Annotated in this window: 51 protein-coding genes, 1 tRNA gene and 1 other RNA gene (2 of these 53 only partly in view); 17 read left to right on the top strand and 36 right to left on the bottom strand. The window is 59.1% G+C overall.

The window, feature by feature from the left end; genetic code table 11:
* The 3 genes from rpsA to aroA all read right to left on the bottom strand — a co-directional run.
* Positions 1 to 1,281, bottom strand: the 5' portion of a protein-coding gene (gene rpsA, locus AB2L51_RS07680) for a 30S ribosomal protein S1 (protein ID WP_086646887.1). 432 nt of this gene lie to the left of the window's left edge; 1,281 of the gene's 1,713 nt are visible here — the first part of the coding sequence; its start codon is at positions 1,279 to 1,281; its stop codon lies beyond the left edge, outside the window.
* Between the two features lie 282 nt (positions 1,282 to 1,563).
* The gene (locus tag AB2L51_RS07675; protein ID WP_395582084.1) at positions 1,564 to 2,217 is read right to left on the bottom strand and encodes a (d)CMP kinase; all 654 of its coding nucleotides are present in this window, start codon (positions 2,215 to 2,217) and stop codon (positions 1,564 to 1,566) included.
* Positions 2,214 to 3,563, bottom strand: coding sequence for a 3-phosphoshikimate 1-carboxyvinyltransferase (gene aroA, locus AB2L51_RS07670; RefSeq protein WP_395582002.1), 1,350 nt, complete (start codon positions 3,561 to 3,563; stop codon positions 2,214 to 2,216). Before aroA ends, AB2L51_RS07675 begins: the two co-directional genes overlap by 4 nt.
* A 246-nt stretch (positions 3,564 to 3,809) precedes the next feature.
* On the opposite strand from aroA, the gene AB2L51_RS07665 reads away from it, so the two are divergent.
* Positions 3,810 to 4,139, top strand: coding sequence for a TIGR02300 family protein (locus AB2L51_RS07665; protein ID WP_086646889.1), 330 nt, complete (start codon positions 3,810 to 3,812; stop codon positions 4,137 to 4,139).
* Between the two features lie 111 nt (positions 4,140 to 4,250).
* Here the strand turns inward: AB2L51_RS07665 and folB are convergent, their stop codons facing one another.
* The 6 genes from folB to ffs form a co-directional block, all read right to left on the bottom strand.
* The gene (gene folB, locus AB2L51_RS07660; RefSeq protein WP_086646890.1) at positions 4,251 to 4,649 is read right to left on the bottom strand and encodes a dihydroneopterin aldolase; all 399 of its coding nucleotides are present in this window, start codon (positions 4,647 to 4,649) and stop codon (positions 4,251 to 4,253) included.
* 4 nt (positions 4,650 to 4,653) lie between these two features.
* On the bottom strand, positions 4,654 to 5,460 hold the full coding sequence (locus AB2L51_RS07655) for an SDR family NAD(P)-dependent oxidoreductase (protein ID WP_395582085.1): 807 nt from the start codon (positions 5,458 to 5,460) through the stop codon (positions 4,654 to 4,656).
* 31 nt (positions 5,461 to 5,491) lie between these two features.
* Complete coding sequence (gene recR / locus AB2L51_RS07650; RefSeq protein WP_086646891.1) at positions 5,492 to 6,088, bottom strand: recombination mediator RecR; 597 nt, start codon at positions 6,086 to 6,088, stop codon at positions 5,492 to 5,494.
* A 45-nt stretch (positions 6,089 to 6,133) separates the two neighbouring features.
* On the bottom strand, positions 6,134 to 6,457 hold the full coding sequence (locus AB2L51_RS07645) for a YbaB/EbfC family nucleoid-associated protein (RefSeq protein ID WP_166115416.1): 324 nt from the start codon (positions 6,455 to 6,457) through the stop codon (positions 6,134 to 6,136).
* A gap of 119 nt (positions 6,458 to 6,576) precedes the next feature.
* On the bottom strand, positions 6,577 to 8,616 hold the full coding sequence (locus tag AB2L51_RS07640) for a DNA polymerase III subunit gamma/tau (protein ID WP_395582003.1): 2,040 nt from the start codon (positions 8,614 to 8,616) through the stop codon (positions 6,577 to 6,579).
* Positions 8,617 to 8,704: 88 nt separating this feature from the next.
* Positions 8,705 to 8,802, bottom strand: an RNA gene (ffs, locus tag AB2L51_RS07635) — signal recognition particle sRNA small type.
* A 143-nt stretch (positions 8,803 to 8,945) separates the two neighbouring features.
* Here ffs and AB2L51_RS07630 point away from each other — a divergent pair.
* Genes AB2L51_RS07630 through AB2L51_RS07620 form a run of 3 tightly spaced genes read left to right on the top strand, consistent with a single transcriptional unit; the run spans position 8,946 to position 11,864 of the window.
* The gene (locus AB2L51_RS07630) at positions 8,946 to 9,371 is read left to right on the top strand and encodes a hypothetical protein (protein ID WP_395582004.1); all 426 of its coding nucleotides are present in this window, start codon (positions 8,946 to 8,948) and stop codon (positions 9,369 to 9,371) included.
* Positions 9,372 to 9,419: 48 nt separating this feature from the next.
* Entirely contained in the window at positions 9,420 to 10,754 is a 1,335-nt protein-coding gene (gene gluP, locus AB2L51_RS07625) for a glucose/galactose MFS transporter (RefSeq protein WP_395582005.1), read from the top strand.
* A gap of 3 nt (positions 10,755 to 10,757) precedes the next feature.
* Positions 10,758 to 11,864 (top strand): N-acetylglucosamine-6-phosphate deacetylase, encoded by a 1,107-nt coding sequence (locus AB2L51_RS07620; protein ID WP_395582006.1) that lies wholly within the window; start codon positions 10,758 to 10,760, stop codon positions 11,862 to 11,864.
* 54 nt (positions 11,865 to 11,918) lie between these two features.
* On the opposite strand, the gene mdoH is transcribed toward AB2L51_RS07620, so the two are convergent.
* The 3 genes from mdoH to AB2L51_RS07605 form a co-directional block, all read right to left on the bottom strand.
* Complete coding sequence (gene mdoH, locus AB2L51_RS07615) at positions 11,919 to 14,060, bottom strand: glucans biosynthesis glucosyltransferase MdoH (RefSeq protein ID WP_395582086.1); 2,142 nt, start codon at positions 14,058 to 14,060, stop codon at positions 11,919 to 11,921.
* 11 nt (positions 14,061 to 14,071) lie between these two features.
* Positions 14,072 to 15,616: an OpgD/OpgG family glucan biosynthesis protein gene (locus tag AB2L51_RS07610; protein WP_395582007.1), complete on the bottom strand. Its 1,545-nt coding sequence runs from the start codon at positions 15,614 to 15,616 to the stop codon at positions 14,072 to 14,074.
* A gap of 61 nt (positions 15,617 to 15,677) precedes the next feature.
* Entirely contained in the window at positions 15,678 to 16,052 is a 375-nt protein-coding gene (locus tag AB2L51_RS07605; RefSeq protein WP_395582008.1) for a winged helix-turn-helix domain-containing protein, read from the bottom strand.
* Positions 16,053 to 16,116: 64 nt separating this feature from the next.
* On the opposite strand from AB2L51_RS07605, the gene AB2L51_RS07600 reads away from it, so the two are divergent.
* Positions 16,117 to 16,632 carry a GNAT family N-acetyltransferase gene (locus tag AB2L51_RS07600; protein ID WP_395582009.1) on the top strand — a complete coding sequence of 172 codons (516 nt, stop codon included), beginning with the start codon at positions 16,117 to 16,119 and terminating at the stop codon, positions 16,630 to 16,632.
* Here the strand turns inward: AB2L51_RS07600 and recA are convergent, their stop codons facing one another.
* Together recA and AB2L51_RS07590 are read right to left on the bottom strand one after the other, a co-directional pair.
* A complete protein-coding gene (gene recA / locus AB2L51_RS07595) occupies positions 16,633 to 17,664 on the bottom strand; it encodes a recombinase RecA (RefSeq protein WP_166115395.1) in 1,032 nt (343 codons plus the stop codon).
* A 264-nt stretch (positions 17,665 to 17,928) separates the two neighbouring features.
* Positions 17,929 to 19,365, bottom strand: a complete 1,437-nt coding sequence (locus AB2L51_RS07590; protein WP_395582010.1) for a gamma-glutamyltransferase — start codon at positions 19,363 to 19,365, stop codon at positions 17,929 to 17,931.
* Between the two features lie 192 nt (positions 19,366 to 19,557).
* Here AB2L51_RS07590 and AB2L51_RS07585 point away from each other — a divergent pair, with 192 nt between their 5' ends.
* Complete coding sequence (locus AB2L51_RS07585) at positions 19,558 to 20,334, top strand: DsbA family protein (RefSeq protein WP_395582011.1); 777 nt, start codon at positions 19,558 to 19,560, stop codon at positions 20,332 to 20,334.
* Positions 20,335 to 20,689: 355 nt separating this feature from the next.
* The gene (locus AB2L51_RS07580) at positions 20,690 to 21,850 is read left to right on the top strand and encodes a methyl-accepting chemotaxis protein (protein WP_395582012.1); all 1,161 of its coding nucleotides are present in this window, start codon (positions 20,690 to 20,692) and stop codon (positions 21,848 to 21,850) included.
* Between the two features lie 66 nt (positions 21,851 to 21,916).
* On the opposite strand, the gene hemA is transcribed toward AB2L51_RS07580, so the two are convergent.
* Entirely contained in the window at positions 21,917 to 23,230 is a 1,314-nt protein-coding gene (gene hemA / locus AB2L51_RS07575; RefSeq protein ID WP_395582013.1) for a 5-aminolevulinate synthase, read from the bottom strand.
* Between the two features lie 61 nt (positions 23,231 to 23,291).
* Complete coding sequence (locus tag AB2L51_RS07570) at positions 23,292 to 23,768, bottom strand: hypothetical protein (RefSeq protein WP_395582014.1); 477 nt, start codon at positions 23,766 to 23,768, stop codon at positions 23,292 to 23,294.
* A gap of 256 nt (positions 23,769 to 24,024) precedes the next feature.
* Between AB2L51_RS07570 and AB2L51_RS07565 the strand changes: the two genes are divergently transcribed.
* The 3 genes from AB2L51_RS07565 to AB2L51_RS07555 are packed head-to-tail and all read left to right on the top strand — an operon-like array spanning position 24,025 to position 28,246.
* The gene (locus tag AB2L51_RS07565) at positions 24,025 to 25,977 is read left to right on the top strand and encodes a transketolase-like TK C-terminal-containing protein (RefSeq protein WP_395582015.1); all 1,953 of its coding nucleotides are present in this window, start codon (positions 24,025 to 24,027) and stop codon (positions 25,975 to 25,977) included.
* A gap of 20 nt (positions 25,978 to 25,997) precedes the next feature.
* Positions 25,998 to 27,020 (top strand): type I glyceraldehyde-3-phosphate dehydrogenase, encoded by a 1,023-nt coding sequence (gene gap, locus AB2L51_RS07560; RefSeq protein WP_395582016.1) that lies wholly within the window; start codon positions 25,998 to 26,000, stop codon positions 27,018 to 27,020.
* Positions 27,020 to 28,246 (top strand): phosphoglycerate kinase, encoded by a 1,227-nt coding sequence (locus AB2L51_RS07555; protein ID WP_395582017.1) that lies wholly within the window; start codon positions 27,020 to 27,022, stop codon positions 28,244 to 28,246. Before gap ends, AB2L51_RS07555 begins: the two co-directional genes overlap by 1 nt.
* Before the next feature lie 191 nt (positions 28,247 to 28,437).
* Here AB2L51_RS07555 and AB2L51_RS07550 read toward each other — a convergent pair whose 3' ends face one another.
* The 8 genes from AB2L51_RS07550 to AB2L51_RS07515 all read right to left on the bottom strand — a co-directional run bounded on the left by AB2L51_RS07550 (position 28,438) and on the right by AB2L51_RS07515 (position 37,053).
* Positions 28,438 to 30,339 (bottom strand): acyltransferase family protein, encoded by a 1,902-nt coding sequence (locus tag AB2L51_RS07550; protein ID WP_395582018.1) that lies wholly within the window; start codon positions 30,337 to 30,339, stop codon positions 28,438 to 28,440.
* A 134-nt stretch (positions 30,340 to 30,473) separates the two neighbouring features.
* Positions 30,474 to 31,391, bottom strand: coding sequence for a DMT family transporter (locus AB2L51_RS07545; protein ID WP_395582019.1), 918 nt, complete (start codon positions 31,389 to 31,391; stop codon positions 30,474 to 30,476).
* A 29-nt stretch (positions 31,392 to 31,420) separates the two neighbouring features.
* The gene (locus AB2L51_RS07540) at positions 31,421 to 32,083 is read right to left on the bottom strand and encodes a tyrosine-protein phosphatase (RefSeq protein WP_395582020.1); all 663 of its coding nucleotides are present in this window, start codon (positions 32,081 to 32,083) and stop codon (positions 31,421 to 31,423) included.
* Between the two features lie 186 nt (positions 32,084 to 32,269).
* Entirely contained in the window at positions 32,270 to 33,052 is a 783-nt protein-coding gene (locus tag AB2L51_RS07535) for a succinate dehydrogenase iron-sulfur subunit (protein ID WP_166115366.1), read from the bottom strand.
* 24 nt (positions 33,053 to 33,076) lie between these two features.
* Complete coding sequence (sdhA, locus tag AB2L51_RS07530; protein WP_166115363.1) at positions 33,077 to 34,888, bottom strand: succinate dehydrogenase flavoprotein subunit; 1,812 nt, start codon at positions 34,886 to 34,888, stop codon at positions 33,077 to 33,079.
* 116 nt (positions 34,889 to 35,004) lie between these two features.
* Positions 35,005 to 35,418: a succinate dehydrogenase, hydrophobic membrane anchor protein gene (sdhD, locus tag AB2L51_RS07525; RefSeq protein ID WP_166115360.1), complete on the bottom strand. Its 414-nt coding sequence runs from the start codon at positions 35,416 to 35,418 to the stop codon at positions 35,005 to 35,007.
* Between the two features lies 1 nt (position 35,419).
* Complete coding sequence (gene sdhC, locus AB2L51_RS07520) at positions 35,420 to 35,893, bottom strand: succinate dehydrogenase, cytochrome b556 subunit (RefSeq protein WP_166115358.1); 474 nt, start codon at positions 35,891 to 35,893, stop codon at positions 35,420 to 35,422.
* 137 nt (positions 35,894 to 36,030) lie between these two features.
* A complete protein-coding gene (locus AB2L51_RS07515) occupies positions 36,031 to 37,053 on the bottom strand; it encodes an aspartate-semialdehyde dehydrogenase (RefSeq protein WP_166115355.1) in 1,023 nt (340 codons plus the stop codon).
* A gap of 410 nt (positions 37,054 to 37,463) precedes the next feature.
* Here AB2L51_RS07515 and AB2L51_RS07510 point away from each other — a divergent pair, with 410 nt between their 5' ends.
* The 5 genes from AB2L51_RS07510 to AB2L51_RS07490 all read left to right on the top strand — a co-directional run bounded on the left by AB2L51_RS07510 (position 37,464) and on the right by AB2L51_RS07490 (position 42,878).
* Positions 37,464 to 38,612 carry an NAD(P) transhydrogenase subunit alpha gene (locus AB2L51_RS07510; protein WP_395582021.1) on the top strand — a complete coding sequence of 383 codons (1,149 nt, stop codon included), beginning with the start codon at positions 37,464 to 37,466 and terminating at the stop codon, positions 38,610 to 38,612.
* Positions 38,612 to 38,938 carry an NAD(P) transhydrogenase subunit alpha part 2 gene (locus AB2L51_RS07505; RefSeq protein ID WP_166115435.1) on the top strand — a complete coding sequence of 109 codons (327 nt, stop codon included), beginning with the start codon at positions 38,612 to 38,614 and terminating at the stop codon, positions 38,936 to 38,938. Before AB2L51_RS07510 ends, AB2L51_RS07505 begins: the two co-directional genes overlap by 1 nt.
* A gap of 1 nt (position 38,939) precedes the next feature.
* The gene (locus AB2L51_RS07500) at positions 38,940 to 40,355 is read left to right on the top strand and encodes an NAD(P)(+) transhydrogenase (Re/Si-specific) subunit beta (RefSeq protein ID WP_395582022.1); all 1,416 of its coding nucleotides are present in this window, start codon (positions 38,940 to 38,942) and stop codon (positions 40,353 to 40,355) included.
* A 65-nt stretch (positions 40,356 to 40,420) separates the two neighbouring features.
* Positions 40,421 to 41,449: an alcohol dehydrogenase AdhP gene (gene adhP / locus AB2L51_RS07495; protein WP_395582023.1), complete on the top strand. Its 1,029-nt coding sequence runs from the start codon at positions 40,421 to 40,423 to the stop codon at positions 41,447 to 41,449.
* Positions 41,450 to 41,486: 37 nt separating this feature from the next.
* Positions 41,487 to 42,878 (top strand): NAD-dependent succinate-semialdehyde dehydrogenase, encoded by a 1,392-nt coding sequence (locus AB2L51_RS07490; RefSeq protein ID WP_395582024.1) that lies wholly within the window; start codon positions 41,487 to 41,489, stop codon positions 42,876 to 42,878.
* A 217-nt stretch (positions 42,879 to 43,095) separates the two neighbouring features.
* On the opposite strand, the gene AB2L51_RS07485 is transcribed toward AB2L51_RS07490, so the two are convergent.
* The 4 genes from AB2L51_RS07485 to xseA all read right to left on the bottom strand — a co-directional run bounded on the left by AB2L51_RS07485 (position 43,096) and on the right by xseA (position 46,362).
* Positions 43,096 to 44,271 carry a phosphoserine transaminase gene (locus tag AB2L51_RS07485; protein ID WP_395582025.1) on the bottom strand — a complete coding sequence of 392 codons (1,176 nt, stop codon included), beginning with the start codon at positions 44,269 to 44,271 and terminating at the stop codon, positions 43,096 to 43,098.
* A 31-nt stretch (positions 44,272 to 44,302) separates the two neighbouring features.
* Positions 44,303 to 44,389: transfer RNA gene (locus tag AB2L51_RS07480), tRNA-Leu, on the bottom strand.
* Between the two features lie 85 nt (positions 44,390 to 44,474).
* Complete coding sequence (locus AB2L51_RS07475; RefSeq protein WP_395582026.1) at positions 44,475 to 44,816, bottom strand: hypothetical protein; 342 nt, start codon at positions 44,814 to 44,816, stop codon at positions 44,475 to 44,477.
* A 97-nt stretch (positions 44,817 to 44,913) separates the two neighbouring features.
* Entirely contained in the window at positions 44,914 to 46,362 is a 1,449-nt protein-coding gene (xseA, locus tag AB2L51_RS07470; RefSeq protein ID WP_395582027.1) for an exodeoxyribonuclease VII large subunit, read from the bottom strand.
* Positions 46,363 to 46,405: 43 nt separating this feature from the next.
* Here xseA and purD point away from each other — a divergent pair, with 43 nt between their 5' ends.
* A complete protein-coding gene (gene purD, locus AB2L51_RS07465) occupies positions 46,406 to 47,695 on the top strand; it encodes a phosphoribosylamine--glycine ligase (RefSeq protein ID WP_395582028.1) in 1,290 nt (429 codons plus the stop codon).
* 79 nt (positions 47,696 to 47,774) lie between these two features.
* Here purD and AB2L51_RS07460 read toward each other — a convergent pair whose 3' ends face one another.
* The 8 genes from AB2L51_RS07460 to uvrA form a co-directional block, all read right to left on the bottom strand.
* On the bottom strand, positions 47,775 to 48,233 hold the full coding sequence (locus AB2L51_RS07460) for a GNAT family N-acetyltransferase (protein WP_395582029.1): 459 nt from the start codon (positions 48,231 to 48,233) through the stop codon (positions 47,775 to 47,777).
* Positions 48,233 to 48,925 carry a tRNA (adenosine(37)-N6)-threonylcarbamoyltransferase complex dimerization subunit type 1 TsaB gene (tsaB, locus tag AB2L51_RS07455; protein ID WP_400921360.1) on the bottom strand — a complete coding sequence of 231 codons (693 nt, stop codon included), beginning with the start codon at positions 48,923 to 48,925 and terminating at the stop codon, positions 48,233 to 48,235. The genes AB2L51_RS07460 and tsaB overlap by 1 nt, the downstream gene beginning before the upstream one ends.
* Entirely contained in the window at positions 48,925 to 49,509 is a 585-nt protein-coding gene (locus tag AB2L51_RS07450; RefSeq protein ID WP_395582031.1) for a malonic semialdehyde reductase, read from the bottom strand. Before AB2L51_RS07450 ends, tsaB begins: the two co-directional genes overlap by 1 nt.
* 102 nt (positions 49,510 to 49,611) lie before the next feature.
* A complete protein-coding gene (locus tag AB2L51_RS07445) occupies positions 49,612 to 50,172 on the bottom strand; it encodes a NifU family protein (protein WP_395582032.1) in 561 nt (186 codons plus the stop codon).
* Between the two features lie 207 nt (positions 50,173 to 50,379).
* Positions 50,380 to 51,591: a DUF2075 domain-containing protein gene (locus AB2L51_RS07440; protein WP_395582033.1), complete on the bottom strand. Its 1,212-nt coding sequence runs from the start codon at positions 51,589 to 51,591 to the stop codon at positions 50,380 to 50,382.
* Between the two features lie 78 nt (positions 51,592 to 51,669).
* Positions 51,670 to 52,872: a YncE family protein gene (locus AB2L51_RS07435; RefSeq protein ID WP_395582034.1), complete on the bottom strand. Its 1,203-nt coding sequence runs from the start codon at positions 52,870 to 52,872 to the stop codon at positions 51,670 to 51,672.
* A gap of 135 nt (positions 52,873 to 53,007) precedes the next feature.
* Positions 53,008 to 53,826: a creatininase family protein gene (locus AB2L51_RS07430; protein WP_395582035.1), complete on the bottom strand. Its 819-nt coding sequence runs from the start codon at positions 53,824 to 53,826 to the stop codon at positions 53,008 to 53,010.
* Positions 53,826 to 56,690: an excinuclease ABC subunit UvrA gene (gene uvrA, locus AB2L51_RS07425; RefSeq protein ID WP_395582036.1), complete on the bottom strand. Its 2,865-nt coding sequence runs from the start codon at positions 56,688 to 56,690 to the stop codon at positions 53,826 to 53,828. Before uvrA ends, AB2L51_RS07430 begins: the two co-directional genes overlap by 1 nt.
* Before the next feature lie 237 nt (positions 56,691 to 56,927).
* On the opposite strand from uvrA, the gene AB2L51_RS07420 reads away from it, so the two are divergent.
* A protein-coding gene (locus AB2L51_RS07420; RefSeq protein ID WP_395582037.1) for a tetratricopeptide repeat protein crosses the window boundary here: on the top strand, positions 56,928 to 57,671 show its 5' portion. It continues 213 nt past the right edge of the window; only the first 744 of its 957 coding nucleotides appear in the window; the start codon lies at positions 56,928 to 56,930; the stop codon falls past the right edge of the window.

Genomic DNA, 57,671 nt, shown 5'->3' with positions numbered 1-57,671 from the left:
TACAACCTGGCCCTTTTCGTAGTTCTTCATGGCTTCTTCGCCAGCTTCGTCCCAGGACAGGTCGGACATGTGAACCATGCCATCGATATCCGCAGACAGGCCGATGAACAGGCCGAATTCCGTAATGTTGCGGATTTCGCCTTCCACGGTGGAGCCAACCTTGTGTTCTTCGGCGAACTGTTCCCAAGGATTGCGCTGAACCTGCTTCAGACCCAGAGAAATGCGGCGCTTGGAGCTGTCCACATCCAGAACCATCACGTCCACTTCCTGAGAAGTCGCAACGATTTTGCCGGGGTGGACATTCTTTTTCGTCCAGGACATTTCAGAAACGTGCACCAGACCTTCAACACCGGGTTCCAGCTCAACGAATGCGCCGTAATCGGTAATGTTGGTCACGCGGCCCGTAAAGCGCGCACCCGGCGGGTACTTAAGTGCCACATTTTCCCACGGATCAGCTTCAAGCTGCTTCATGCCAAGGGAGATGCGCTGCGTTTCGGGGTTGAAGCGGATCACCTGCACGCGTACCGGCTGGCCGATCTGCAGTGCTTCGGAGGGGTGGTTGATGCGCTTCCATGCGATGTCGGTCACATGCAGCAGGCCGTCAACACCGCCCAGATCAACGAACGCACCGTAATCGGTGATGTTCTTGACCACGCCATCAAGGATCATGCCTTCGGTCAGGCCCTGGATCAGTTCGCTGCGCTGTTCAGCACGCGTTTCTTCCAGAACGGCACGACGGGAGACAACGATGTTGCCACGTGCGCGGTCCATCTTCAGAATCTGGAACGGCTGGGGCACACCCATCAGCGGGCCGACGTCACGCACGGGGCGGATGTCCACCTGGCTGCCGGGAAGGAACGCCATGGCGCCGCCCAGATCAACCGTAAAGCCACCTTTAACGCGGCCATAGATGGTGCCGTTAACGCGCTGGTTGGCTTCGAAAGCTTTTTCGAGGCTGGTCCAGGCTTCTTCACGGCGTGCTTTTTCGCGGGAGAGAACAATGCTGCCGTCGCGGTCTTCGTAACGCTCGACGTACAGTTCGATCACATCGCCCGGCTGCACTTCAGGCTTGACGCCCGGAGGTGCGAATTCACGCAGGGAAACGCGGCCTTCGCTCTTCAGGCCGACGTCAACAATGGCGTAATCGTCGGTCAGACGAACAACGCGACCGCGAACAACGGACCCGTCAAAGCCGGAATCGCGGCCAAGGGTCTCATCAAGAAGGGCGGCAAAATCTTCGCCACGGAAGTGATCCGTGGTCTGGGTGGTGGCTGAAGCCATGTGGTACCGTAAATCCTGAGCCCGCCAGCAACATGCGTGCAGGCTGTTCCTGCGCACCGCAAACTGCGGCACGACTTGCCCGACGGAACGGATGGGTAGCAATACCCCCCGCTTTTTGGGTCAGGCCAGACTGTTATCCAGAAAAACCCGCCATCAGGGCGGATTTCTGTTTGCACAGAGAACACCTGACCCCGGTTTGTCAACTTAAAGCGCCATCCATCACGCAAATGGGGGGTAAAAAATGCGCAACCACGGCTTGCGCCCCTGTACGGGGGCCTGCACTCAGCCCCGTGCGGCCACGAGTCGTTCCCGCGTAAACCGCAAGGCTTCGGCCAGAACGGCCTGTGCATCCAGCGTGTCAGTCTCGATCACATATGCGTCATCCGCGACCCGCATGGGTGCGGAATCCCGGCTTGCATCGGCTTTGTCACGCGCGCGCAGGGCGTCTTCCATGGCCTGAAGCTGCGTTTGTGCATCGGGGGCGGCCGGGTCCCCTCCGCTTTGCAAAAAGCGCCTGAGCGTGCGGGTGGCGGGGGATGCGGTAATGAACAGTTTGACATCCGCATCGGGGAAAATGGCGGTGCCAATATCCCGCCCGTCCAGCACGGCCCCCTGCCGGGCGGCAAACCGGCGCTGGGTTTCCACCAGAGCGGCCCGTACCGCAGGCTGGGCCGCCACCTTGCTGGCCGCCAGAGCGGCGTCTGGCTGGCGCAGGTCCTTGCGCTGCAGGTCCTCTGGCGTCAGGGCGTGGGCAAACCGCTCGGCAGGTTGTGCCGGGTCCTGCCCGGCATCAAGGGCCAGCCGCCCGACGGCACGGTAGAGCAACCCTGTATCCAGATACGGCAGGCCCAGTGCTTCCGCCAGCTTGCGGGCCAGAGTGCCCTTGCCAGCAGCCGCGGGGCCATCCACGGCAATAACGGGTCCGCCGCGCATCAGAGCGCAAACCCCGCGCCAAGGCTGTTCATGAGCTGCAAATAGCCGGGGAAGCTGGTGTCTATGAACGCGGTATCATCTATTTCCACCGGGTTCTGGGCCACCAGCCCCAGCACGGACGCGCTCATGGCCAGCCGGTGGTCCATATGGGTCTGCACCACGCCACCGCCGGGAATGGCGTTGCTGGTGCCGTACACAACCAGATCATCCCCTTCCACCGCGGTTTTAACGCCATTGTTTTCCAGCAGCGCCACGGTTGCGGCCAGACGGTCGCTCTCTTTCACGCGCAGTTCTTCCACCCCGCAAAAGCGCGATACGCCAGAAGCATGCGCCGCCGCCACAGCCAGAATGGGGTATTCATCAATCATAGACGGGGCGCGGTCCGCTGGTACGGTCACGCCTTTAAGGCTGGATGCGCGCACATGCAGGTCCCCCACCAGTTCGCCCCCTTCGGTACGGATATTGGTAACCTCAAGCTGTGCACCCATTTCCTGCAAGGTAATGAACAGGCCGGTGCGCAGGGGGTTCAGCCCCACGGTGGAAATTGTAATATCCGCCCCCGGCACCAGCAGCGCCGCCACAATGGGGAAGGCGGCGGAGGACGGGTCGCCCGGCACCACCACATCGCGCGCAACAAGGTCCGGGCGGCCTTGTAGCAGAATAACCCGTCCCCCCTGTGGGGTTTCCTCCACCTTAACGTGCGCGCCAAAGTGACGGAGCATGTTTTCGGTATGGTCACGGGTGGCCACAGGTTCTTCCACCCGTGTCTGCCCCTGTGCGTTCAGCCCGGCCAGCAGCACGGCGGATTTGACCTGCGCAGAGGCCACGGGCAGGCGGTAGTCCAGCGGCCTCGGGTCCGCCAGACCATGAATGGCCATGGGCAGGCGTCCGCCCTCACGCGCCATAAAGGTGGCTCCCGTACCTGCCAGCGGGTCCATGACGCGCTTCATGGGGCGGCGGCGCAGGCTGGCGTCCCCCGTCATGACCGACACCATGCCGTGGCTGGCCAGAATACCGGACAGAAGACGGGCCGCTGTGCCGGAATTGCCCATATCCAGCACATCCTCAGGCTCACGCAGCCTGCCAATGCCCAGACCACTCACGCGCCAGTCCCCCGGGGCGTGCTGCGCTACCTGTGCGCCCAGAGCGCGCATGGCCGCCGCAGTACGCAGAACGTCCTCCCCTTCCAAAAGCCCGGTAATATGGGTTTCCCCCCGTGCGAGGGAGGCAAACATAAGGGCACGGTGGCTGATGGATTTGTCACCCGGCACACGGATGGAACCGGAAAGAGGGGCCTGCGCGCGCGTAACCCGCAGCGGACGGGCGGAGGGGGAGGATGCGTGTGTCATGCTCTTTTCATTCCGGCGGGACGGCCTGCAAGTCAATCCGGGCAGGGGAAGAAAAAAAGGGGCGGGGATGCAGAAAATACCATCTTTTGCAAACTCCGGGTTTGACACGACCCGAAACACAGTGGCATTGGGCATCGCCTTAACAGTCTGGTTCGAGTCCTGTCTCAGCACTCCGGTGCTGTTCGGGGTTCGTTCGTGTTCCGGGGCGTTGGCCCCAATATCTGCTCAGGATTGACAGGTAGCAAGATGTCCCAGCCCGATCTCGGCACCAAACGCGTCTGCGTGTCCTGTGGTGCCCGTTTTTATGACCTGAACCGCGCACCCGCCATTTGCCCCAAATGCGGAACGGAACAGCCTGCTCTGGTGCCGCGCCTGCGCCGCAACTCTGACAGCCTGTCCCCCGTTCCAGCGAGTGCTGCCCCCATCAAGAAGGCCGATGAAGATATCGATATCGACACCGATGACGATACGGACGACGATGATGTGATGGAAGACACCGCTGATCTGGATGATGATGACGACGACATCAGCTCAGACATCGATGTCAACACGGATTCGGAAGACCACGAATCCTGATCCCTCAGGGGATTCTGAACATCTTTGTATCAGACCAAAAAAAAAAGCCCGCTGGCATACAGCGGGCTTTTTTTATGCCGCCAGCTCCTGCTGGCAGGCCGTGGCCAGAAATCAGCTTGCAGGGCGGCGCTCTATTTCCACGCCTACACCTTCTATTTCTGCAAACACATCCAGTTTTTCTATGCGCACACGCACAACACGCACGCGGTCATCACTCAGCACGCCGGAGGCTATGCGCTCGGCCAGGGTTTCCACCAGCCGTACATGCCCTTCACGCACAATGCGGTGCACAAGCTGGACCACCCGCTCGTAAGAGACCGTACGGCTCAGGTCATCCGGCCCGACCTCCAGATCCGTGCGGTCATCCACCCCGTAATGGACCGACACCCGAATACGCTGGGTAACACCCTGCTCATGCGGGAACACGCCAATATGGGCATCGAGCACCATGTTCTTCAAAAACAGGCAACGCAGCGGTGGCTGGTCGGCCCACGGAGCAAAAACGGCCATTCTTTTATTCTTCCACGGCATGTCCGGCCAATGGGGCCGGGGACCATTGCAGGTGTTGCCCACTGTTCAGGCTCAGCATCTGCCCGGTCACAAAGGGCCGGGCCAAAAGGGCAAGGGTTGCCCGCGCAGCCTGATCAGGCAAGGCGTTCCGGGCAGGGGGCTCAGACGCGCATTGCCGAGCAGGCTGCTCCTGCATCGGCCCGGAGCCGGGCAGGGCGGAACCGGGCGCAGAACCCAGGGCGTTAACCCTGATCCCTCTGGGGGCAAGGGCCTGCGCCATGGTCTGCGTGAGTGTCCACAGCCCAGTCTTGGATACGGTATGGCTGACAAAGTGGGGCGATAGCGGCCATACATGCTCATCCAGCATATTCAGCACCATGCCCTGAGCCCCTTGGGGCAACCCCCTGGCAAAAGCCTGAATCAGCACAAAGGGCGCGCGCAGGTTGGGCTTCATATGCAGCATCCAGCTTTCCAGCGAGACACTGTCCCATTCATCCTGCTCACAGGTGGAGGTGTTGTTGACCAGCACACCCAAAGGACCGCCAAGAGCCTGCGCAGCCTGCCCATACAGGGCCTGCACCTGCTCCTCCCGCATGAAGTCGGCCTGTAGCACGCAGCCGGTACGGCCTAGCGCGCGCACGGCATGCAATAGGCCCTCCGCCTCGGCCCTGTTGGTGCGGTCATGGATGACCACATCAAACCCGGCCTGCGCAAGACCAAGCACAATGGCCTGACCAAACCGCTCGCTCCCCCCGGTTACCAGAGCGCGGCGTGGTATGGCCGGGCTGATCGGCAGCCTGTCCACGGCTATGGTTCTTTCCCTGATGGTTGGCACCACTCTGTCAGGCAGGGCGACGGGCGCCGAGAGCGGCGGCCAGAGTGCCATCGTCCAACACGTCCAGAGCACCCCCCATGGGCACGCCCTGCGCCACACGGCTGATGGTCAGCCCCTCATAGGCTTCCAGTTGATCCATCAGCCAGTGCATGGTGGTAGCTCCTTCCACCGTGGCACCCAGAGCCAGAATAACTTCGCGCACGGTGCCTTCGTGCAGGCGGGTCATCAGGGCGGATACGTTAAGGTCTTCCGGTCCAACCCCAGCCAGAGGGGACAGGGTACCCCCCAGAACCTGATAAACACCCCTATGGACCCCTGCACGCTCAAGCGCCCACAGGTCCCCCACCGTTTCCACCACACACACCAGTCCCCTGTCACGCAGCGGGTCGGTGCAGATGTGGCACGGGTCCGATGTGTCCAGATTCCCGCAGGAGGAGCAGGTGCGAATGGCCTCCCCCGCCCGCTCCATGGCGCGGGCCAGCGGAGCCAGCCGTGTATGGGGTTCGCGGAGCAGGTACAGCGCCACACGCCGGGCCGAACGTGGGCCAAAACCCGGCAGACGCCCCAGCAGGCGAATAAGCTGCTCTATTTCCTGACCACCCATGCCCGCCTGCTTTCCCCCGCGCTCAAGGTCGGTTGTGTCTGCAGTTCAGAACGGCAGCTTCATGCCTGCGGGCAGGTTAAGCCCACCGGTGACCTTCTGCATTTCCTCAGCGGCTTTTTCGTCCAGCTTCCTGCGGGCATCCGCACAGGCGGCCACAATCAGGTCCTGCAACATTTCCATTTCGGTCGGATCGGCCAGCTTGGGGTCGATTTTAATGGAGCGCATGTCCCCCTTGCCGCTCAGCACAACGCTGACCATGCCTGCACCTGCCGAACCATCAATGTTCATGGCTTCCAGTGTGCTCTGCATGGCTTCCATCTTGGACTGCATCTGCGTAGCCTGCTTCATCAGTGAGGCAAGGTTCTTCATGGTCATCCCCTTAGCTTGTCTGTCTGCCGCGTGGTGCGGCTATGGCGCACCCCTGCGGCGCATCACCTGTTCCCTATCTGGCCCAGAACGTGCTGTTTTGCCAGCCCGGCCCGCTCACTTCAGTCCTGCGAGGCACCGGGGTCGTATGGTCTGTCGTCTTCATCCAGCGGCTGCGCATCCAGAGGAGCAAACAGCAGCTCGGGCGGCTCCTCGGGGGGGAGGCCGTAATCATCCAGCCCGTGGTCATTCACCTCACCCAGTTGCGCATCGGGAAAAGCGTTGAGAATAGCCCGGACCAGCGGGTGCGCCTCTGCCTCGCGCCGACGGAACTGGATAACCTCCGCTCCCTGCGCATCCAGCGTGGGCTCACCATCCTCCTGCCCGGCTTCAATCTGCCAGCTTATGCCCGTTGCGCGGTCCAGCACGCGGCGGAGCTGCGGCACAATATCGCTCGGCACCCCGCGCTCGAACCGCAGAACAATCCGTCCGGGGGCAAAAGAGATCAGGTGCGCGGCATGCCGTAACTGCCCGTGCAGGATTGCCTCACGCTGCTCCCTGACCAGTGCTACGGCCTCCCGCCATGTCCGCGGGACCGGCGGAAGGGCCGGCTCAGCCGGGACCACAGGCTGCACAACAGGGGCTTCTGCCTGTACGGGCGCGGCCACGGCCATACCGCCGGAGCTGACCATGCGCAGGCGCGCCGGCTCATACCCCCCTGCGGCATCACCCTGTGGAGCCACAAAAGTGCCTGCCCCGTTCGGGCCGGCAATCCCCACAGGCACACCAGCCAGCCCGGACGGACCACTGGCCTGCGGAGTGGAAAGGGGGGCAGATGATCCGCCACGCCCGGTCTCATCCTGCGGAGCGCTCAGGCGTTTGACCAGATCCTCGGGCGAGGGCAGATCGGCCACGTAACACAGGCGGATCAGCACCATATCTGCTGCTGCGCGGCGGTCTGGTGCACTCTCCACCTCCCGCACACCCTTGACCAGCATCTGCCATGCCCGCATGAGCACGGGCACGGTAAAGGTGCTGGCCATATGTGTGCCCCGCACCCGCTCGGCCTCTGGCATATCCGCCGAGTCCCCCAGACCGGGCACGGCCCGCAGGCGGGAGACAATATGCACAAGCTCCAGCATATCCCCCAGCACAAGGCCGGGGTCGGCCCCACGGGCATAAGCTGCATCCAGCAGGGCAAGGGCCTTGTCAGGCTTGCCGGTCAGCACCGCATCGAGCAGGTCGAACACCACCTCGCGGTCCGCCAGACCCAGCATGTCGCTCACAATGCCTGCGCCAATAACCCCGCCTTCATCCGTCACACCACTGCCCTGAGCAATGGCCTGATCCAGCAGGGAGAGGCCATCCCGCACCGAGCCATCTGCCGCGCGGGCGATCAGGGCCAGTGCATCGTCGGAGAGCGCAACGTGTTCCTTTTGTGCAATCCGGGCGAACAGACCGGCCAGTTCGGCCTGTGGCACGCGCCGCAGGTCAAACCGCTGGCAGCGCGACAGAACCGTGACCGGCACCTTGCGCAGTTCGGTCGTGGCAAAAATGAACGTAACCTGTGCAGGTGGTTCTTCCAGCGTTTTGAGCAGGGCGTTAAAGGCATTGCGCGAGAGCATATGCACTTCGTCGATGATAAAGACCTTCATACGCCCCTGCATGGGGCGGAAGCGCGTGGCCTCTATGATCTCGCGCACATCATCCACCCCCGTGCGGGAGGCGGCGTCCATTTCCAGCACATCAGGGTGACGGTCAGCCAGAATGGCCACGCAGTTGGGGCATACACCACACGGGTCAGCCGTGGGGCCGCCGTTGCCATCCGGCCCGGTGCAGTTAAGGGCACGGGCAATAATGCGCGCGGTCGTGGTTTTGCCCACCCCGCGCACCCCGGTCAGCATAAAGGCATGGGCCACACGCTCCAGCGCAAACGCATTACGCAGGGTGCGGACCATAGCCTCCTGGCCGATCAGGTCCTCAAATGTTGTGGGGCGATATTTGCGGGCAAGCACCCTGTAGGGAGGGGCTGCCGCATCGGGCGCTGGCGGGGGAGGCGCGGAGGGGGCGGGAGCCGCATCACCAAACAGGCCGGGGCCTTCCGGTTCCGGACTGGGAAGCCCCTCATCCTGAGGGAACTGCTCGTCAGTCGTATCACTCATGCCATGCCCGCAGACTGTGTAAGGTCACGCCCCGCATGCGCGGTTTGACCGGCGCAGAATGGTCTGATCCACAAGGGCGGAAAATTAGGGTGGAAAGCCGAACAATGACCCGGACGAAACTCACCATGGCTGCTTCCTTCCGGACCTGACCGGTTTAGCAAGGTGTCCGTCCACCGCCGACTTTCCGAGGTCACACCTAGCACCAAATCCAAGCCCATGCCAAGCCTGCTGGCAGCTTTTCCGGGTTGTTTCTTTACCTATCCGACACAGACAGGCTAGAAAACAGGGTAATTGGTGCGCAGTGTCGCAGACTCAGGAGAATTGTGCTCGTGTCCGGTTTTCGTTTGTATCATGCCGCTATGGCATCCGCTCTTCTGGTCAGTGGCCTGAGCGCAGGCTCCCTTGCCCTGGCCGATGATGAGACAGCCCCGCGCAACAACATCAACAACGTCCAGTTGCAAAAGGAACTTGCGGTTCTGCACTTCAAGCCCGATGCGGCCGGGCCTGCATGTATTGAATCGCTCAAGGATCTGCACAAAACGCAGGACCTTTTGCAAAAGGATGAAGAAAACACCCGCAACCAGGACCTGACGGTTGCCGAGGACGTGCTTGAATCCGACTTTGAAAATTCGATCGAAGCCTGCGCCGCCGATGTGGAAAAACTGTGCGAGACGCACAACCCCTCCACCGAGTTGCGTCATGCCTGCGAAAAAATAGACAGCCTGCCATCCAAGGATGCACAGGCAGCCGACTAGGCCTTCCCTCCCGAACCCTGAAAACCTGACCGCAGGCCATAGCCGGACATGCCACAGCCGCCCACCCAGCCCACAGCCGCCGCACGCATACCCTGCCCGGCTGGCCCCTACGGGTGGCGGCCACTGGTGCTCTGCGCGGCTCTGTTTTTCATCATCGGGTTTGTCACATGGCTGAATGGCCCGCTGATCTCTTTTGTGCGGGTCGCCTTTACCCTGAATGATCTGGCGGCATTTATGGTGCCGCTTGTTTTTTACTTTTCCTATTTTGTCTTTTCCATCCCCGCGAGCCTGAGTGTCACACGCACCGGCTTTAAAGCCGGGCTGGTTTATGCCCTGCTGGTCATGGCGGGCGGCATGGGGCTGACTGGGCAGTGCCTGCATGCACGCTCCTACCCCGGTGCGCTGGGGGGCTTTCTGGTGCTGGGCATGGGGCTCGCCCTGCTGCAGGTGGCCATTAACCCGTATGTGAGCTTTCTCGGCCCCGAAAACCGCAGTGCGCAGCGTATTGCCATTATGGGCATCTGCAACAAGCTGGGGGGCATTGTGGCCCCCGTTGCGCTGGCCACACTGGCCATGCGCCACATGGCCGACATATCCGCAACCCTGCCGACCCTGACTGACCCGGTTCAACGCCTGTCTGTACAGCAGGATTTTCTGAACAGTGTTTACTGGCCCTATATGGGCATGGCGTTTTTTCTGGCCCTGACAGCCCTGTGGGTTTTGCGGTCATCCCTGCCGGAAATTCGTACAGATATTTGCAAAAATACTTCTTCAAAAACAAGTTTTATAAAAATACTTCTCTCTTCCCTTAATGCCAGAACCCTGCTGGGTGCTGGAGCGATGTTTTTTTATGTGGGGGTAGAAGTACTCTCCGGTGATGCCGTGGGCACCTATGCGCAGGGTTTTGGCATATCCCTTGATCAGACAAAGTTTTTTACATCTCTGACACTTTTTTTCATGCTCTGCGGGTATGTGGCAGGACTTGTCCTGTCCCCACGCCTGATCACACAGGAACGCTATCTTTCTCTCTCCTGCCTGTGTGGGGGGCTACTCAGCGTGGGAGCGTGGGTTACGCACGGCTACATCTCCGTTGCCTGTGTTACCCTGCTGGGTTTTGCAAATTCCATGATCTTTCCATCCCTGTTTCCACTGGCGCTTAAAGGTTCAGGCCAACATACGGCGCAGGTTTCGGCTTTTCTGGTCATGGCGTATTGCGGAGGCGGGGTTGTGCCGCAGCTTTTTGTTCTTTTAAAACCTGTCATGGGTTTTCAGGCGGCATTCACATGTCTTGCCCTTTTATCCTACGCTCTCATCACCCTGTACGCACTCCACTTCATGAACAGGGATTTGCGCAAAACCCCGCTTATGGTGAAGGAAATCTGAAGCATGACCGAACTCAAAGGGCACCTTGTTCTGCCCGAACGCATTGTTCCAGGCCATGTGACCTTTGCGGAGCAGATCCAGACCGTAACGACAGATAACACCACCATTCCCGACCGTTACATTCTACCCGGCTTTATTGATGGCCATGTACATGGCGGCAATGGGGCCGATACCATGGACGGCGTAAAGGCCATTCACACACTCGCCCGTTTCCATGCCCGCCATGGCACCACCACCATACTGCCCACCACCATTACCAGCCCATGGGCGGACGTACTTGGCGCACTTGCCGCCATTGCCGAAGTACGCGGCACCACCATACCAGACGGCCCAGACATACATGGTGCCCATCTGGAAGGCCCGTTTGTCAGCCCGCACAAGCTGGGTGCGCAGCCTCCTCACGCCTTGACGCCAACCCCGGAGCGCGTGGCGGAAGTTCTGGCTTTTGACTGCGTGCGCATTGTAACCCTTGCCCCTGAACTCCCCCATGCGCAGGAAGCCATGCAGCTTTTTGCGCAGGCTGGTGTGCGGGTCAGCCTTGGGCACACCCTTGCCGGGTATGAAGAAACCGAGCAGGCCATATGCCGTATCTGCTCCGCAGGGGGCATAACAGGCGCCACCCACCTGTTTAACGCCATGGCTGGCATAGAAAGCCGCAAGCCCGGCCCCGCCACGGCCCTGATGTGCAGTGATGCCTACGCCGAACTGATTTTTGATACACACCACGTCCACCCCGCCACCTTCCGGCTGGCCCAGCGCGTTATGCCCGAACGCCTGCTGTTTGTAACAGACGCCATGCGAGCCGCCGGGCTACCCGATGGTCCAAGCCTTTTGGGAGGGCAGCAGGTTATGGTGGAGCAAGGCGCGGTCCGCCTGCCCGGCGGTAATCTGGCAGGGAGTGTGCTGACACTGGATACCGCATTGCGCAACGCGGTGCAGACAGGCCTGCCGTTGCATCAGGCCGCCGTGCTACTCACACGCAACCCGGCCCAGTATCTGGGCCTGCATGACCGGGGCACCCTGCACGCAGGCAAACGCGCCGATTTTGTTGTTATGGATAGCGCACTCACCGTACAGGAAGTCTGGGTGGCTGGCCAGCGCATTGCCTGAGCAGGCCGCACACCTATCTGGCCCATAACAGGGCCACCACCCCGCGTCGTTTTGTTACGACTCGGGAAGGTGCAAAATCAGGTCCACACCTTTGCGGCTGCCTAGCACGGCGGCTTTTTCCTTAACCGTCAGGCGGCGTTCCGCATCCGGTAGGGTAGGTGCTTCCGCCAGCTTGACCAGACCAACAAGCTGGTCGGCGTTAATGGGGTCCCCCGCACGGCGCTCGGCTGGCAGCATGGCAATATGCGCCTGACACAATGCGGGATCTGCCCGCAAGGCGCGCAGGGCATCGTCGGGCAGGGTTGGGGTTTGATCCTGCGCTTCCTCGTGCTCAAGCTTTTGCAGGACATCGGGGGTCCGTGTTTCTTCGGGCACCAGCAAAAGCCCTGCCCGCCTGAAACCAAGCCCCACATTCCGGCTGCTGGTAAAGGCAACCAGAGGGATGGAAAACACCAGCCCAAGCAGAACCGGCGTCATCCAGAAAAACAGGGAGGGAGAAACAACCCATGCTCCAGCCCCCAGCACCAGCCCGAACAGGGTAAAGCGTGCGTACTGGCGCACCACTTCCATGAAGGGAATACCGCCATCATCACGCCTCTGGGTGTTCCAGCCGGAATCATGCCCGCTCAGGATCGAGATAACACCCGATGTCTGGATAAGCATGGCAATGGGTGCGATCAGGCCGCCGATCAGCGTTTCCACCAGCACGGACACGGCCGCACGGACCGGGCCACCACTGCCGCGCCGTGCCTCGGGGGCCAGCAGCAGGGCAATATAGGCCAGCAGCTTGGGGGCCAGCAGTACAACCATTGTGCCAATAAACACGTATTTGGCCTGCACCGGGTCCACATGCGGCCAATGCGGGTACAGGAGCTTGGTATCCCCAAAATATTCGGGACGCTGGAAATGCGCCTGAAGCGAAATTAAAATCCCGGTCAGCAGGAACACCAGCCACAGGGGCGAGGTCACATACGCGCCAATGCCCACAACCATATGCATGCGGCTGACCCAGTGCAGCCCCTTGGTGGGCAGCACCTTGACGTGTTGCAGGTTGCCCTGACACCAGCGCCGGTCACGAATGGCGACATCGGTCAGCGAGGGCGGGCTTTCCTCATACGATCCGTCCAGTGCGGGGATCATGTGAATGGCCCAGCCGCCACGGCGCATCAGGGCGGCTTCCACAAAGTCGTGGCTGAGGATATGCCCGCCAAAAGGCGGCCTGCCGGGCACATGGGGCAACCCCGCCTGACTGGCAAAGGCGCGCGTGCGAATAATGGCGTTGTGCCCCCAGTAATTGCCTTCCGAGCCATGCCACCAGGCAATACCATACGCAATAATGGGGCCATACACACGCCCGGCAAACTGCTGCAACCGGGCAAACAGGGTGGTGCCTCCCACAATAACGGGGAGTGTCTGGATCAGCCCCACGCCGGGGTTGCGCTCCATGGCGTCAGCCATACGCACCAGCGTTTGGCCGGACATGACGGAATCCGCATCCAGCGTAACCATGTGGTCGTACGCGGCCCCAAAGCGGCGCACCCATTCCCCCACATTGCCCGCCTTGCGCTCTACATTGTTGTGTCTGCGGCGGTAAAAAATACGCTCATGCCCACCAACCTGCTCTCGCAGGGCCAGAAAAGCCGCTTCTTCCTTGACCCATACATCCGGGTTGGTTGTATCGGAGAGGATAAACAGGTCAAAACTGCCAAGCTGCCCCGTTTCCTCCAGACTGCTGTATATGGCCCGCAGCCCGGCCATAACGCGGTGGGGTGGTTCGTTATAGGTGGGCAGCAGCAGGGCGGTTCTACGGGTCAGCTGGGGCAGGGGGCCTGTGCGGCGGATACCAAGCCCAAGGCCGCCATGTGTCACCAGCGAGCAGAATCCGGCCACAGAAGAGGTGAACGCAAGGGCAATCCACATAAACAAGGCAATGAACAGCACCAGCATGATAATGCCGAGGGCGGACACACCCGCTTCGTCCATAACCATATGCGTGCGCCATGCCCCATACGCCGTAAGCGCGAGCGCGGACCCGATAACCGAAAGACGGCGCAGCACAATGCTGGAAGGCGATGTGGCAGGTGTACGCCCGCGCCCTTCCATACTGGCGGGTTTTTGCAGGTTCTGGACCGGCATATCCAGCCGTGCTTCGGGGGGCAGGGCTTCAAAATGTCGTTCAGAGGCACCCGTATTCATATCCGGCATAATCAGGGCGTCCACCGGTACAGCCACTGTTCGGAAATAGGGCCTGAATCCGTTTCCAGCACCGCATTCAGGTCAGCAACCTTGGCATCTCCGGGGATAAACTCAAACGTGGTGCGGATTCCGTTGATAGCCGGATTAGGCTCGACAACCACATTCTGGATTGTGCCCGCCGATGTTTTGGGCGTGACGTGGAAATGCGTGTCCTTTGGCAGATGCTCAAAGGGAGTACCCATAAAGTCTATGGCAAAGAAACGGGCATCGTTATTATCCACCACCGAGCCCACGCGGGTCGCGCCTATACGGGCCAGCGGTGTGGGGAAGGGGGCATCCCACCCCCAGTACATGCGGTAGGTAAAGTGGTATTCCTGCCCTGCGCGCAAGGGCTCCTTGGGCCGCCAGAAGGAGACGATGTTATCGTTCACTTCGTTCGGGGTGGGGATTTCCACCAGATCAACCCAGCCTGCTCCCCAGTCCCCGATCGGTTCGATCCACAGGGAAGGGCGTTTTTCGTAATGCAGGGCAAGGTCTTCGTAATCATGGAAGGCGCGCCGACGCTGCATCAGCCCGAACCCACGGGGGGACACATCCGAGAACGTGGAAAACTGGAGGTCCAGCGGGTTACGCAGCGGGCGGTAAAGCTGCTGGTCCGCCCCGGTCCACATTTGCAGGGCTTCGCTGTCATGCGCTGCGGGGCGCCAGTCATCAACATGGTTATGGTCGTTGACGTCAAAATAGAACATGCCGGTCAGGGGTGCGATACCGGACTGCTCGATCTTGGCGCGCGGGAACAGGGTTGTCTGCACGTCAAACACCGTGCTGTCGCCCGGGCGGATGGTAAAGCGGAAGGCCCCTGTTACCGTCGGGCTGTCCAGCAGGGCATGCACAACAATGGACTGTACGCCCGGCTGCGGCTTTTCCAGCCAGAATGCGCGGAACAGTGCGAATTCTTCCCCTTTTGGATCCCCCGTGCCATTGGCGAATCCACGGGCGGAAAGCCCATAATCCTGCCCCTTGGCCACAGCCCGGAAGTAGGACGCCCCCAGAAATACGCAGAACTCCTCCATAACACCGGGGGTGTTAATGGCGGTACGCAGGCGGACACCGGCAAAACCCAGATCATCTGTAACCCGCAAGGCGGGGTCGGAATACGTGAACAGGTCAGGGGAGTAGGGCACAGTGGCCGCCTGCCCGTCCCGGACCTCGTAAATTTCTATACGGGGGCGGTAGAGAAAACCACGGGGGAAAAACTCCACGTCGAATGCCAGATTATCCCCCGCCCACAAGGCGCGGTCGGGCCGGTAGGCAATACTCCGATACTGGTCAAACGTCAGATTATCCAACGCCTTGGGCAGGTTTTGCCCCGGTGGATGGTATTCCGCGTTGGCCAGCCTGCGGGCAATCTGGATTACGGTGCTATCATCAAACTTGCCTGTGGCGCCACTCAGCCCCTCCGCCCGCGCCTTGCGGGCGACTCCGCCAACGAGCGACGCCAAAGTCACGCCCGCCCCGGCCCGAATGACCCCTCGTCGCTGTACGTTTGATGACACTGTAATCTCCCGCTATGATCAATAAGTCTCTGGCGCGATTGTACCTACGCCATACATTTTGTCACTCAGATAAGGTTTTTTGGAGGCATTCAGCCACAGGTGCGAGCAGGGCTTCCATCTGGCTGATACCAGATTGGGCAGCCTGCGTCGCGTCGCATTCGATCTGGCGATAAAGCGCCAGAACGGTTTTGCCTGTTTCGGTCAGGAATGCGCCACCACCCCCACCGGGCCGGGTCATGACCAGCGGCTCCACAAAAAGCTGATTCAGGTTATCCACCAGAAGCCACGTACGCCGGTAAGACATGCCCATGGCGCGCCCTGCCGCGGAAATGGAGCCGGTTTCGGCCAACTGTTCCAGCAGGCGGACCTTGCCATGCCCCAGAGCGGCGCGTCCATCGGCATCAACCCGCAATGTCAGTCTCAGTCGCCCTGTCATGATCTCTGCTTTTCAGTCATAAGTGGCTCCGTGCAACACCACGCATAAAGAGCGGAACCTTGGTATGAACACTTCGCGCGCAGATACCATCTGGCGTTTGATGACGCCAGATGATCTTGCCCACGTTACAGCACTGGCCGCCAGTGTGCACCCTGACTACCCCGAAGAGACAGATATTTTTGCCGAACGCCTGCGCCTTGCGCCCACAGGCTGCCTGAGCCTGATACTGGATGGGACGGTTGGAGGATACCTGATCAGCCACCCATGGCGGGGATTGCTTTCCCCCCCGCTGAACACCCTGCTCGGCACCCTGCCGGCTCCGGCGGACCGCTGGTATATTCATGATGTGGCCGTAGCCCCGGCCGGGCGCGGCAGGGGCTACGCACAAATGGCCATTGCCCAAGCCGAAGATGCCGCGCGCAAGGCGGGCCTGAGCACACTGACCCTGACATCCACCCGCCATGCCCTTCAGTTCTGGGCGCGGCAGGGATTTGTGCCAGATGTGACCTGCGCGGAAGAACAGGCCATTCTGGCATCATACGACCCACAGGCCTGCCTGCTCTCCCGCCGTATCGGGTAGTTAGTCTTCGCCCTCGGCATCATGCTCGGGGGCGACCATCATGGCTTCGGCTACAACACCTGCGTGTTCACGCACCTTGCGCTCGATATCCGCCGCCATTTCCGGGTGATCCCGCAGGAACTGCTTGGCGTTCTCACGCCCCTGACCAATACGCTGGCTGTCGTAGGAGAACCATGCGCCGGATTTTTCCACCACACCGGCCTTTACACCAAGGTCGATAAGTTCCCCCACCTTGCTGATGCCTTCACCGTACATGATGTCAAACTCGACCTGACGGAAGGGAGGGGCCATCTTGTTCTTGACGACCTTGACGCGCGTCTGGTTACCCGTAACCTCGTCCTTGTCCTTGATCGAGCCGATGCGGCGGATATCCAGACGGACAGAGGAATAGAACTTGAGCGCATTCCCGCCCGTTGTGGTTTCGGGGTTGCCGAACATCACACCGATTTTAAGGCGGATCTGGTTCAAAAAGATCATCAGTGTATTGGAGCGTGCGACTGTGCCGGTCAGCTTGCGCAGGGCCTGGCTCATCAGGCGGGCATGCAGGCCCACATGGCTGTCCCCCATATCGCCTTCAAGCTCGGCTCGGGGCACAAGGGCAGCCACACTGTCCACCACCAGCACGTCAATCGCCCCTGACCGCACCAGGGTATCGGCAATTTCGAGCGCCTGTTCACCCGCATCGGGCTGGCTGATCAGCAGGTTATCAATATCCACGCCCAGCTTTTTGGCATAGCCGGGGTCCAGCGCATGTTCGGCATCAATAAATGCGCAGGTGCCGCCCCGTTTTTGCGCCTCTGCAATGGCGTGCAGGGCCAGTGTGGTTTTACCCGAGCTTTCCGGCCCGTAGATTTCCACCACACGGCCACGGGGCAGACCGCCAATGCCCAGAGCAATATCCAGCCCGAGCGAGCCGGTGGAGATGACATCCGACTGTTCCTTGGGCCGCTGGCCCAGCCGCATGACGGACCCTTTGCCAAAAGCCCGCTCAATCTGCCCAAGAGCGCCTTCCAGCGCCTTTGCCTTATCCATTCTCTACCATTCCCTCAGCTTATGAGCCGAATACCCAGACCGGGCCCCCGCGTGGCCCCGAGCCTGAAACCTGTTGGTTCGGGTTTAAAACCCCTGCCACAAACATTTTTGCTCCGCAACGCATCACCACGAAGGCCCGGAGCCCGACACAAACCCCGTTAAGAATTTGGACCTGTTTTGTTCCAATATAGAACAAAAGAAAAACATGGCAAGGGTGACGGACTGTTCCAGCACGCCACCCCCCGGATTTTTACAACGCCAGACCTAGTGGGCGACAGGAGTGCTCCCCACCGCAAGACCCGCCCCTCTGGGGTCCGTCCAGCCAAAGCACCGGCCAGCCCCACCAGAAAGTCCACCAGGGCAGGACACAAAGTTGGCCCGCCCGTTGCCATTGGTCACCTGCGGGCGCACGCCTGCAACCGCTGCCTGCAAGGCAATGGCCGCTGTATCAGCCGCCACATTCTGCCCCGAGGCCGCAGCAGCCGCGCGGAAATCCGTACCCTGATGCACAATGCCCGCCGCCAGCAGGGGAAGCGGCCTTTGTGCGGGAGACGCCCCCAGCACAATGCCGGTCGAACCTGCAATACGCCCCGTGCCGAACAGATTATTCATGCTCAGCGCGCAGGCCACGGTCTGGCCCTGACGGTCGGTCACGACAAAGGATGTGGAGGCTGGCAACGCAGGCAGCGCCCCGCCAGAAGAGAGGCTGCCAGAATTCAGCAGGGCCTGCGCATCGGCCACCATGGTCGCACTGCCCTTGCCGCTCTGGCGCGCACGCCACGCCGCTACAGCACGCTCCCCGCCACGGCCACCGGCCATATAGGCCGCCGCCATACCAACCCCGCCATCGGCCGGAGGAGGCAGGAAGCTGATATCAAGCCCGCGGGCATGCACCGTAAGCGGGGGCTCCGCCACGGGAACATCCCCTCGCAGGTCGGCAGAGGACAGGCCACCACCCGCAGCCTGTGTACCTTCGATAAACGTCTGGGCCAGAGCGCCTGTGTACAGGTCGCCCACTCCGGCAATACGCATCCGTTCGAGCGCACCCGCCAGACGGCTCTGCACCAGTATGTCATCCGCTGCCAGAACGTGCCCGCTGTCATTGCCAAAAACGGCGCGCGCCTTGTCGTCCGCCAAAAGCGAGGACTGGACAGCGGCCAGATCCGCCGCAAGCAGCCCCCCGACAGGCACCCCGTGAGAGGCCAGATTCCGCGCAGGCACAATAAGGTCTGCAAAATCCACGCTGCCATAACGCATCTGCATCAGGAACAGCCCACGAGCAAGCAGGGGCACGGATGCGGGCCGGTCTGCCTGTGCACTGGTCTGGGTGGCGCCATGAGGCACAAAAACAAACGCCTGCCCCGCAGGTTCACCCGGACGCCATGCAAGGCAGGCCCCGCCCCCACCAAGGGAGGCGCGTGATGGCAGGGAAACCGAAAGCGCAAGCCCCAGTGCCGCGGCCGCGTCCGCCGCATTGCCACCCTTGGCCAGAATGTCCCGCGCGACCAGAGCCGCGCGTGGTTCATCCGCCGCCACAGCCCCCACAAACCCGCTGACAACAGGCTGGTTCACATGGTTATCCGCCCCCCCACAGGCCGCCAGTGTGCTGGTCAGGGCAAGAGCAAGCGCTGCCGCGCGGGCACGACCGGACAAGCCGGTGCGGGACAGGACAGAACGGTGTTTGTTGAATCGGGCAGCCACGCCTAGCGCTCTCCACTTCTGGGCCCGTCCGGCGGGCAGACGTTTGGTAATTTAGTCTCATAGCTGGATTACCCTGCTTTGGGGCTATCAGCAACACAACTTGCGTGGCACCTTTCCTGTAGAACACTCTGTGTATTCCCGTGCCCCAGATGGGCGTGCACCGTAGCGTCCGGTTTTACGGATAAGGACACCATGCAAAAACTGACCTCATCTTTCTATCGTCTGGCAGCCTCAGGCGCTCTGGCAACCCTGCTGGCACTTGGCGGTCAGGCCGCGGCGCAGGCCGCAGTCGATGGCAGCTTTACCCCTGCCCAGCGGGCCGAGATTGTCTTGATCGTACGCAACGCGCTCAAAACCGACCCCTCAATCCTGACCGATGCCGTAGCGGCCATGCAGAGCAAGGCATCGGAGCAGAAGACGACCTCCGCACTGGACGTCGTCCGCCACAACAGGGCACAGTTTGGCAACAGCACGAGCGACATCGTTCTGGGCAACCCCCACGGCAGGCTGAGCATTGTCGAGTTTTATGACCCGCGCTGCCCCTACTGCCGCAAGGTACTGCCAGACCTGGACGCACTGGTAGCCGCTGAACCGGACCTGAAGCTGGTGGAAAAGGTCATTCCCGTACTGGGGCCGAACAGTGTGCTGGATTCTCAGGCCATTATGGCCGCAGGTTTGCAGAACGCTTACAAACCGTTCCAGCAGGCTCTTATGGCTGACACCTCCGCACCCGGCATGGAGCGTATCCGCCATGCAGCAGCACTGGCGGGGCTGGATGCGGACCGGCTGGTCAAGGACATGAAAAGCCCCGCCGTAGCCACGGCTCTGGCGCAGAACGTCGCCCTTGCCCGCTCGATTGATCTGGAGGGCACGCCAACCTTTATTATTGGCGAACAGCTGATTATTCCCGGAGCTGTCTCTCTGGATGACCTGAAGACTGCGGTTGAAAAGCTGAAGCAGGCGCACTGACCGCCACAGGCACACCATCCGGGCATACCCGCGCCCCGGATGGTGCATCTGCCTTTTTATGATGCAGACTCTTTATCAAATTTTCATATTAATTTTATAATTTCCTCTCTTTTTGATACCTGACCGACATGGCAGAATTTTCGGCTTCCCCCGTAACATCTCACGGTAGCAGCCTGCAAAGCGACATAAAACTGTCACTTTACCCTTCGCAAAAACTGGCATTACGGTAAAAAACCCTTTTATTTTAACAAAAAATAGACAAATGACCCTGCAGCAAACATTCGACCAGCACAGCATGGGTTCCCTCGCGCAAGACGGATTCAGACTCTGTCCGACTGAATCCGGAAGTGCTGTCATGGATATTTTCAGAAACTATCCTGACACCCACCATATTTGCATTATCAATGCCAGGAATATTCCCGTTGGCGTTGTGGAAAGGCAAAGATTCCTTTCCCTCATGTCCAGCCCGTTTTCATACGCCCTGTACCATAAACGCCCGGTTACACTGCTCATGGACGACCGTCCGCTCATGGTGGAGGCCAGAACACCCATTCTGGATTTTACAAAAAAGATTCTGAACAACAAAATATCTGATATTAACAAGTCTTTTATCATCACACATGACCAGTGCTATGTTGGCACGGCCACTCCGTTTGACCTTATGCGGGTGTCCTACCTCCACAGTAACCGCATTTCAGATACGCTCCAGACCAGAACCATAACGCTGCATGAAACACTGCATAAAATCCAGACAGCAACCCATTCGATCAGCGCGGAATCCCGCAGCCTGAGGGATGAGTCCGAAAACCTTTCGGAGCGCAACAGAACGCAAAACCAGCATTTGCGGGAATCTGACAAACGCATAAAATCGACCATGGAAAAAACCAAAAACCAGAATATAAAAATGGAGGAATCCAGAAATTACATTCAGCATGCATCCACAAACATACGGGAATCCTGTGTAAAAATTAACGACACCATAGACAAATTCGAAAAAATATCGGAAGCATCGGAAGATATTGGGAAAATTCTCAATATCATGAAAAATATTTCGTCCCAGATCAATATTCTGGGGATTAACGCGACCATAGAAGCCTCCAAGGTAGGCAGCCACGGTGCCGGATTTTCTGTTGTTGCACAGGAAATACGGAATCTTTCACGCATGACTTCGGAATCCCTACTCCGCACAAAAACGCTGATCTCCTATTTGCAGGATGCCATAAACACCTGCTCGGGCTCCATGCGCGATAACTCCCAGACATTATCGGGAATTATTCACCATGTTGATAAAATAAAATGTTCTTTTCAGGAGTTTGAAGAAACCGCATTGGCGCAGAAAGAAGAGATCCTTCAACTGCATCAGATCATGCAGGAACTCAATGTTTCCACCGCCCAAAATAACGAAACCGTCCAGAATACCAATGCAATCTGCGACAATCTGTTCCTCAATGTTTCAGAACTGGCGCAAATAACAAACAACATGCACAGCCTGCCAACACATTATAGCCTGCAATAAAAAACCCTCCATTGGCATGGAGGGTTTTCAAGCAGCCTATCAGACCAGAAACAGGCTGGTTCTGTATCAGGCCACATTCTCGATTTTTTGCGCAACAGGCTGGGGAATAATGCCTTCCTCGCGCAAAAGATGCGCAAGGGCACGCACCATATCGTCCATCATCTCATCCGTATGGAATGGTCCGGGCGTCAGGCGCAGGCGCTCGGTACCTTCGGGCACGGTCGGGTAGTTGATCGGCGTTGCATAATGGCCAAACTCCACCAGAAGGCGGCGGCATATCCGCTTGCAGCGCTCGGCATCCCCAATGGGAATGGGCACAATATGGCTTGGGGTCATGGTAAAGGGCACACCGGCAGCCCGCAGGCGCTGACGCATGGTATGCACACGCTCGAACAGGGCTTCACGCCGCCAGTTTTCCGCCCGCACCTTGCGCACGCTGGTCAGCGCCGCACCCACCACGGAGGGCGGCAGAGATGTGGTGAAAATAAACCCCGATGCCGTTGAGCGCAGAAAATCCACAATCTCGGCCGAAGCGGTAATGTATCCCCCATGCACGCCAAAGCCCTTGGCCAGCGTGCCCTCAATAATGTCCACCTGATCGGCCACACCATCACGCTGTGAGACGCCACCCCCTTCCTGCCCGTACAGCCCTACGGCATGCACTTCATCCAGATAGGTCAGGGCATTGTATTTTCTGGCCAGAGCACAGATTGCGCCAATGTCGGACATGTCTCCATCCATGGAGTACACGCTCTCAAACGCAATCAGCTTGGGGGCGTCGGCCGGGGCCGCGGCCAGCTTGGCTTCGAGGTCCTGCAGGTCGTTATGTTCAAAAATAACGGTCTGGGAGCCGCGCGCACCCTTGATGCCCGCAATCATGGAGGCATGGTTCAGCCGGTCGGAAAAACAGATCCAGCCGGGCATCGATGTCAGGATTGTCTGCAGGCTGGCCTGATTGGACACATAGCCTGAAATAAAGAGCAGCCCGGCTTCCTTGCCATGCAGGGCGGCCAGTTCGGCTTCCAGCTGGTTGTGCAGCGGGCTGGTGCCTGCAATGTTACGCGTGCCCCCTGCTCCTGCACCATGCTCGCGGATGGCGGCAATAGCGGCATCCTGCACTTCTGGCACAACGCCCATGCCCAGATAGTCGTTTGTGGACCAGACGATAACCTCACGCCCTTCGGGCATGTTGGCCACATATTCCTCATACAGGGGAAAGCGTTCTGCCTGACGCGCCAGTGGCGTAAAGGTTCTGTAACGCCCCTGCTGCTTGATCCGCCCCAGCGCTTCCTCACAGTGTTCGTAAAATGGATGCCGGGCGTTCTTGATCGCTCCCACGCTTGCTTTCTCCTCGCTTCTCGTCAGAAACGGTCGGGGCATGGGCTTACCCATCGGCCGTCTGGCCTTGTGTCTTCGTACTGTTATGTTTCGGCACGGTCGTCTATCGCACATACACCCGTACGGTGGGCTTCGTCACCGACGAATCCGGCATAGCGGACATTTCCACCTGTGTTTCGGGCGCACCTGCGTCAACCAGTTCCTGCATAATGGCATGTCCATCATGCTGGACGAGGTTCTGCAGCGCAGTCTGTTCCGCCTCCTGCCCTGCCTGTGGTGGCACCAGACAGCTTACAACAAAGAGCACTTCCTTTTTACGCGCAAGTGCCCTGTGCGCAATCTGGTCCACCGGAGCCTTCCATTCCACCTGTGGCGTGCCTGCCACCAGTTCGATCAGGGGCGGCACGGGTGGAGGACCGGGAGGATGAGGGGGAATATACGGCTTGGGCTCAACGCTGGCGGAAGGGTCAAACGTTCTCTGGTCCAGCGGCTTGCACCCGACCATGCCCGCCAGCAGGCAGACCGAGAGCGCCACCCCGACAGCGCGCCCCCCTTTTGCGGCATGAAAAACAGACAGCATGACCGGACCACTCTCCACTTGAAACAAGATAGCGCGCCAGACGCACGTATTTTGCAAGGTATCCGCCTCTTCTTTCGCCCTCCCGCGCGCCCGGCGCAAGCCCTTACGCCTGTAACCCGGCTGCAAAAACACCTATTCGGCCCCGAAACTGCCTCTTGCAGATACCGTTTGCTCTCTGGTTAACTGCCCAGCGGCGCCGGGCTGGTTGCACGGGGCACTTCTTGCACTGCATTCCCTTGGGCAGAACACAGGGCTGATGGTCGGCACATCTTCCACAAACCACACCGCCTCGCACGCCTCCCACACGCAGGACGCCCTTGTGCTGCGCATGGACAAGGCAGCCCGCGCCCTTCTGGCCGCCACCAGCACGGAAGAAGATACCCGGGCCGAACTCCAGACCATGTGCCTGCCCATAACAGCGCTGTGGTGCCGCATCCTCCGTTTTGACCCCGCAATGCCTACATGGCCCGACAGGGACCGGTGCGTGGTGCCTTCTTCGGCCATGCTGCCCCTGCTGGCCGCCATGCTGCGCCTGACAGGCTCCGGCGCGCAGGAGATGGGGACAACACTGGAATACGGCCAGCACCCGGCCGTGGAAGTGGCCACAGGCCCGGCAGGGCAGGGCATGGCCGCAGCAGCGGGCATGGCTCTGGCCGAACAGCATCTGGCCAAGCGCTATGGCCGCTCTCTGGTAAACCACCGCACATGGGTCCTGGCGCGTGACAGTGATCTGGTTACAGGTGTTGCGCTGGAAGCCGCGCAACTGGCCAGCCGCTTTGGCCTGAACCGGATGGCCGTACTTGTCTGCCCTTCCCCCCTGACCGACCCGACTGATTTTTCGGACTCACTGGCCCGCTTTGGGGCATCGGGGTGGAGTGTGCGTAAAGTGCGCGCCCATGACCTTGGCGGCATTATGGCGGCACTTCAGGCCACGCTGCGGGCCAGAAAACCCACCCTTGTCGCCTGCATGCCTGAATGCTGCCCCACCCTGCCCGACCTGCCCGCAGAGGAGGAACTGACCGGCCCATGGAGCCCCACCGCCCGGCGTGGCGGCTCCATCCGCCGCTCCTGGCTGCGCAGGCTGGCCCAGCACCGTGCCCGCGCGGATTTTGAGCGTGACCAGTCCGGCAAGGCCCGTCAGACCATGCGCGAAGACTGGGGGCGGCTCTGGCGGCAGACCCTGCGCGAAGCCCCAGACGGTTCCTCCCAGCAGGCGGCTTTTGCCGGGCTGCGCGCACTGGCGATGCTGCGGCAGGATGTGGCCATTCTGGCCGCAACTTCGAGCACCAGAAGCTCGCGCCGCGCCAACCTGCCCATTCCCTTCAGCAATACCGCGCAGCCTTGCGGCATACAGGAACATGGCATGGCGGGTATGCTCAACGGCATGGCCCGCCACGGGGGTATTCTGCCCTGCGGCGTAGCCGGGATGATGACCATCGACCGCATGCGCTCGGCCTTGCGCATGACGGCACTCATGCGCAGCAAGGTGCTTTACCTGCTGACCGATGACGGGCTGGCTCTGAGCGATAACGGCGGCGGCTGGCAACCTGTGGAACAACTGGCCAGCCTGCGCGCCATGCCGCATCTGGCCGTTTTCCGCCCCGCCTGCGCGGAGGAAACCTTTGCCTGCTGGCAGGCCGCCCTGAACTGGCCGCAGGGCCCGGCCCTGCTGATCCTGTGCCCGCACCCCCCACCGGCACGCGCGGGTCGGCGGACCGGGCATTATGGCGGCCCCTCCCATGGCGGCTACCTTATAAGCTGTGGTGCGGGGGAGCGGCACGTCACGCTCATGGCATCAGGCCCCGAGGTTGCCATTGCCACGCAGGCAGGGCAGCATCTGGCCGAGCTGGGGTTGAACGTGGCTGTTGTTTCCATCCCCTGCTGGGAGGTTTTTGCACAGCAGCCAGCCGCCTACCGCACGGCCGTGCTGGGGCAGGAGGGTTTGCGTGTGGGAATAGAAGCCGCAAGCAGCTTTGGCTGGGAACGCTGGCTGGGAGCAGATGGAATTTTCGTTGGCATGGATGATTTTGGCGTATCCGCCCCTGCCAACGCGGTGTATGAACGCTTTGGCATTACAGCTGGAGCGATCTGCGAGAAAGTGCTTGCGCGTTTTCTTGCATCTGGAGCGCAAAAGGACTCGTCCCCTACCGCCCCACCCCCGTCCCGGCTGGAAACCCTGGACATGTCACTAACGATAACAAGATCATAAAAAGTACGGAGACACATCCCATGGCAGTCAAAATCGCCATCAATGGCTTTGGTCGTATCGGTCGCCTTGTGCTGCGCGGCATTATTGAAAGCGGACGCACCGACGTCGTGCCCGTAGCCATTAACGATCTGGGCAGCGTTGAAGATAATGCCCACCTCCTGAGCTATGACAGCGTGCACGGCCGCCTGCCTGCGGACGTTCGGGTGGAAAACGGCAAGCTGGTCATTTCCGCCAATGGCCGCACATGGGACCCGATTACCGTTTCCGCCGAGCGTGACCCTTCCAAGGTGCCGTTTGCAGGCGTGGATGTGGCCATGGAATGTACCGGGCTGTTCACCACCAAGGAAAAAGCAGGCCTGCTGCTGGCTGCTGGCGCACGCAAAGTTATTGTCTCCGCCCCGGCAACGGATGTGGATGCAACCATCGTCTTCGGCGTGAATGAAGATGTGCTGACATCGGATATGACCGTCATCTCCAATGCCTCCTGCACCACCAACTGTCTGGCTCCCATTGCCAAGGTGATGGAAGACGCCTTTGGCATCGAACGCGGCTACATGGTGACCATCCACTCCTACACCGGCGACCAGCGCACGGTGGACACGCTGCACAAGGACCTGCGCCGCGCCCGTGCCGCAGGCATGAACATGATCCCCACCTCCACGGGGGCAGCCCGCGCCGTGGGTCTGGTTCTGCCGCAGCTCAAGGGCAAGCTCGATGGCACGGCCATCCGTGTGCCTACGGCCAATGTCTCTGTTGTCTCGCTCGACTTCGTGCCCAAAAAGGCTCCCGGCAGCGTGGAAGAGGTCAACAACGCCATCAAGGCCGTTGTGGACTCCGGTAAAATGAAGAACGCACTGGCCTATAACGAAGCCCCGCTGGTCAGCTCCGACTTCAACCACGCCATTGCCTCCTCCACCTTTGATGCCACGCAGACCGCTCTGGTCGATGGCGGCAAGCTGGTGCGCGTGTGCTCCTGGTATGACAACGAGTGGGGCTTCTCCAACCGTATGTCCGATACGGCAGCCCTGTTTGGATCGCTCTGATGGCTACCAATCTCCCCTTTGCCACGCTGGATACGCTGGACCCCAAGGGCAGGCGCATCCTGCTCCGCGTGGATCTGAACGTCCCCATGAAGGACGGACAGGTTTCCGATCAGACCCGCATTGAACGGGTCGTTCCCACCATTCGGGAACTGGCGGAAAAAGGCGGACGGGTTATTCTGCTCAGCCATTTTGACCGGCCCAAAGGCCAGGTTGTGCCCGCCATGTCGCTCAAACCCATTGCCACGGCACTGGCCACGGCACTGGGCCGCCCGGTCAGTTTTGCCCATGACTGCATTGGGCCTGAAACAGAAGCCGCAACCCGCGCCATGAATGACGGGGACGTTCTGCTGCTGGAAAACACCCGCTTCCAGCCCGGTGAAGAACGTAATGACGCGGAACTTTCCGCAGCACTCGCCAATCTGGGCGATGTGTATGTGAACGATGCGTTCTCCGCCGCACACCGCGCCCATGCCTCCACGGCCGGGGTTGCCACCCATCTGCCGTCCTTTGGTGGCCGACTGATGGAAGCGGAACTGCAGGCCCTGTACGCCGCGCTGGAAAACCCCGAGCGCCCCGTAGGGGCCATTGTGGGTGGAGCCAAGATTTCCACCAAGCTCCAACTGCTCGAAAACCTGCTGGACAAGGTGGATATGCTGGCTATTGGCGGTGCCATGGCCAACACGTTTCTGGCAGCTCAGGGCCTGAGTGTTGGCAAATCGCTCAAGGAAGAGGACATGCTGGACACGGCCCGCCTGATTATGGCGCAGGCCAAGGCCAAGAACTGCGACCTGATCCTGCCGGTTGACATGGTCATCTCCGAAGACTTCATGGCAGGCGCTCCCACCAGCACCGTGCCATCCAACGCCATTCCCGATGGCTGGATGGCGCTGGATGTGGGGCCGGAAACGGTCAAGCTGCTCAACAGCAAGCTGGCAGGGCTTAAAACACTGGTCTGGAACGGCCCGCTAGGCGTGTTTGAACTGCCTCCGTTTGATGAGGGCACAAACGCCGTAGCGCAGGAAGCAGGCCGACTGACCAAGGCAGGCCAGCTGAAAACCGTTGCCGGTGGGGGGGATACCGTATCCGCCCTGCGCCATGCGGGTGTGCTGCATGACATGACCTATGTCTCGACCGCTGGTGGCGCTTTTCTGGAATGGCTTGAAGGCAAGGTTCTGCCGGGCCTGACCGCGATCAGCACCACGCTGGAAAAAACCCTGCCGATCTAACCGCGCAGGGTCTGCCAGATCCTCTCCGGGCCATCCTGCGGACATGAGCCGCAGGGTGCTTCCTGCCCCGGCAGGGAAGGCCCGCAGGTAGCATAGAGGCAGGTCATACCAAGACCAGACCATATCAGGCGCCTGTAGCTTACTTTGTAACCCGCAAGCGCCTGACTTCCTTTTAAAACCCCATACACACCCTAATGCGGCAAAGCTTCACCAGCATTGCTGTGCGTCTGGCCAAACAGCGGCATGTTTTTAGCCAGAAAAACCGAACCCTCGGCTGTAAAATGGTCCGCGTCGAATAAAACCGGCACGTTCTCATTGACCGTTGTCAGGCACACAGTGCCGGGGCAGAGAATGTTGTAAACAGATACATATTCAATGCCTGTTCCCTTCATGCGGGCAGCAAGAATCTGGTCCCGTTTTTTCCGGTCCTGCAGAATGTGGTTGAAAATCAGGTCCCTCCTGTTTTTCACCATTGCCCGCACAAGCAGCAACGGCAGGGGCTGGTCGTATTCCGGGCTTGGGCCAAGCACAATAACGCGGTCCGTATAATTCCTGAGCATCTGGGCAGTATTAACAATGTTATTAAAGTCCCGCTCCAGCCAGTTTGCTGAAAGAATAATGCCATCCAGATGGTGCGACGGCACAAAATCTTCAAAAATATAATGCAGGAGTGCACCACACTGGCCACCATTTTTGCCCAGAACAGGCTCGCAGCTTGGCGCTGTTGCCTGCAGGAAGTGGATGTCGGGGTAACTCTGCTGCAACCCGTACCAGCGATCTGCCGCGTGGCTATCCCCCAGAACCAGATAGTTCGGCTGACCGGCCTGTACATCCAGACAATGCGCGGCTTTATATGCCTCAATATCTTCGGTCTTCCGGTCAATAAAGCATGTGCCAGTCCGCATTGTGGTCGGCTTGTATGCCATATAGGACATAACCTTCTGCTCAGCAGAACTGTAATGCCATAATGTTGCATTAAGCCTGCTGCTGGCAAAAGCCAGAAGCACCGTGAACACCATAACGCCCCCCATGACACCGAATGTGCTTTTGGCGGATAAGCGGAATGGCCTTGTGCGGAACGGCTGCTCAATAAACCGCCATGACAGAACAGAGACCCCAAAAGCAGCCCCCAGCAGTAACGGAACTGTCCACAAACCGGGCCTGTCATACATGGAAAAAAAGACCCATATCGGCCAGTGCCACAGGTATAAAGAATAGGAAACAAGGCCAATAAACCGCAACGGCCTGTAGGAAAGGGCTGCGGCAACAACCGTGCGCTGCTGGCTACCAGAATACAGGACTAAAGCCGCCCCCAGACAAGGCCCCAAAGCCCCCGGCCCGGGGAAGAGCGACTTGTTGTTAAGCGCGAACAGACTGGCCAGAATGAAAACAAGGCCAACAGCACCAGCGCTTTCCAGCACGGGCTTTGTTACCCGGCTTCTGGCCAGAACGGCTGGCTGCGTGGCAAGCATGACAACAGACCCCAGCAGAAACTCCCACGCCCTGTACTGCGGCAGGTAGAATGTTGCTGGCTTGTCGTAAAAAATCTCGACAAAACAGGCAGAAAAACTTAATGCCAGAAGAGAAAAAATTGTGAATTTTAACGGTATTTTAAATACTTTTTTTGAAAAATAGATCAAAAAAGGAATAACTATATAAAACTGCTCCTCCACAGAGAGTGACCACGTATGCAAAAGGGGGTTAGCCTGCACCGAGGAATCAAAATAGCTACTCTGGCTATAGAAAAAAATGTTCGACGCAAAGAATATGGACCACAGGATTCCACGGCTTGTATTATAAACCTCCGGTGGCGTCTGCGTGAATGTAGACACACCAAAGCAGACCACCAGAACCGAAAACAGCGCAGGCAATATTCTGCGAATTCTACGGTTATAGAAATCAAGAATATCAAACTGGCCCTGCTCTACCGCATCGTTGATGTGCCGGGTAATCAAAAAACCGGAAATAACAAAAAAAACATCAACCCCGGCAAACCCGCCGTTAAAGGGGTGCTTAAGTCCATAATGGAAGAAAACAACAGGAAGAATTGCAAGCGCGCGCAGGCCGTCAATATCACTTCTGTAACGCATCATACAGCGGTCATATACCCCACCCATACGTAAAGAAGGGGATGTGGCGTCTGTTTTCTGCACCCTACCTCTCCTTACAATAAAAATGAAAACCCGGTTTTGCAGGATGCCAGCATGACGCGGAGCACCATCCCCTTCTAATCCGAGCCATCTGGCAGGTTAATCGGAACAGAACGGGGGCGGCCATATGTTTGCATGAGCAGCACGCCCGCCATAACCACCGCCCCACCCACCAGTGTTGTAAGGGCGGGCACTTCATGCGTCATAACATAAGCCAGAATCAGCGTTGTTGGGGCCACCAGAAACAAAAAGCCGGAGGAGCGCGCAACACCTACCGCCCCCACAACATGCGCCCATGCCGCATACCCCAAAACAGCGGGAAAAACACCCAGCAGAATGACCAGAAACCACGGCCAGCCCCCTTGCCCCTGCAAGGCCGTAATGCCTGCGGGCAACCATGGGGCCAGCACAACGGCACCAATCAGCAATATCCATGCCGTGGACGCCAGTGCGCCATAGCGCGCCACAAGCGGCCTTTGCAGCAGAAGGTACAGGGCCGTGCAAAACGCAGCCGCCAGCACATTGGTTGCCCCCGAGCCAAAGGTAAAACCACCCGGCAGGCCACTGCCAATCAGCACAATTCCGCTAAAACTTATAACGGAACCCACCCACCCCCATAGCGGAAGGGATTCCCCCAGAAACACCACAGCCACAAAGGCGGACATAAACGGCGCAAAATTAACCAGAAGGCTTGTTGCCCCGGCAGAAACACTCTGCTCGCCCGTGTTGAAGAGAATATTATACAGGGCAATACCCACAGCCCCGCACAGCAAAAAACGCGGGACGTCACGCAGTTGGGGACACACCGGCCGCCGCACACACAACCACCCGGCCACAATAACGGCGGCTACGGCGTACCGTAATGCGGCAAGTGGTATGGGAGGCACGTAAACAAGCACCATCCGCACAAGCGGGTATGCGCTTGCCCAGGACAAAATAGCCGCACACACCGCCAGAAACGGCACCTTGCGCGTTGCGTATCCTCCATGTGTCATGCACGGCTCTTTTTTTAAATGATGCAGGGCTACTCCCTGCGCAAAACCTGATCGGTCAGGAACGCGGCAATCCGGCCCGCAACAAAATCCTGTTTAAGGGCGGCTTCATCATACTCGGTGTTCAGCCATTCCATGAACGGGATGCGCCCCTCCGCCTGCGCCTGATAACGCAGGAAAAACGCATCCAGAATCCCCGTGCGAGAACCACGGAAATGCCCAAACCGCCACGAAAGCTCGCGCAGGGCCTGTGCCGCACTCCCGCCTTCAAACATCACCACCAGAGCGGAGGCCAGCCCGGCCCGGTCTGCCCCGGACTTGCAATGCATCAGCATGGGGAACTGCAATGTGCTGTACAACTGTGCAAAGCGCAGAATACGCTCCTTGTGCGGAGCGCCCCTGCTCTCAAACGCCATATCCAGATGAGTCAGGCCAATCTGTGCAGCAGCACTGCGGGAAAGGGCGTCCGAGCCACACTGCCTGTGCCCGCGCAGGTTGACCAGCGTGCGCAGGCCCAGCCTGCTGACGGCCCGCCGCAAACGGGCAGGGGTGGGGTGGTTACAGCGGTACACCTTGCCCGGAATAACAGCATGAAAATTGGTCCAGACCAGACGGAGGATAGCATGATCAACAAACAGGCTATCCGTCCATGCTCTGGCACGGCCGGTCTGGGAAGAAAGATGGCCGTTAAACACAAAACCCCCTCATGTCTCATGCAGCAGCATGCTGGCTTTCCATGTTCCACCTCCGGCCCCACACGTCAATAATCCCCCGCCATCCCGTGCAGGCATCCTGAACAGAAAAACCCCGGCAGGGGGTAACTCCTGCCGGGGCTTCACTCATTCCTGCCAGACCAGGCCGGGCAGGCCAAACCTGTAGGATCAGATCTTGCGTTCGATCTGCAATTCCTTGATCCGGCCAATGGCCTTGGCCGGGTTCAGCCCCTTGGGGCAGGTCTGGGTGCAGTTCATAATCGTACGGCAGGCGTAGAGCTTGAACGTATCGTCCAGTGAATCAAGGCGCTCACCGGTATGTTCGTCACGGCTGTCTGCAATCCAGCGATATGCGGCAAGCAGCACGGCCGGGCCGAGATACTTGTCCCCATTCCACCAGTAGGACGGGCAGGACGTGGTGCAGCAGAAGCACAGAATGCATTCCCACATGCCGTCCAGCTTGGCGCGCTCCTCAATGCTCTGGCGGCGTTCGCCATCCGGCGGAGGGGCGCTGTCTGCCTGCATCCAGGGCTGGATGGAACGCAACTGCGCATAAGCCCCATCCAGATTGGACACCAGATCCTTGACAATGGGCATATGGGGCAGCGGGTAAATCCGCACATCGCCCTCAATGCTTTTGATCGGCTTAAGGCATGCCAGTGTGTTTTCGCCATCAATGTTCATGGCGCAGGACCCACAGATCCCTTCCCGGCAGGAACGCCGGAATGTCAGCGTGGGGTCCACTTCATTCTTGATGTGGATAATGGCGTCAAGCACCATGGGCCCAAAGGTATCCAGATCAAGCTCGTAAGAGTCTATGACCGGGTTTTTACCATCATCAGGAGACCAGCGGTACACCTTGAAGGTTTTGACATTTTTTGCGCCAGCCGGAGCGGGAAAGGTTTTGCCTTTCCCAACGGTGCTGTTACGCGGCAGTCTGAGTTCGACCATGTTCGCCTCCCTTTGCCCTGCGGATCAGTAAACGCGCTTTTTGGGTGGGAAAACCTCGACATCGTCGGTCAGGGTTTTCATATGCACGGGCCGGTAGGTCAGCTTGACGCCCCCCTTGTCATCCAGCCACGAAACGGAATGTTTGAGCCATTCCTTGTCATCACGCTCGGGGAAGTCATCGCGGGCATGCGCGCCACGGCTTTCGTGCCGGGCCAGACCACTTTCAAGCGTGGCTGTTGCGTTGGCCAGCAGGTTCTCGAACTCCAGCGCTTCCATCAGGTCACTGTTCCAGATCAGTGAGCTGTCGGAAACGGAGATGTCGCCCAGACCACTCCAGATGTCACGGATCTTGTCTACACCTTCCTGCAGGCTTTCCTGCGTACGGAACACGGCGGCATGGGCCTGCATATCCCGCTGGAGGCGGTCACGCATGGCGGAAACCTTGGTCCCACCCTTGGCGTAACGCAGCTTGTCCAGACGATCGAGAGCAAACTCGCCAGCCCCTGCGGGAAGCGGACGCACAAAGTCTGCCGGCTTGACCACTTCCGCCGCACGGCGGGCCGCCGCACGACCAAACACGATCAGGTCAAGCAGGGAGTTGGTGCCAAGGCGGTTTGCACCATGCACGGATACGCACGCGGCTTCGCCCACGGCCATCAGGCCCGGCACCACCGCATCGGGGTTATCCGCTGTGGGACGCACGACTTCGCCGTGAATATTGGTGGGAATACCACCCATATTGTAATGCACGGTCGGCAGAACGGGTACGGGTTCCTTGGTTACGTCCACACCGGCAAAAATACGCGATGTTTCGAGAATACCCGGCAGACGTTCATGCAGCAGGTCGGAGCCCAGATGCTCCAGATGCATCATGATGTGGTCTTTTTTGGGACCACAGCCGCGCCCTTCCTTGATCTCGATCGTCATGGCGCGGGACACCACATCGCGCGAGGCCAGATCCTTGGCAGTAGGAGCATAACGCTCCATAAAGCGCTCACCCTCGGAGTTGGTCAGGTAACCACCTTCACCACGGCACCCTTCGGTCAGCAGGCAGCCTGCGGGGTAGATCCCCGTGGGGTGGAACTGCACAAACTCCATATCCTGTGTGGGCAGGCCCGCACGCATGACCATGCCGTTACCATCACCCGTACAGGTATGAGCCGATGTGCAGGACTGGTAGGCACGGCCATAACCGCCCGTAGCCAGCACCACCATTTTGGCATTGAAGCGATGGATCGTGCCATCGTCCTGACACCAGGCCATAACGCCACGGCAGGCACCTTCATCATCCATAATCAGGTCGATGGCGAAGTATTCTATAAAGAATTCAACGTTATGTTTGAGGCACTGCTGGTACAGCGTGTGCAGAATGGCATGGCCCGTGCGGTCGGCTGCAGCGCATGCACGGGGCACCGGCGCCTTGCCAAAGTCGCTCATATGGCCACCAAAGGGGCGCTGGTAGATCTTGCCTTCTTCCGTGCGGGAGAAGGGAACACCAAAATGTTCCAGTTCCTGCACGGCGGGCACGGCCTCGCGCACCATGAACTCGATGGCGTCCTGATCGCCCAGCCAGTCAGACCCCTTTACGGTGTCATACATATGCCAGCGCCAGTTATCCTCGGCCATGTTGCCTAGGGAGGCACCAATACCACCCTGTGCGGCCACCGTGTGGCTGCGGGTGGGAAAAACCTTGGTAATGCACGCTGTGCTCAGGCCCGCGGCCCCCATACCCAGCGTTGCACGCAGGCCCGAACCACCTGCACCCACGACCACAACATCATATGCGTGATCAACAATCCGGTAAGCTCCCCGAGAAGGAGAGGAATTGGCATTCATCGTGACGGCGCTCCCATATGCGTTCGGCCTGTCAGTCGTTCAGGTTCATGCCACCGCGTATCCGACCTGTTCCGTCGGCGGCACAAGGCTCTTTTATCTGTGGGCAGGTGCCCGGCTTACTTGCCGGAACCGCTCCGCACCACCAGCTTGATCACGGCAAATACGCCAAGCAGGCCCATAAGGGACGTGCCAATCTTGACCAGCAGGCGGGTAGGCAGGTGCGCCTTGCCGTGCACGTAGTCATCCACAATAACCTGCAGGCCAACCTGCGCATGGTAGAAAGTGGTAATGATCAGTGCTGCCAGCATGGTGGCGTTAACGGGCTTGCCGCCCCATTTAACCACTTCGGCGTGGTCTGCCCCGCCAAGGCGGAACATCTGCACAACAAACCATGTGGAAAGCGGCAGCAGGCTGGCGGCGGAAACGCGCTCGGCCCACCAGTGGCTTGTGCCGGAATGCCCCGCACCCAGCCCGCGTGCGCGCCCAAGCTGGGAGCGCATGACTTCAATATGTGGAACAGAAGCGTTCATGTCAGGATACCTTCCCGGCTTTGGCGCGTTTGCTTCTGCGGCACCCCGCCACAGCAAGCAGGGCGACGGCCAGCACGGTGCTTACACCGGCTGTAACACCCACCGCCACTGGGCCATCCTTGTTCAGCTCTTCCTTGTCGTACCGGTATCCCGCATCCCAGATGAGATGCCGGATGCCGCCGACCGTGTGGTAAACGACCGAAGCCAGCCATCCTACCAGCACAAGCTGGCCCAGCGGGTTGCCCGTTACCTTGCGCGCCGTAGCATAGGCTTTTGGCCCCTTGGCCGCAGCGCCAAGCCAGCAAACGCCAAGCGCGGCGCCAGCTGTGGCGATCACTCCCGTGATTCGATTTGAAATGGAAAGAACCATGGAAAGCCGGTAACGGTACACCTGCAAGTGCGGCGACATGGGCCGCTGGATCAGTGTGCCGTCACTTCGGCTCCCTACATAGAGGGCCTTACGGATATCCTGCATTGTCAGCCTCGTACCCCGTGTCTATCCCTGAGCGCTGGTTGCATCCAGCGTTTTGCATCGTTTTTGTCCTACGCCCCGTGGCTCGGCCCGGTCAATTCAACGGATCAACACGAGACCGAGAGGGGCAGGATTCTCACTCAGGCGTGTCTGGGCAGCAGATCAAGTGCGATCATGGTTTCAGCGATCTGAACCGCGTTCAAAGCCGCACCTTTCCGCAGATTATCGGACACACACCAGAACGCCAGACCGTGCGGGACGGTCGGATCGACACGAAGGCGTGACACATAGGTTGCATCTTCACCCACGCACTCAAGCGGGGTCACGTACCCGCCATCTTCGCGCTGGTCGAGCAGGACAACCCCTTCGGACTCCCGCAGGGCCGCACGGGCGCGCTCAAGGTCCACAGGCTCGGCAAACTCGGCAATAACGGCTTCGGAATGACCGACAAACACCGGAACACGCACGCAGGTTGCCAGCACTTCCACGTCCGGATCGAGGATTTTTTTGGTCTCGACTCGCATCTTCCATTCCTCTTTGGTCGCACCGTCATCCATAAAACGGTCGATCTGGGGAATGCAGTTGAAGGCGATCTGCTTCTGGAACTGCTCGATCTTGGGCGGGTCGTTCACAAAGCTGCCACGGGTCTGGGAGAACAGCTCGTCCATGCCATCCTTCCCCGCGCCGGATACAGCCTGATACGTGGAGACCACAACCCGCTTGAGGGTAAACAGGTCATGCAGGGGCTTGAGAGCCACCACCATCTGAATGGTCGAGCAGTTGGGGTTGGCAATAATGTTGCGCTTCATGTCCTTGAGCGCCAGCGGGTTAACCTCGGGCACCACCAGCGGCACATCCGGCTCCATGCGGAAGTGGGATGTGTTGTCGATCACAACGCAGCCAGCCTTGGCGGCAATGGGCGCATACTTGGCGGACACAGCCCCACCGGGGGAGAACAGCCCGACATCCCAACCCTTGAAATCAAAGGTTTCAAGGTTCTGGACTTTCAGAACGCGATCCCCGAACGAGACTTCACGCCCGGCAGAACGCGGGGAGGCCAGTGCGACAATCTCATCCACCGGGAATTCCCGTTCGGCCAGTGTCTTGAGGATTTCCCGCCCCACCGCACCTGTCGCGCCTACAACAGCAACCCGATAACCCATAATCCACCTTTGATTCAGAGCACGTTAGAAACCAGAAAAACGCACCCCCGTACGGGAGCCGTTCAATCGCGCGAACCCTAGACCATTCCGGCAGCAAATGGAATTGCTCACCCCATAGCTTTCCCGTCCTTCTGTTCTGGCCGGGCCAGGGACTGAGCGGAATAGGCCCGCGCGGATCAAAAGCCGCTCGGGACATTACAAGAGACGGCATCTGAGACTTATTTAAAAAATGCAATAATGAAAAAAATATTTTTATTTCCCGTAGAAAAGGTTTCTTTGACGCATATCAATGCAACCTTTTTCAGATATGTTTGTCATATCAGTCAGAAGAAGTTGTGGAGGATGACCGTTTTTCTACCCTGCCATCCCGGTCCCTCCTCACCCCATACAGAATGCATTGGGAAAAGAACGTGACCGTTAAAATTGCCATCCTGAAGGAAACGCAGCCCGACGAACGCCGGGTTGCCATGATTCCCGCGGTAGCACAGCGCATAGCCAAGCTTGGGGCAAATCTTGTTCTGGAGCAGGGAGCGGGCAGTGCTGCAACCTACACGGACGATGCCTACACAAAGGCGGAAGTAACGCAGGAGCCCGATATCGGGAAACTGGTCGCCGATGCGGATATTGTGCTCTCCGTCCAGCCTCCATCGGTCGAGACCGTCAAACAGATGAAGCCCGGCGCCCTGCTGGTTTCCTTCATTTACGCCCAGACACAACCTGATCTGGTCAAGGCGCTGCGCGATGGCAAGATCACCACGTTTGCCATGGAGCTTATTCCGCGTATCAGCCGGGCACAGGCCATGGACGCCCTATCCAGTCAGGCAGCCCTTGCAGGGTACTATGCGCCTTTGCTGGGCAGTGTGCACATGCAGAAAATCCTGCCCATGATGACCACCGCCGTTGGCTCGCTGCGTGCGGCCCGCGTGCTGGTCATGGGGCTGGGGGTTGCGGGCCTGCAGGCGCTCGCCACGGCACGCCGCCTCGGCGCTGTGTGCGAAGGCTACGACGTACGCCCCGAAACCAAGGAGGAAGCGGAATCCGTTGGCGCCAAGTTTGTGGATACGGGCATTGATGCACGCGGCGCAGGCGGTTACGCCCGTGAACTGACAGCGGATGAAAAAGCCAAGGTCCGGGCCACCCTTTCGCAGCATATCGCACAGGCCGACCTGATCATTACCACAGCCGCGGTCCCCGGCCGCAAAGCCCCCCGCCTGATTGACGCCGAACAGCTTGCAGCCATGAAGGAAGGCTCCGTTGTGGTGGACATGGGCGCGCCCAACGGCGGCAACTGCGAAGGCACCAAAGCGGGCGAGACCATCAAGGTTGGTCCCGTGGTCATGGTTGGTCCGACCAACCTGCCCTCCAGTCTGGCGGCACAGGCAAGCGAGCTCTACGCCAAGAACATTTACAACCTGCTTGAGCAGGTTCTGCATGATGGTGTGCTCAAGCCCGATTTTACAGACGAAGTCATAACCGGCACCACCCTGACCCATGATGGCAAGATTACCAATGCCGCCATCCAGGCGGTCATCGAAGGCACACCAGCGGAGAAAGCATGATGGATTCCGTAACATCCATGACCTTCATTATCGCCCTCTACATCTTCATGCTGGCCGCGTTTACCGGCTACGTGGTGATTAGCCGGGTGCCCTCCATCCTCCATACGCCCCTTATGTCCGGCTCCAACTTCATTCACGGTATTGTGGTGGTTGGCGCGCTGGACGTTCTGTTCAACGCCACCACGCTGACCGGGCAGGTTATCGGGTTTGTTGGCGTTTTTCTGGGAGCCGGGAACGTTATGGGCGGCTACGTCGTAACCGACCGCATGCTGGCCATGTTCCGCCCGAGCCAGAAGCCGACAACAGAGAAAAAAGGCCAGCAGTAACATGTTCATCGAATACATTGTTGGCCTGAGCGGACTGATTGCCTCAGGTCTGTTCATTTACGGGCTGAAGGCCATGTCCTCCCCCGTAACCGCCGTATCGGGCATTGTCACCGCAGGCTACGGCATGGTGTTTGTGGTTGGGGCCACGTTCCTCAACCTGTTCAATGTCAGCCCCGATGCACGCCCGCATCTGCTGGTCAATGTCGCACTGGCCGTTGTGGCCCTGCTGCTGGGCTGCCTGTGGGCTGGCTGGCGCGGCCGCACGGTGCAGATGACCGCCATGCCGGAGATGGTCGCCATCTTTAACGGCATGGGCGGTGGCTCCGCGGCATCCCTTGCTGCGGTCAGCCTCCTGTCCGACCATGCCACATCCGGCCTGCATCTGAGCGTTACCATCGTGGGTGCGCTTATTGGCTGTATCTCCTTTACCGGTTCGATCATCGCATGGGCCAAGCTTGACGGACGGATGAGAAAACCCGTGCGCTTTGGCGGGCAGCGGTTTTTCAACGCGGCCCTGTTCCTGATCTCGCTCGCCCTCGGCGCGCTGGCAGTCATGCAATACGGCACGCCCGAAGGTGTTCTGCCCGGTATTCTGTTCTTTGGTGCGGCCCTTCTGTTCGGGATCTGCATGACCCTGCCTATTGGTGGGGCAGACATGCCGGTGGTGATCTCGCTCTACAACGCCTTTACCGGCCTGGCCGTGGGCCTTGAAGGCTACGTGATGGGCAACCCTGCCCTGATGATTGCAGGCATGGTTGTCGGCTCGGCTGGTACGCTGCTGACCGCCCTGATGGCAAAAGCCATGAACCGCTCGCTCTCCAACGTGCTGTTCAGCAACTTCGGGGATACGACAAGCTCCGCCAAAGGCCCCGAAGGGGAAATGAAGTCTGCCGACCCGTCGGATGCGGCCACCTCCATGCGGTATGCGTCCAGCGTGATCATCGTGCCCGGCTATGGTCTGGCCGTGGCGCAGGCGCAGCAGAAGCTGTACGAGTTTGTTAAAATGCTTGTGGCTGATGGTGTGGATGTCAAATTTGCCATTCACCCCGTGGCAGGCCGCATGCCGGGGCACATGAACGTGCTGCTGGCCGAAGCTGGCGTTCCATACGACATGATTTACGATATGGATGATATCAACGACAGCTTTGCCACCACCGATGTTGCCCTGATTATTGGTGCGAATGACGTGGTCAACCCCGAAGCCCTGACCGACAAATCCTCCCCCATTTATGGCATGCCGATCCTGAACGCTTACAAAGCGCGTCAGGTCTTTGTCATCAAACGTGGGTCCGGCACAGGGTATTCCGGGGTGCAGAACCCGCTCTTCTTCCAGAAGAACTGCACCATGGTTTTTGGGGATGCACAGGCTGTGCTCTCCAAAATGGTCGAAGCCGTCAAGGCGCTCGGCACCGCCTAACGGCCAACGGGAGGGCACCAGACGGTCCCTCCCGTTTTTTTTGTTTGCAACAAAAGGCGTAGATTATGTCAGGCAAGATGAAAGCCGCTGTGGTCCATGAATTTGGCAAGCCGCTCACGCTTGAGGAACTGGACATTCCCTCCATCAACTCCAACCAGATCCTGGTCAAGATGATCGCATGCGGCGTCTGCCACACGGACCTGCACGCAGCCAATGGGGACTGGCCCAAAAAGCCGACCCTGCCCTTTATTCCCGGACATGAGGGCGTAGGCACGGTTGTGGAAATTGGCAGCAATGTTGACTGGATTAAAAAGGGGGACATCGTTGGTGTGCCCTTCCTGTATTCCGCCTGTGGTCATTGCGAGCACTGTTATGCGGGCTGGGAAACCCTTTGCCAGAAACAGGAAGATACCGGTTATTCCGTTAATGGCTGCTTTGCGGAATATGTGGTGGCGGACCCGGGTTATGTCGCCCATATTCCTGCGGGGGTGGACCCCATTAAAGTCGCACCGGTTCTGTGCGCGGGTCTGACCGTTTACAAGGGTCTGAAAATGACCGACACGCACGCAGGGGACTGGGTTGCGGTGTCTGGTGCGGGCGGGCTGGGGCAAATGGCCATCCAGTACGGTGTGGCCATGGGCCTGAACATGATCGCGGTTGATATTGACGACGCCAAACTTGAAACCGCACGGAAACTTGGCGCCGCACACACCGTTAACGCCAGGACAACCGACCCGGCGGCCTTTATCCAGAAGGAAGTCGGCGGCGCTCATGGGGGGTTGATCACGGCTGTTTCCACCAAGGCGTTCTCTCAGGCCATGGGGTATGTGCGTGCTGGCGGCACACTGGTCCTGAACGGTCTGCCGCCGGGGGACTTCCCCATTTCCATTTTTGATATGGTCATGAACGCCATTACCATCCGCGGTTCCATTGTCGGTACCCGGCTGGACATGATCGAAGCTCTCTCCTTCTTTGCTGAAGGGAAAGTGACCTCGGTTACCAAAACTGATCGGCTTGAAAACATCAATCAGATATTTGATGATCTCGAGCATGGTCGTGTTGAAGGGCGTGTTGTTCTGGATTTCAGAAACTAACCACCTTCAATATTGACGAACCAGAAGGATTTTTTCCATGGCTTACGCAACGACAAACCCTTTTACTGAAGAACAGGTCAAGGTTTTTCCGAACCCGACCGATGCTCAGGTCGATGCCGCACTGGACAAGGGACATGCGGCCTTCAAAAAATGGAAAAACACAACTTTTGCTGAACGTGCACGCATTTTGCAAAAAGCGGCCGATCTGCTGCGCGCCAATGTAGACGAATACTCCAAGCTGCTGACGCTGGAAATGGGCAAGCTCTATGCCGAAGCAAAGGCAGAAACCGAGCTGTCCGCTGCAATTTTCGAATATTATGCTGTCAATGCCGAGCGCCTTCTGGCACCTGAAGTGCTCCCCCTTGCCTCCGTCAAGGAAGGTCGCGCCAAGATCGTGTTCGAAGCACAGGGCATTCTGCTGGCTATCGAACCGTGGAACTTCCCCTACTATCAGGTAGCCCGCATTATTGCGCCGCAGCTTTCTGCTGGTAACGTGGTTATTCTCAAGCACGCATCCAACGTGCCGCAGTGTGCCGCCGCCATGGAAAAACTGATGCACGATGCCGGTCTGCTTGAAGGCGGGTTCCAGAACCTCTACCCAACGCGTGACCAGCTTGCCAAGATTATTGCCGATATCCGCGTACGTGGTGTGGCCCTGACCGGCTCCGAAGGCGCTGGTGCCAAAGTTGCTTCCGAAGCGGGGCTCGCACTTAAAAAATGCACCATGGAACTCGGCGGGTCCGATGCCCTGATCGTGCTGAACGATGCGGATATTGAAAAAGCTGCCAAGTGGGCCGTTTATGGCCGCCACTGGAACGGTGGTCAGGTCTGCGTTAACGCCAAGCGCATGATTGTGGAAGACGGCGTTTACGACAAATTTGTTGAACTGTACCGCAAAGGCATTTCCCAACTGCGTATGGGCGACCCGATGGACCCCGCCACCACGCTGCCGCCCCTCTCCTCTCGCGGGGCTGTCGATGGGCTGAAGCAGCAGGTTGCCGATGCCGTGGCACAGGGCGCCAAAGCGGAAGAAATTCCGCTGGAAATGCCCAACAAAGGCTGCTTCTTCCGTCCGGTTATCCTGAGCCATCTGGAAGAAGGCAACCCGGCCCGCCACACGGAATTCTTTGGCCCGGTGACCATGCTGTTCCGTGCAAAAGATGCTGACCACGCCATTGAAATTGCCAATGACTCCCCCTACGGGCTTGGTGGCTCCATCTTCACCAAAAACGAAGAACGTGGTGCGGAACTGGCCCGCCGGATTGATACCGGCATGGTCTATATCAACCACCCGACCATGGTTAAGGCCGACCTGCCGTTTGGTGGCGTCAAGCGCTCGGGCTTTGGCCGCGAACTGCTGGGCCTTGGGCTGAAAGAGTTCGTCAATGCCAAGCTGATTGATATTGTGGACATTGACGCACCGTTCTGATGCTTTCTGAACAGCGTTAGCCAGAAAGGGCGGAAGGAGTGATCCTTCCGCCTTTTTTTATCTGGCCATCAGACCAAGTGTTTGCAAATATCCCATACCCATCATGCTTTTTTTCGTCAGTAGTATTTTCCGCGCAGAGCGAGCATAAAAAAAGACCGTGTATCTGGCACACGGTCTTTTCACAATACTGGTCAGGGTTACCCCTCTTCAGGCAGAATTATGCAGGCACAACCAGTGCAAACGCCCAGTCCAGCCAGGGCAGCAAGGCCGCAATATCAGCTGTTTCCACCGTAGCACCGCCCCATATGCGCAGGCCCACGGGAGCGTCACGGTAGCTGGCAAGGTCAAAGCCAATGCCTTCCTTATCCAGCACAGCCAGCATTGTTTGGACGGTTGCCATCTGCCGGTCCCGCTCCAGAGCCAGAAACCATGGTGCGATAATCCGCAGGCAAATGGCGGTAGAGGAACGCTCCTCCTCCTTTTCCGCCAGAAAGGAGACCCAGTCCGTGGTTTTAACCCATGCGGCAACAGCCGCCAGATTGGCCTGAGACCGGGCCTTGAGCCCTTCCAGCCCTCCGACTGATTCCGCCCATTGCAGGCTGTCCAGCGCATCTTCCACACACAGCATGGAAGGGGTGTTGATGGTATCGCCTTTAAAAATGCCTTCGATCAGCGCATCCTTGGCGGTCATACGGAAAATCTTGGGGAGCGGGCGGGGTGCCTTAAAGGTCTGAAGCCGTTCCACAGCTCGCGGCGAAAGCGCGATCATGCCATGTGCGGCCTCGCCCCCAAGAGCTTTCTGCCAGGACCATGTTACCACATCCAGCCGGTCCCATGGCAGATCCATGGCAAAGGCGGCGGAGGTGGCATCGCAGATCACCAGCCCTTCATGCCCGGCGGGAATGGCATTAGCAGATGGCAGGCGCACGCCCGAGGTGGTGCCATTCCATGCCAGAACCACGTCATGCGCCCAGTTGACTTCGTTCAGGTCTGGCAACTGGCCGTAATCGGCCTTGAGCACGCGGGTCTTGTCCAGCTTGAGCTGGGTTACGATATCCTGCGCCCACAGGGCGGAAAAACTCTCAAACGCCAGCACGTCCACCGGGCGTTCGCCCAGCAGGGACCACAGGGCCATTTCCACCGCACCCGTGTCGGACGCAGGCACAATGCCTACCCGCCAGCCTTCGGGCACACCCAGAATTTTACGGGAGCGTACAATAACCTCGTTCAGCCGCGCACGCCCTTCTGGCGAGCGATGAGAGCGGCCAACCAGCGCCTTATCCAGCGCGGTAAGGCTCCACCCCGGGCGCTTGGCGCACGGTCCGGATGAAAAACAGGGATTGAGCGGGCGAATGGCCGGACGGGACGAAGCGGAAGGGGAAAGGGCGTTCATAACCTTGGCCGAGAAGAGGGAGGGACAAGTCTGGTGCGAGAGAGGGGACTCGAACCCCTAAGCCCGTAAGGGCGGTCGATTTTGAGTCGACTACGTCTACCAGTTCCGTCACTCTCGCGAACTGCTTTTTCCCCTACCAGCAATTTGCCGCCCGGAAAAGGGTTTGTTGGCGGCATTTGTCGCACAAAGCACTTCAGGCCCGCCTAACGGCAGACCCTCTGCGTACCGTCTGCGGCAATGTAGGTGCCGGTCTGGGTATTGTAACATGTATTGCGCACGCAACTCCCCCCTACAGCCAGTGGCTGGGGGTAGTTTTGCACTGCCATGGCCACGGCCTCCCGTGCAGCAACCCCGCACAGGGGTGTATTGGCAGGAGCGGAGGGGTCATTCACCAACTGGCTTTCATTCGCAGGGGGCGAGGTTGGCGCACTCAGCCCCGGTGCAAAGCTCTGCGGGGGAATACGGGTGGGCTGGCTGGCGCACCCGGCCAGCAGCCCAAGCACAAGGACAGACCCCAAAGCCGGAATACGAACAGGTATGAACATGCGCTCTTCAGTCTTTCAGCACGCGGTGGCTTGTTGCCCACACAGTTGCAGGGAAGGCCAGCATAACCCGGTTACACGCCTGAGCCCAACATCAGGCTTACAGGTCCAGCAGGCCCTGCGTCGGTTGGCCACCAATAATGGCCCGGCAGGAGCCATCGCCAAAAGTCAGGTCAACCTGCTGTCCGCTTCTCAGCCCTGCGGCTTTTGTCACGGGGTGGCCATCTGCTGTGACCAGCGCATAACCGCGGGCCAGCACGGCCTGAGGGGATACGGCCTCCAGTTGCCCGGCGGCTCCAGCCAGCGCGATCCGCCGCTCACGCAAAAGCGCCATCAGGGGAGCGGAGGACACGCGGCAGCCGCCCAGCCGCACTTCCTGCCGTTGCAGGGTATGCTGCATGCCCCCCACAAACGCGCCACCCAATACGGCAAGCCGTGTTCTGCGGCCGGACAGAAGTGTTTCCACCGCAGGCATGTGCCGCTCCACCGCCACAAGGTCCGCCTTGCGGCGGCGGACAAGGGCAGGCAGGGCCACGTCCAGCCTGCGGGCACGGTCATCCAGTTGCATGCGCGCGGTCTGCACCAGGCCGGGCAGGTCCGGTAGCGCAGCGGCCGCCCTGTCCATCCGCAGGCGGGCGGTCTGCATCTGCCGGGCCAGTGCGCCTGTGGCACGGGCGGCGCGATGTTCAATTTCGGCCAGCAGTTCGCTCCGCACAGGCACGGCCATTTCTGCCGCCGCTGTGGGGGTGGGCGCTCTGCGGTCGGATGCAAAGTCGATCAGGGTTGTATCCGTCTCATGCCCTACGGCCGAGATCAGGGGGATGGAACAGGCTGCGGCCGCCCGCACCACGCCTTCATCATTAAAGGCCATCAGGTCTTCGAGCGAGCCGCCACCACGCGCGACAATCAGCACATCGGGCCGAGGCACGGCCCCTGTGCCATCCAGCGCGGAAAAACCGTTAATGGCAGCCACAATCTGGGCTGCGGCCCCCTCACCCTGCACGGGCACGGGCCACACCACCACAGGCCGGGGGAAGCGCCGCCTGAGCGTTGTGCAGATGTCGTGCAGCACGGCCCCCTGCGGGGATGTAACAAGCCCGATCACGCGCGGCAGAAGGGGAATGGGGCGTTTGCGGGCGGGGTCAAACAGTCCCTCCTCCCCCAGCCTTATCCGCAGGCGTTCAATACGGGCGAGCAATGCGCCCTCACCCGCATATTCCATGCGTTCCACAACAAGCTGGTAGCTTGAGCGCTCGCCATAGGCGGAGACCTTGCCGGTGGCAATAATTTCCAGCCCGTTTTCAGGCACCAGCCCAAGGCGGCTTACACTGCCACGCCAGACCACGCCGGAAATCTTGCCCTGCTCATCCTTGAGCGAAAAATAGATGTGCCCGGAGGGGTAGCGTTTGAATTCCGTAATTTCACCACGCACGCGCACGCGGCTGAACGACCCCTCCAGCGTACGCCGGATTGCGCCGGAAATTTCCGAAACCGTATATTCAGGGACATTGCCGCCAGATGGGGAGGCGGCTCCAAACTCTTCGTGCATCCGCATAACCTATGCTACAGACGCTCGCCCTGAAAGAGCAGACATGAACAGCAGGAGAAAAGAATTGCGCGTACTTCTGGTAGGCTCAGGCGGCCGCGAACATGCCATGGCCGAAACACTGGCCAAATCCCCAGCACTTTCCGCGCTGTTCATTGCCCCCGGCAACCCCGGCACAGCCTGTTGCGGAACCAACGTGCCCATTGGCGCGCATGATGTGGCAGCCCTTGTAACCTTTGCCCGCGAGCAGAAGATTGATCTGGTGGTGCCCGGCCCCGAAGCGCCACTGGTCGCAGGGCTGGCCGATGCCTGCGCACAGGCGGGCCTGCCCTGTGCCGGCCCCACGCAGGCCGCCGCCCAGCTTGAAGGCAGCAAGAGCTTTACCAAGGAAGTCTGCGATGCGGCGGGGATTCCCACCGCGGCATGGGAACGCTTTACGGATGCGCCCTCCGCCATTGCCTATGTGCGCCGCAAAGGCGCGCCCATAGTGGTCAAGGCCGACGGGCTGGCTGCGGGCAAGGGCGTTGTTGTTGCGACAACCGTAGCCGAAGCCGAGGCCGCCATTACGGATATGATGACAGGTCGCGCACTGGGCGATGCCGGGCGCAGCGTAGTGATCGAAGATTGCCTTGTGGGGGAAGAGGTTTCGCTCTTTGCCTTCTGTGCGGGGGAAACCGCCTGCCTGATTGGTGCGGCACAGGACCACAAACGCATCGGAGATGGGGATACAGGCCCCAATACCGGGGGTATGGGCGCTGTATCCCCCCCAAAAGGCTTTGCCCGGGCAGAGCAGGAAGCCGCACTGGACCTGCTTGTACGCCCCATGCTGCGCGAAATGGTGCGCCGGGGCACGCCATTCCGGGGCGTTATTTTTGCCGGACTGATGCTGACCGAAAACGGACCATCGCTGATCGAATACAATGTGCGCTTTGGGGACCCCGAGGCCGAAGCCCTGCTCCCGCGCCTGACATCGGACCTGCTGCCCGCCTTGCAGGCACTGGCTGAGGACCGGCTGGACGTGGCCCCCATTACGTTTTCCAATCAGGCATCGGTCTGCGTGATCATGGCGGCACGGGGTTACCCCGGCAGCCCGGAAAAAGGGGCCGTGATCCATGGGGTGGACACAGCCAATGCTCTGGAAGGGGTGCGGGTTTTTCAGGCAGGCACCACACAGAACATGGCAGGAGAACTGGTGGTTTCAGGCGGGCGTGTGCTGGCTGTCTGCGCTCTGGCGGACACGGTGCAAGACGCCCAGAAGCGCGCTTATGCCGGTGTTAAGGCCATTACGTGGGATGGTGCGGTATGGCGGACGGATATTGGCAACCGCGCCCTGTAAGCAACCGGGTAAAAACCGGGGCAGTCTAGCCCCATAAACCAGACCCCCATGCCGCACGGCACCCTCGGCGGCATGGGTCTTACCCGCGACACTCCAGAACATGCCCAAGCACAAGGGCATCAGCCCCATCAGGGTAATAGGCCCGGCGCAGGCCTTTTTGCTCAAACCCTGCCTGCTCATACAGCTTTTGTGCCGCAGGGTTCCCGACCGAGACTTCCAGAAAAACCATTTCGGCCTTTTGCACTCTGGCATAGGCAAGACTCCATGCCACCAACTGCGCGGCCAGCCCCTGCCTTCTGTACGCAGGCAAGACGCACAGGGTCAGGATTTCTGCCTCCCCCGCCACGCAGCGCAGCATGACAAACCCCGCGGGCTGTTCCCCCACCAGCACCAGCCCGGCACAAACACCGGCCGAGCCGAGCAGGCCGAGCATGGCGGCTGTGTCCCACTGTTCCTGCGGGGCAAAACACTGCGTATGCAGGCAGGCCAGCACAGCCGCGTGCCCCACCCCCACAAGCTGCATCTGCGGCAGACCCATTAGACCGGAGCAGCCCGCAACCCATTGGCTGGCAGTTTGGCCTCCGGCGGGTCCACGTAAACGGGCAGTGCTCCACGCGGCGGCAAGTCCCCACGTATCCGGCGCAGGGCCGTAGCGGCAACCTGCTCTACATCGGGGTGGGTAATCGGGCATAGAATCGCGGAGGGAAAAACCAGATCAGCGCGGGCTTCACCCGCAACCAGCCACTGACCCTGCGGAGCGGACCAGTCTGCCAGGGTTACGGCCCGCGCGCCCAGCCTGTCTTCCACAAAGACGCGGCCACGCCGGGCGGCGGTCACCACCAGCCAGCCTGCCATGGGAGCTGGCTGGGCGGCAAGGGCGGCATCCAGCTCCGGGACCAGAGCCTCTGCCCTCGTGACTCCCACAACCGGGCACCCCACACCGACGGCATACCCTGCCGCCGCAGCACAGGACGCCCGCAGGCCGGTAAAAGACCCCGGCCCCACCACAACCGCAACCAGATCCGGCGCACTCCCCTGTGCGCGTGACCAGCCAGCCTGCTGCAAAACCTGTGCTGCCAGCAGGCTAAGCCCTTCTGCTGCCTGCTTGCCAGCCTCCTGCCTAAAGGCAAGCACCTGCAACACGCCATCTGTATTGGTAACGCAGGCCGCCGTGCCACAGGCATGATCGCCCGCGGGGCTCCCGTCGAGCACCAGAATACGCTGCACCACTAATCTACAATCCGGCAGGCCTGATCAAACTCAAGCCGGGGAGCCCGCTCGGGCTGGCCTGCGAAGTCCCCATACCCCAGACAGAGCAGGAAGTTGGCGCGCCAGCCCCATTCGGCCAGAAAAGCGTCTTCCACCACGGACTGGTCAAACCCAGAAACGGGCAGAACATCCAGCCCAAGGGCGCGGGCGGCCATGATCATATACCCACCCTGCAACGTGCCATTGCGAAAAGCGGTTTCCTCAGACAAGCCGACATCGGCGGCAAACCAGGAGCGCAGCTCTTCCCCCGGACTCAGCTTGGGAAGCTCTTCAAAAAACAGCGGGTCATGGGCAAGTATGGCTATAACCGGGGCCCCCATAACCCGGTTGACGTTCCCTGCGGACAGGGCAGGGCGCAGTTTTTCGCGCCCACTGGAGCCTGTAATAAAAACAATGCGGGCAGGGCAGCAATTGCCCGAAGTCGGCCCCATACGCACCAGATCATATATCTGGCGCAGCAAGGCCTCCTCCACAGGGCGGGTCGTCCAGCGCAGGGGGGTTCGCGCCTTTGTAAACAGCAGTTCTAACCCACTTGCGTCCAACATGTTCTGTCCTGCCTCCTGCTACGCCAGCCTGCTCCGGCGCGTGACCTTCCTCTTTTAAGGCAAGCATCCCGCGCCGGAAAGAGCCACCTTTGCGGGGGCTGCTCAGTCCACCTGTTCGACCGAGACAACCTCTGGCACGTAATGCTTGAGCATGTTTTCCACCCCATGCTTGAGCGTTGCGCGGGAGGAGGGGCAGCCAGAACATGCCCCTTGCATGGTCAGGCGCACAATCCCGTTGCGATACCCACGAAAAACAATATCCCCACCATCGCCCGCAACGGCAGGGCGTACGCGCGTGTCCAGCAGTTCCTTGATCTGGACAACAATCTCCACATCTTCTGGAGCAATGTCGTCTTCAAGAACAGCAACACCTTCGGCAACAACCGGCAGGCCCGCCACAAAATGATCCATCAGGGTGGACAGCACCAGCGGGCGCAGTTCCTCCCAGTCCGCGCTGTCGGACTTGGTGACGGAGACAAAGTCATTCCCCAAAAACACGCGGGCAACACCGGGCAGGCCAAACAGCGCATCGGCCAGAACCGAACGCCCGGCCACGGCGTCGGCATCAATAAAGTCTATGGTGCCCGCATCCCCCACCACGGCCTGACCGGGCAGGAACTTGAGCGTTGCGGGGTTGGGGGTGCCTTCGGTTTCGATAAACATGGCGGAAATGTCCGATCTGTAGGGTAAACCTGTATGATTATCTTTCAGTTGGCACCAGAATGAGGACAGAACAAGTTCTGTATGAAAATTTTAGTGCCACCGGCCCCCGGAACAGGGCCAGAAAGAGCTGTTTTGGGCCGTTCCCACCCGACATCCACACAAGGCTGCCATGCTATGCACGACATTCAGCCCCACGCCCTTACCCCCTTACCCGGCCCGAAGCTGGACAAGACGTGCCCTTAACGCGGGGTCGTGCGCGTAAATATACAGCCCCCTGACCGCGCGCGTCATCAACACATTGATCGCATTGAGCATGATCCGCTCCATGGTCTGTCCGGGCTGGGCAATACCATTGCGCCCGGCAAAAGCTGCGCCATCCTCATACCGGGTCGGGTCAAGTATCAGGGTATCGGCCGCACCATCGTACCTGACGGATGGACCAAGCAGCAGACCAACATAATTCAGGTCGAACCCCTGCACGGTGTAAACGGAGCCGACCTCATCGATCGTATCGGCGCGTTCGGCCCATGGCAGGCGGGCTTGGGGTCTGGCAATGTCCCATTTAAGCCGAAAGCGCCCTTCGGTTACAAAATGCTCCTGACCATCCAGCCGGTAGGGGTAATCATACGTTGCCACCATGCGGGAGAGGCCGAACTCCGTATTTTTCCTGCGCACCAGATCGTACATATCCTGCGCATCCTCAAAAACCCTGAAGTCAAAAGAGGGATCATGGGGAAGAGGAAGAATGGTCTTTTTACAAAATGCGTCTATCCATGCACATGTCTGTGCACCAGCATGCATACGGAACTGGTTTTTAAGCTGACAGGTCTGAACCTGCTTTTGGGCCAGAACCGTTTCCAGCATACTCTTTGTCCAATGGCTTTTGAACTTGAGAACCTGCCTGTCATCAAAAACCAGCACAACAACCCTTGCGCATTTCAGAATCTCTTCCAGATGATTGTCCTGTGCAAACCTGTTGTATTTATCGGGTTTTGTTAAAAGAAGATGCGCCTCGTCCACCAGAACCACATCCGCTACCTGCCCGGTTTTGTGCATGGTGTTGATAAAGGTCGTCGGGCGTTCATAGTCTTTCTTTTTTACATAACGTGAATGTTCCGAGATATTTCTATAAAGTTTCATCATCTCGGGATGATTGACCAAAAGATAATTTTTTGTCCCTGTTAACAGGTTTACATCTGATTTTTGTCGGGACAGTTTTTGTATTAGGTTAAAAATTTTATTGATAACAATACTTTTTCCTGTTCCTGCATCGCCTTCAATAACAAAAACGGCATTCCCCTGCCCAACATGGTCCTGACAGAAGCGGACAACCTGCTGACACAGCCGCTCCTGCTCCACGGAAAGAGAACGATCAGGAGAGAGTTTTTGCAAAGCCTGATTGTTCTGCCGATCCACCACGTTTACCCCCTAAAACAAAAAAGCCTTTCCTCCATTATGAGGAAAGGCTTTTGATCCGTCCAGAAAACCCGATGGTTTTTAACGCAGGATACCCGTGTGCCCAATGGAATACCGGCCCGGCTGTGGCCATACGGTCAGGCCATGCGGTTCCTGCCCAACCGGAATGCTGATCATGCTCCCGTCCTTGGTGTTAATCCGGTAAACCACATCATCAAACCGGCCAGACAGCCACAGGGATTTACCATCTGCGCTGACATTGCCCATATCCGGGCTGCCACCACCGGGAACAGGCCATGTCGCCACAACCTTGTTTGTAGCAAAATCAATAACCGAAACCCCGCCCCCCTTACTGTGGGGGTGCCCATGAATCAGGTGGGATCCACGGTTGGCAACGTACATTTTTGTACCATCACGGCTGGGATACAGCCCATGTGCGCCCAGACCCGTGTGGATAAAGCCTGTTTCGCGGAATGTATCTCCATCCACCAGAAACACGCCGTCGGCCATCATATCGGCAACATAAAAGATTTTACCGTTAGGGGAGACCAGAACATCCTGCGGCATGCCACCACTGGACAGCTTGAGATACCCCAGAACCTTTTTCTCAACCATATCCACCTTGACCAGATGGCCACCAAATTCGCAGGTGAAAATGGCGTAGCGCCCATCTATGGAAAAAGCGGCATGGTTGACGCCCTTGCACTCGGGCACATCAATGGACTGCTGCAACTGCATGCTGTGCGGGTCACGGAAGTCCAGACGTTTACGCGCTTCGGCCACCACAATGGCCGATTTGCCATCTGGCGTAAAATACATGTTGTAGGGATCATCCACCGCAATGGACGGGCCGGGGCGACCCGTACGCGGGTCAATGGGGGTCAGGCTGCCATGCACGGTGCTTTCCGCATTGTTGGTGACCCACAGGGTACGCAGGTCCCATGACGGCACAACATGCTGGGGGCTTTTCCCTACGGGGAAGCGGTCCACCACCTTATTGGTGGCCGGGTCGATGACGTACACATCGTTCGAACGCAGGTTGGGAACGTAAACCCGTTCCAGATCCCGCGCCACTTCCGGCGCAATGTGACTGCTCCCTGTTTCACTGTACAGGTTGGCGGGGTTGGAGACTGGAGGCATGCCAGGAATGGTCTGCACCAGAGGAGCCGCCGTGTGGCCCCCGCCCTTGGACGGAGCACCAACATCCTGCGCCCAACCAGACGCACTGCCAGCACCTAAGCCAACAATGGCAACCGCCGCAACCAGATACTGCTTAAAACCCATAACCCAGACCCTTCTGTGCCTGTTATCACTTTAACTCCTGATACGGCTCCGCACTTATCATGCGGCGTAAATAACGTCTATTCGGGGGTGGTTAAAATCTTTCATTTATTATTATAGGCAAGTTATTTTACGTATTTATTTGCTGCGTGCATCATCAATGGCTTTAACGGCCGCATCCACCTGCATGGACAAACCGGGCTGCCCCAGTGTGGACGTGGCCCTCCGCGGGTCTCCACCATAAATCCCCTGCGCCGCTGACGGGTTGGGCGCATGCCGCAGGGCCTCCTCCCGGACCATGGATGGATCAACCGCAAGCATGAGCGATGTATCGCCTATATCCGCATGCTGGCCCACATCCAGCCTGTAGCCATTCTGCCGGAGCCATTCGCTATACTGGTGGGGGATCACATTGTAGTAATCCTGCACATACAGCACCCGTGCACCCGTGGCCTGCCACCGCACATTCAGTTGCGTAGCCAGTTTTTCCATATCTTTCTGGTAGCCACCGTGATCACCGATCAGGACAACCAGCTTAAACCCCTGCACCCGAAAACTTTCGGCAATGGAGGCCAGCATTCTGTCAAACACATCGGGCGGTAATGTAATGGTACCGGGGAAACGCATATGCGATGTACGCGGAGCAGTACCCCCCTCCGGCACATAGGCCACCACAGGAGCCACCAGCGTTCTGCCGGACTGGCGCGCTATTCTTTCAGCCTGAAACTGCACACGGCTGTTATGTTTGCCAACGGCTATGTACGGCCCACTCTGCTCCGTACCCCCCACAGGCACAATAATGGTTGTAAAACCGCAGGATATATCCTGAGCAATTTCGGTCCATGTCAGTTTTTCAAACAGAACACTTCTGGCAAGGTTCAGGCACTGGGCCTGCGCTGGCAGGGGAGATACCGCCAGTGCCCCTGAAAACAGACCGCATAACCATGCTTTTTTCATTATGACTGCACCAGAAGAGGGGCAAGAAACTGGCCCGTATAGCTTTTTTTGCATGCGGCAATGGTTTCTGGCGTGCCTTCGGCAACAATGGCGCCACCACCATCACCCCCTTCTGGCCCCACATCTATAATCCAGTCCGCAGTCTTGATAACTTCCAGATTATGCTCGATCACGATAACCGTATTCCCCTGATCGACCAGTGCATGCAAAACTTCCAGAAGTTTTCTGACATCCTCTGTATGTAACCCGGTTGTGGGTTCATCCAGAATATATACGGTTCTGCCCGTAGCCCTGCGCGCCAGCTCCTTGGAAAGTTTGATGCGCTGCGCCTCCCCACCCGATAGGGTCGTCGCCTGCTGGCCAAGCGCCACATAGCCCAGACCAACCTTTTGCAAAATGGCCAGCCGGTCGCGGATCCGGTTCTGGGCGGAAAAGAGCGGGTAGGCTTCATCCACACTCATGGCCAGCACATCCGCTATGGTTTTGCCCCTGAAGCGGATATCCAGTGTTTCGCGGTTATAGCGCGCACCTTTACAGGCATCACAGGTAACAAACACATCGGGGAGGAAGTGCATTTCTATTTTAAGCACGCCATCGCCCTGACAGGCCTCGCACCGTCCCCCTTTGACATTGAAGGAAAAACGACCCGCCTTGTACCCACGGGCCTTGCTTTCTGGCAGTTCGGCAAACCAGTCCCGGATGGGGGTGAACAGGTCCGTATAGGTTGCGGGGTTGGAGCGGGGAGTGCGGCCAATGGGGGACTGGTCAATATCAATAATCTTGTCCAGCAGTTCCATACCCTTGATTTTTTTATACGGCTCGGGCGAGGTAGCAGCCCCCATAAGCTGGCGTGAGAGCGCCTTGTAAAGCGTATCAATCACCAGGGTTGATTTGCCGCTCCCCGAAACACCGGTTACGCATGTAAACGTACCAAGCGGAAAATGCGCGGTTACGTCTTTAAGGTTATGCCCTGTTGCCCCTTCCACCGTAAGCATCCGTTTTTTGTTCACGGGCCTGCGCTGCTGGGGCACCTCAATCCGCTTACGACCAGACAGGTACGCGCCAGTCAGGCTATCAGGGTTTTTGGCAACCTGCTCCGGTGTGCCCTGTGCCACGACCTGACCACCATTGACCCCGGCTGCTGGCCCCATATCCACCAGCCAGTCAGCGCTTCTTATGGCGTCCTCATCATGTTCGACAACAATGAGTGTATTCCCAAGGTTTTTTAACCGGTCGAGAGTGCCCAGCAGGCGTGCGTTATCGCGCTGATGCAGCCCGATGGACGGCTCATCCAGCACATAAAGCACCCCCGTAAGCCCCGAGCCAATCTGGCTTGCCAGACGGATACGCTGGCTCTCCCCGCCAGAAAGGGTGGCTGACCCGCGCGAGAGGGTCAGGTAATCCAGACCCACATCATCTAGGAATTTCAGACGTTCCAGAATCTCACGCAGGATACGCCGGGCAATTTCTGCCCGCTGGGGAGTAAGGGTTGGCAAAACCGTGTCAAACCAGCCCAGCGCATGACCAATGGACAGGTCACAGGCCTGCGCTATGGTTTTGTCCGCCACACGAACAGACAGGGCCTCCGGTCGCAGGCGCGCACCATGGCAGACATGACACGCTTTTTCTGACTGATAACGGGAAAGTTCTTCCTTGACCCACGCACTCTCCGTATTGGCCAGTCTTTTTTGCAGGCTTGTCAGAACCCCTTCAAACGGCCGTTCGACAACATAGCTTTTTTTACCATCCTGATAGGTAAAGCTTATATCGTCTTCCACACCATACAGAATACCGTTCTGGGCCTGTTCCGGCAGGTCGCGCCAGGGGGTATCCATGCTGACGCCAAAATGCTGTGCCAGACTTTGCAGCGTCTGCTCCAGAAGGGGAGATTTTGCATCTTTCCACGGTGCAATAGCACCTTTTTTAAGGGAGAGTGCAATATCGGGCACAACCAGAACCGGGTTGAAGTATGTTTCCACCCCCAGACCATCGCAGGCCGGGCAGGCACCCTGCGGCGCATTGAAGGAGAACAGGCGCGGTTCTATCTCCTCCAGAGTAAACCCGCTGACAGGGCAGGAAAAATGTGATGAAAAAACCAGTTTTTCCGGTTCGCGCTCTTCGTCCTTAAGTACTTCCTCGGCATAGACAATGCCATCACTCAGGGTCAGCGCGGTTTCAAGACTATCCGCCAGACGGGTTTGCACGCCGGGTTTCACCACCACGCGGTCCACAACCACTTCCACCGTGTGGCGGAGTTTGCGGTTCAGGCTGGGGGCTTCTGCAATTTCGTACAGTGTGCCATCCACCCGCACACGGGTAAAACCCTTGCGCTGGAGTTCGGCCAGTTCCTTGCGGTATTCACCCTTGCGGTCCCGGATAACGGGGGACAGCAACATAAGCCGCGTGCCCTCGGGCATGGCCAGAATACGGTCCACCATCTGGGTTACGGTCTGCGCCTCAATAGGCAGGCCCGTGACCGGGGAATACGGCACACCTGCCCGCGCCCAGAGCAGACGCATATAATCGTATATTTCCGTGACCGTACCCACAGTAGAGCGCGGATTTTTGGATGTTGTTTTCTGCTCGATGGAAATCGCGGGGGACAGGCCCTCTATGGAGTCCACATCGGGTTTGCCCATAAGCTCCAGAAACTGGCGCGCATAGGCGGACAGGCTCTCCACGTACCGGCGCTGGCCCTCCGCGTAAATGGTATCGAACGCCAAAGAGGATTTGCCCGACCCCGAAAGCCCGGTTACGACGGTCAGCCGGTCACGGGGGATATCGATATCAACATTCTTCAGGTTATGGACACGCGCCCCACGCACCCGAATGCTGTGCTGACCTCGAAGACCTGATTTTGTCATGAAGAGCTCTTTACCGTCGTTCCTGTTTTGTCCTCTATTATGGCGCTTTAATCCATCCCTATGCAATCCATGAAACACACCAGAGGGAACCGCCATGCAAAATGCCCTGACCGGCCATTCTGACCATTGCGCTTGCGAACATGATTGACCATTTACAGGCACAAGTGATGTACTGTGGCCAAAAGCACGACAGGCGCCATTTTGCCTGCGTGACAGAAATTTGAGGAACAGAACCAGATGGAGCATCTGATCGGTCAGCCAGCCCCGGGCTCGGATAACAGTTTTGGTGGCTCGGGTGCTGCTGCTGTCATTACCGATGGTACGCAGGCCAGCTTTATGCACGACGTTATGGACGCCAGCCGGAACGTGCCCGTTCTGGTAGATTTCTGGGCGGAATGGTGTGGTCCGTGCAAACAGTTGACCCCTATTCTGGAAAAAGTTGTCACCGCTGCCAAAGGCAAGGTACGGCTGGTTAAAATTGATATTGAAGCCAACCGCGGCCTTGCTGGCCAACTGGCGCAGGCTGGTCTGCCGCTCCAGTCCATTCCACTTGTGGCCGCTTTCTGGAAAGGGCAGATTCTGGACCTGTTCCAGGGGGCTCTGCCCGAAAGTGAAGTGAAAAAGTTTGTGGAAACCCTGCTCAAAGCCAGCGGGGGTGGCACTCTGCCCGCAACCGAGCAACTGCACGAAGCCGATGTGGCCATGGAAACAGGCCAGCCCGCCGAAGCCGCAGCTATGTATTCCGCCGTTATTGGCGAGGAACCCGAAAACGCCAAAGCCTGGGGTGGGCTGATCCGCGCCATGCTGGCCCTTGATGATGAAGAGGCCGCAGCCGCAGCACTGGCCGATGTACCCGCAAAAATTACGGATGCACCGGAAGTTGCCGGAGCCCGTGCAGCCCTTGAGCTGAAAAGGGAAGGCCGTCAGGCAGCCGAAGCCATGGAAGGCATTCGGGCACGGCTGGACGCCAACCCCGAAGAC

The sequence above is a fragment of the Acetobacter fabarum genome (assembly GCF_040702925.2).
GTDB lineage: Bacteria > Pseudomonadota > Alphaproteobacteria > Acetobacterales > Acetobacteraceae > Acetobacter > Acetobacter fabarum_B.
This window is presented reverse-complemented; position numbering and strand designations above follow the sequence as displayed.

Coding starts and splice junctions, on each gene's coding strand:
- aroA (WP_395582002.1), bottom strand. CDS start 3,563: ATGACACACGCATCCTCCCCCTCCGCCCGTCCGCTGCGGGTTACGCGC.
- AB2L51_RS07665 (WP_086646889.1), top strand. CDS start 3,810: ATGTCCCAGCCCGATCTCGGCACCAAACGCGTCTGCGTGTCCTGTGGT.
- folB (WP_086646890.1), bottom strand. CDS start 4,649: ATGGCCGTTTTTGCTCCGTGGGCCGACCAGCCACCGCTGCGTTGCCTG.
- recR (WP_086646891.1), bottom strand. CDS start 6,088: ATGGGTGGTCAGGAAATAGAGCAGCTTATTCGCCTGCTGGGGCGTCTG.
- AB2L51_RS07645 (WP_166115416.1), bottom strand. CDS start 6,457: ATGAAGAACCTTGCCTCACTGATGAAGCAGGCTACGCAGATGCAGTCC.
- AB2L51_RS07640 (WP_395582003.1), bottom strand. CDS start 8,616: ATGAGTGATACGACTGACGAGCAGTTCCCTCAGGATGAGGGGCTTCCC.
- gluP (WP_395582005.1), top strand. CDS start 9,420: ATGCCACAGCCGCCCACCCAGCCCACAGCCGCCGCACGCATACCCTGC.
- AB2L51_RS07620 (WP_395582006.1), top strand. CDS start 10,758: ATGACCGAACTCAAAGGGCACCTTGTTCTGCCCGAACGCATTGTTCCA.
- mdoH (WP_395582086.1), bottom strand. CDS start 14,060: ATGAATACGGGTGCCTCTGAACGACATTTTGAAGCCCTGCCCCCCGAA.
- AB2L51_RS07605 (WP_395582008.1), bottom strand. CDS start 16,052: ATGACAGGGCGACTGAGACTGACATTGCGGGTTGATGCCGATGGACGC.
- AB2L51_RS07600 (WP_395582009.1), top strand. CDS start 16,117: ATGAACACTTCGCGCGCAGATACCATCTGGCGTTTGATGACGCCAGAT.
- recA (WP_166115395.1), bottom strand. CDS start 17,664: ATGGATAAGGCAAAGGCGCTGGAAGGCGCTCTTGGGCAGATTGAGCGG.
- AB2L51_RS07585 (WP_395582011.1), top strand. CDS start 19,558: ATGCAAAAACTGACCTCATCTTTCTATCGTCTGGCAGCCTCAGGCGCT.
- AB2L51_RS07580 (WP_395582012.1), top strand. CDS start 20,690: ATGGATATTTTCAGAAACTATCCTGACACCCACCATATTTGCATTATC.
- hemA (WP_395582013.1), bottom strand. CDS start 23,230: ATGCCCCGACCGTTTCTGACGAGAAGCGAGGAGAAAGCAAGCGTGGGA.
- AB2L51_RS07570 (WP_395582014.1), bottom strand. CDS start 23,768: ATGCTGTCTGTTTTTCATGCCGCAAAAGGGGGGCGCGCTGTCGGGGTG.
- AB2L51_RS07565 (WP_395582015.1), top strand. CDS start 24,025: ATGGTCGGCACATCTTCCACAAACCACACCGCCTCGCACGCCTCCCAC.
- gap (WP_395582016.1), top strand. CDS start 25,998: ATGGCAGTCAAAATCGCCATCAATGGCTTTGGTCGTATCGGTCGCCTT.
- AB2L51_RS07555 (WP_395582017.1), top strand. CDS start 27,020: ATGGCTACCAATCTCCCCTTTGCCACGCTGGATACGCTGGACCCCAAG.
- AB2L51_RS07550 (WP_395582018.1), bottom strand. CDS start 30,339: ATGATGCGTTACAGAAGTGATATTGACGGCCTGCGCGCGCTTGCAATT.
- AB2L51_RS07545 (WP_395582019.1), bottom strand. CDS start 31,391: ATGACACATGGAGGATACGCAACGCGCAAGGTGCCGTTTCTGGCGGTG.
- AB2L51_RS07535 (WP_166115366.1), bottom strand. CDS start 33,052: ATGGTCGAACTCAGACTGCCGCGTAACAGCACCGTTGGGAAAGGCAAA.
- sdhA (WP_166115363.1), bottom strand. CDS start 34,888: ATGAATGCCAATTCCTCTCCTTCTCGGGGAGCTTACCGGATTGTTGAT.
- sdhD (WP_166115360.1), bottom strand. CDS start 35,418: ATGAACGCTTCTGTTCCACATATTGAAGTCATGCGCTCCCAGCTTGGG.
- sdhC (WP_166115358.1), bottom strand. CDS start 35,893: ATGCAGGATATCCGTAAGGCCCTCTATGTAGGGAGCCGAAGTGACGGC.
- AB2L51_RS07515 (WP_166115355.1), bottom strand. CDS start 37,053: ATGGGTTATCGGGTTGCTGTTGTAGGCGCGACAGGTGCGGTGGGGCGG.
- AB2L51_RS07505 (WP_166115435.1), top strand. CDS start 38,612: ATGGATTCCGTAACATCCATGACCTTCATTATCGCCCTCTACATCTTC.
- AB2L51_RS07500 (WP_395582022.1), top strand. CDS start 38,940: ATGTTCATCGAATACATTGTTGGCCTGAGCGGACTGATTGCCTCAGGT.
- adhP (WP_395582023.1), top strand. CDS start 40,421: ATGTCAGGCAAGATGAAAGCCGCTGTGGTCCATGAATTTGGCAAGCCG.
- AB2L51_RS07490 (WP_395582024.1), top strand. CDS start 41,487: ATGGCTTACGCAACGACAAACCCTTTTACTGAAGAACAGGTCAAGGTT.
- AB2L51_RS07485 (WP_395582025.1), bottom strand. CDS start 44,271: ATGAACGCCCTTTCCCCTTCCGCTTCGTCCCGTCCGGCCATTCGCCCG.
- AB2L51_RS07475 (WP_395582026.1), bottom strand. CDS start 44,816: ATGTTCATACCTGTTCGTATTCCGGCTTTGGGGTCTGTCCTTGTGCTT.
- xseA (WP_395582027.1), bottom strand. CDS start 46,362: ATGCACGAAGAGTTTGGAGCCGCCTCCCCATCTGGCGGCAATGTCCCT.
- purD (WP_395582028.1), top strand. CDS start 46,406: ATGAACAGCAGGAGAAAAGAATTGCGCGTACTTCTGGTAGGCTCAGGC.
- AB2L51_RS07460 (WP_395582029.1), bottom strand. CDS start 48,233: ATGGGTCTGCCGCAGATGCAGCTTGTGGGGGTGGGGCACGCGGCTGTG.
- AB2L51_RS07450 (WP_395582031.1), bottom strand. CDS start 49,509: ATGTTGGACGCAAGTGGGTTAGAACTGCTGTTTACAAAGGCGCGAACC.
- AB2L51_RS07445 (WP_395582032.1), bottom strand. CDS start 50,172: ATGTTTATCGAAACCGAAGGCACCCCCAACCCCGCAACGCTCAAGTTC.
- AB2L51_RS07435 (WP_395582034.1), bottom strand. CDS start 52,872: ATGGGTTTTAAGCAGTATCTGGTTGCGGCGGTTGCCATTGTTGGCTTA.
- AB2L51_RS07430 (WP_395582035.1), bottom strand. CDS start 53,826: ATGAAAAAAGCATGGTTATGCGGTCTGTTTTCAGGGGCACTGGCGGTA.
- uvrA (WP_395582036.1), bottom strand. CDS start 56,690: ATGACAAAATCAGGTCTTCGAGGTCAGCACAGCATTCGGGTGCGTGGG.